Raw genomic sequence first — 57,671 nt, 5'->3', positions numbered from 1 at the left:
CCAGGATCCGGATGGCCCGATCGGCCGCGGCTTGTACGCGTACTACCGGGTCTACCTGCAGAAGCACCAGCGCGGGCATCGCGTCCCCGATCGAACGTTTCGCCACTACTTTGGCGGCCATCTCGCGCACCCGCCACGCGTCATCGGTCAATGCCGCTTGCGCGGCTGCGGCGGCCGCCGTGCTGTCATCCCAAGCCCACAGGAGGCCGCGCATTCCCCAGACCCGCAGCCAGTGGAGATCGGCACGGGAAGAACCACAGAGCATTCGCCCCGAAGCAGGGCCACCCAACGCCATGATCAACTCGGCATCACCGTCGTCGCCCTCGACGAGTCCAACGCAACCGGCCACCACAGCGGAGACGCCTCGGCGTGCACACTCGAACTCGATACTGCGTTGGGGAGTCATGCCCCAACGGGAAGCGACCGGCATCCCAGAATCTTCCTACAGACGTACGACACTCCGTCAGTACGGCTTCGCCAGGATGACTCCGCCCAGACGCGCGACATCAGGAACCTGTTAGGCGGCAGCAACGATCCGGACGGCGAAATTACTCGATCTTCCTACATATAGTGCCCCCGTGTGCGCATACGTGCTGATCGCCGAGGACGACGAACTCCAAGCCGAGGTGCTTCGGCGGTATCTGGAGGCCGACGGTCACCGGGCGGCCGTGGTGCACGACGGCCAGGCGGCGCTCGACCACGCGCTGCGTACCGCGCCGGACCTGCTCGTGCTCGACGTGATGCTGCCGGTCCTCAGCGGGCTGCAGGTGTGCCGGCGGCTGCGGCAGCAGTCGGCGGTGCCGGTGCTGATGCTGACCGCGCGCACCGAGGAGGAGGACCAGCTCGTCGGGCTGGAACTGGGCGCCGACGACTACCTGACGAAACCGTACAGCCCCCGGGTTCTCGCGGCCCGGGTCCGCAGCCTGCTGCGCCGCGCCACGGCGGCACCGGATCCCCGCGGTATCCGCCGGGTCGGACCGCTGACCGTCGACCCGGGACGGCACGAGGTCACCGTGGCGGGACGGCGGATCGAGTGCACGCGGGGCGAGTTCGCGATCATCGAGGCGATGAGCGGGCAACCCGAGCGGGTTTTCACCCGTAACCAGCTGCTGGAGGTGAGCAACGGTCTGGACCGGTCCTCCACCCGCCGGGCCATCGACGTGCACATCCTCAACCTGCGCCGGAAGATCGAAGCGGATCCCCAGCAACCCGAACTGCTGGTCACCGTGTACGGCGTCGGATACAAGCTCACCGGCGGCAGGTGATGGCCGGCAGCGGCGTACCGATGCACCGGAGCATTGTGGTGCGGCTGCTGGCCACCTCGATCCTGGTGGCCGTCTGCGCGGTCGTCGGCACGGCGTGGCTCGCGGTCGAGACCACGACCCAGGCGATCCGCCAGGAACAGGGCCGGTCACTCGCCGATGACCGGCACGTGTACGACGTCCTGACCGGTTTCGCCGCCACCCACCGCGGGTGGGACGGGGTCGCCCCGACACTGGACCAGCTGGCGCAGCGGACCGGACAGCGCATCACGCTGCTGACCGCCGACCGGCAGCCGATCGCGGACACCCACCCGGGAGCGTGGCCGACGGACCGCCGGCCCACCGCGACGATCGATCCGCTGGACGGCCCGGACCCCCGCGCCGTCGGCCCCTACCGCCTGACCAGGGACGAGCGGGCACTCGTGCGCAAGTGGGCCGACGGCGTGCTCGGCTGCATGCAGAGCCACGGCGCGCCGGGGGAGACCGTCGAGGAGCCGACCGGCCGGTGGACCGTGCGGGCACGGTCCGCCGCCATCGGTGACATCGCCGCCATGAGCTGCGGAGGCGTCCACTACCCGGAACGCATCCAGACCGAGGCCACAGCGCTGTCCGACCTCGAGCGCCGCGTCACCCGATGTCTGGGCTCGAAGCGGACGGTCGGCATCGGGCCCGGCTTCGTCACGAAGGAGGAGCCCTCACCGAAGCTCGACGCCTGCATCACCAGCTCGCGCCGAGACCAACTGCGACCGTACGTGGCACCGCCCGCCCTGCTGTACGTCGGCGACCCGGCCACCTCAGGCGAGCCCGAGGTGTTCAGCCTGTCCGGCGACAACCTCGCCAGCATCGCCTGGGTCATCGGCGCCGTACTCACCTTGACCGTCGCCTTCACCGTCCTGATGGGGCTGCGCCTGGTCCGGCCGCTGCGCGCGCTCACCGCCGCGGCGGGCGCCCGGCAACCGATGCCGGTCGCCGGCCGGGACGAGATCGGCCACCTCGCCACGGTCCTCAACGACCTGGCCGAGGGCCGCGACCGCTCCGAGCGGCAGCGCAAGGCGATGATCAGCGACATCGCCCACGAACTGCGCAATCCCACGACGAACATCCAGAGCTGGCTGGAGGCGGCCGAGGACGGTGTGACGCCCACCGACAGCCACCTGCTCACGCTGCTGCTGAACGAGACCTCGCAGCTGTCCCGCATCCTCGACGACCTGCGCGACCTGGCCGCCGCGGACGCGGGCACGCTGCGCATCCACCCGGAACCGATGCGGCTGGGCGACGTCCTCGGGGTCGCCGTCGAGGCGCACCGGGGTGCCGCGGAGGCCGGCCGAATACAGCTGACGACCCTCTTCGACCCGCGGACGACGGTGGTGGCAGACCCGGTCCGGTTGCGTCAGGTCGCCGGCAACCTGCTCTCCAACGCGGTCCGGCACACACCGCCCGGCGGCACCGTCGCGCTGCGGGCCGACGTGACCGGCCCTGACCTGCTCATCGAGGTCTCCGACACGGGTACGGGCATCGCACCGGACGACCTGCCACACATCTTCGACCGGTTCTGGCGGGCCGACCGCTCCCGCGGGCGCAATACCGGCGGAAGCGGTCTGGGTCTGGCCATCGTGCGTGACCTCGCGGGGGCGCACGGCGGCACGGTGCACGCGGTCAGCACGCTCGCCGCCGGAACCACCGTCACCGTACGCGTCCCCGCCGGGCCCGTCAGCGATACGTCTTGATCCTGGCGGCGAACGCCTCGTCGACGCATTGCGCCTCGGTATCACCGGCCCGCATGAACTCGCCGCTGTCTCGATACGCGAGCCGCCACTGGGGTGTCTCGACGACCCGTGCCTGGAATCCCTTCTTCTTGAGGCACCCGGCCGCGGTCCGCAGCAGATCGGGGAACTCCGGATTGGTCCGCCGCTCCACGTCGAACCAGCTCACCGGTTGCTTGTCGGCACACGCGACCTCCGCGGCCCGGACCGTCTCGGGCGCGGGCGAGGGCCGCCCCGGTTCGGTGACGCCGTCCTTCGACGACGGAGCGCCGTTGTCGCGCAGGCACTTGAAGTAGGCACGTTCGAGGTCGTGGATCTCCGCGCTGCTCGCATCCGGACGGATGACCGCACCGTCGCCGGTCGCCGCCGAGGCTGCCGAGGCGGGTGCGCCGACCGGGGCGCTCTGTAGCGTTGCGACCTCGGCGCCGGTGGTCTGCGGTTCCGGCTCACTCCCACACGCGGTGACGGTCAGGACAGCGACGGATGCCGCGAGCAGGAGAGACATTTTCCTGAAAGACATACCAACGAAGTTCTCAACGGCATGTCAGCGAGTGGTTAGCGTTGTCCACCGGTCCGGCCGCGGCCCGCGGAGCGGGTCAGGCGGGCGACCGCGTCACCGGTGGCGGCCCGGATCATCGGCAGCAGGGGAGCGGACGCCATCAGGGTCAGGTCCTCACGCCACGAGGTGGTGCCGTCGAGGAACCGCAGCACCCGCTCCGCAGGATTACGGTCGAACAACCGGCCGAAGAACGCGACACCGTCGGTCAGCCCACGATCCAGGGCCCGCAACTGCACCGCGTCCATCCACCGGTGCCGGGCCGGGTATGCCGGGCCGGGCAGCGGCGCCCGGCCGGCCGCGACCTCCCGGGCGATCCGGTCGGCCTGCCGGGCCATCGCGGTGAAGGTGAAACCGGTGGACGGCCGGGTCGCTCCCCCCGCGGTGCCGAGCCGGACCACCCGCGGCGACGGCCGGCTCTCGAAGACACCGTCGGTCATCGGGATCACCCCGTTCTCCACCTCGCGGACCCGCACGGTGTCGCCGTCGATGCCGAGCCGTGTGAGGTAGTCGCGCAGCGCCGCATCGTACTCACCGCCGGACAGCACCGCCGGCGAGAACTCGGTGTACTCGACCAGGGCGAAACGGTCACTGACCGGCAACACGTATCCGAACGACACCCCGCGCGCCGGTTGCGGGGTCCGGAAGTCCATCAGCACCGCCCGCCGCGCGTCGAACAGCGGCCGGTCGGCCTCCAGCCACCAGCCACGAAAATGCTGCAGCCAATGGGTACGGCCGGGACGTCCCGGCGGGCGCGGCCGGGAATCGAGGACCCACCCGGCGCGAACCAGCGGCGCACCCTCCGCATCGTGGACGGTGACATGCCCACCGTCGTCGTGCAGCGCACCGGCCGCGGCGGTGAACCGGATCGCGCCGAGTCTCTGCTCCGCCGCACCCGCCAGGTCGTAGAGCGGCCCGGACCGCAGCATCGCGTACCGCAGCGGATGCAGGGCCAACGTCCGGCGATCGGCCGCGGTGACCACGTCGACGGCCGGCCAGCTCGCGCTGAGCAGCGGATCGAGGAACGTACCCGGAGTACCCCAGAACGCCCAGGTGCGGTCCTGCCCACGTTTGTGTACCGGGTCGACGATCGCCACCCGTACCCCGGAAAGGTTCTCCCGGTCCAGGGCGGCGAGGACGAGCGACGCCGCCCCGCCGCCACCGACCAGAGCCAAGTCGACGTCCACGGGCAGGGCCATCAGGTGATCATCTCACCTGCGCAGACACCGGCACACGCGAGCCGCGCGGGCATTGCGCAGATCGACATGCCGACTACCCTCGGCTGTCGTGGATGGACTATCGAGCGGCATCACGACTCGACTGGCGTCGGCCATCCGCGAGCTGGAGGCGTCCTTCGTGATCGACCCGGCGGCCGCGTTGCGGTGCGCCGCCGATGCGGAGGAGGCCGGCCGGGCCGCGGGGGACGTCGAGCTGGAGCTGCGTGGTCAGGCGCTGGCCGCTGACGCGCTGCTGCGGCAGACCGAGACCACGGGCGACGCGACCCGGATCCTGCGCACCGTCGGATTCCGGGCGGCCGAGCACGACCTGCCGTCGCTGCAGGCCCGGGTCCATCGGCTACTGTCGCGGGTCGCGGCCAACATGGGCGACTACGCCGGCCAGCTGGACCACGCGCTGCGCGGGCTGGAACTGCTGCCCGCCACGACCGGCCCACGGATCCGGGTGATGCACCTGATGGCCCTGGCCGAGGCGCTGTACCGGACCCGGTCGATCGAATCCGCCGTCGGGCGCTATCAGGAGGCCGAGCAGGTCGCGCTCGGCGCCGAGGACACCCTGTTCTGCTCGTACGTGCTCAACGACCTGGCCTACGCCCTGTTCGCCGCCGGCCGCGCCGAACAGGCCGAACCGGTGATCGCCCGGCTGCTCGCCCTGCTCGAGAGCGACGGGCGGGAGCCGATCCCGCCGATGCTCGACACCCTCGCCCGCATCCAGCTCGCCGTCGGCCGGACCCAGGAGGCGGTCGTCACGGCCAAGAGGCTGATGACCTGCGAGTTCGACCCGGAGTATCCGGAAGCCGAGGCCGAGGCGGTCCTCACCCTGGCCACCGCCTACCACCGGACCGGTGCGACGGCCGAGGCCCAGACCACCCTGGACCGGGCCCGGCAGCTGTCCGAAACCCCGGCGCTGGCCCGGGTGCGGGCCAACGTGCTGCGCGAACAGGCCGAGCTGTGCGCCACCCTGGGCGACTTCCGGGCCGCGTTCGTCGCCTACAAGGCGTACCACGAGGCCAGTGAGGAACTCAGCTCCCGCGAGCGGGAGGCGCAGGCCCGCATCCGGCAGGCCGCCTTCGAGACCGCCGAGGCCCGCCGCGACGCGGAGAGCTTCCGCGAACAGTCGCTACGCGACCCACTGACCGGGCTGCGCAACCGGCGGTACGTGGACGCCTGCCTGCCGTCACTGCTCACCGGGGGCGCCGGTGCCCGCCCGGTGACGGTCGCCATCGTGGACGCCGACCACTTCAAGTCGATCAACGACACCTACTCGCACGACATCGGCGACCAGGTGCTGATCGTCCTCGCCGGTCTGGTCGCCCAGACCGTCCCCGAGGGCGACGCCGGCGGCTTCACCGCACGACTCGGCGGCGAGGAGTTCCTGGTGGTGCTCGCCGGCCTGCCCCGCGAGGAGGCACTCACCCGGATCGAGGCGCTGCGTGCCGCCGTACAGCACCATCCCTGGCACACGCTCACCGGCGACCTGCCGGTGACGGTGAGCATCGGCGTCGCCTACGGCCGCCACCCGGACCGCCCGGCCGACGTGCTCGGCGCCGCCGACCGCAACCTGTACGCCGCCAAACGCGCCGGCCGCAACCGGGTGATCGACCGGAAGGCGAGCGGCACACCCGCCCGGAGATGATGTCGGTCAGGCGTTCCGCTTCCAGAAGGGCTCGTCAGTGTCCGCGGCGTCCAGCCAGGCCTGTGCGTCATTGTCACCTGCGTCCGCGCTGCGCCGCATCATCGCGGTGGCCTCGTCGATCCGGCCGAGCTGTCCGAGAAGGTTGGCGAGGTCCCACACCGGGCGACCCCTGTCGCCCGTCATCCGCGCCTGGAGCAGGGCGATGGCCTCGTCCCCACGACCGGTGGCGACCATGCGGTCCAGTCGCCAGTACAGTGCGGCGCGATCCCCGTCGTCGGCGCGGGCCTCGATCTCATCGAACGCACCCGCCTCGGCAAGCATCTCCACCGTTTCCTCGCCCCACAGACGCTCGTTCTTGATCGTGCGCAGAAGCTCGATCGCCTCATCGGCACGGCCGCCGTCGAAAAGGCTCCGGGCCACCATGAGTACGGCGTCATAGCTTGCACCGTCCTGCACCGTCTGGATCGCCTCGTCGAGACGCCCCAGTCGAAGGAGGAGACCGACCAATTCGCCGAACGCGAATCGGCGGAGGACGGCCGAGCGAGCCCGCATGTAGGCGACAGCCTCATCGCCGCGCGATGCGGCGACCAGGTGATCGACAAGCCGGCGAGCGACGGACTGGGAGGCTGCCGCCGGTCGATCGCGCAATACATCGAATGCCTCCGCGGTCCGGTCCGCGTCGAGGAGGATGTCCGCGAGCTGGGTGGCGATCGTGTCCTCCGGCGGCTCACCGCGCAGGACCTCGACAGCCGACTCGATGTCGCCTTCGCGGCAGAGCACCAGAGCCAGCCGCGACGCGGCTCCCTCCACCTGCTGGGCATGGGCCTCCCGGGCTGAGCGCAGCGCCGCACGCCCATTTCCATGCTCGAACAGCAGCGCGTGGAGTCGCCGTCGTCCGTGCTCCTGGTATCGGGGGAGAGTCCCGACCCACGCCTCCGCCTCGGCGATCCGGGCGTCCTTCACCAGATGCTCCAGATATCCTTCGATGCTGTAATACTCGCCGCTCTCGGCCAGGGTCCGAACGTCGCGCAGCCGGCCATTGTCGACCAGGCTTCGGATCAGCCCGGAATCGCATTCGGATCGATCGATTGCACGCCTGACGGCCTCGTCGAGTTCGCCAGCGGCGATCAGACATTCCATGAGTCTTTCGGCAGAGGCGTCATCGCCCGCGTCCGCGCGCGATCGGAGTTCATCGAGCATGCCGAACCTGGCGAGGAGGCGGGCGAGGACCGCGCGGTCGCGTTTCGCCGATTTCCGGTCGTCCGTCGATGCCGCACGCAGGATTCGCAGGCCCTCTTCCCTCCGTCCCGATTCGATGCGGCGAAGAGCCAGCTGTCTGGCGACGTACCGGTCGCCGCTCTCCCATCGGTGGTGCAGCAGGTCGGTGACCTCATCGGATCGCCCGAGTGTGGTGAGCATCGCGGTCAGGCGGGTCGCGGCCGCCTTGTCGCCGTGGTTCATCAGGGCGCGGGTGTGGTCGGCGGCCTGCACCAAGGCAAGGTGATCCTGCAGCAGCGCGTGACGGAACTGATAGACGGCGCCGGCGCGCCGGAGGACGGCCCGTTTCCGGTGGGCGTCATCAAGGAAACGGGCCAGCTGTAGCGGCAGGCGGCCGGCGAGGACGAGCCGGAGATGGGTGAGCCGGAACAGCAGCCGTCGCCACCCGCCCGTCGCCAGCAGCGTCACCGTTCCCAGAACCGCCGCGGCCACCATTGCGTCGGTGAGGCCGCCGACGAGTGCTGCGCTCCCGAAGCCGACCATCGCCTCCAACAGTGACAACACCGCGATAGTCGATGAGCTCAGTTGATGGTTGTCGAATCGGGGGTCCCGCGGTTCTCTCCGCCGGACCGATCGACGGAGAACGGAGCCCATGCTGACACTGCCGAAGGTCGCCCCCACGACTACCGCGACCTCCGAGTTCCCGGTCAGAACGCCCACAGCGAGGCCGCACGCCACACTGGTCGCGAGGTAGGAGCCGAGGATGGGCAGGGGACCGAGACGCACCCCGAACGGCCTTGGCCGCATGGGGTAGACACCGAGAACCTGTGTGGCGACGCCGAGGCCGAGCGGCAGCGCCACCGATCCCGCCGTGATGGCACCACTCCCACCATCGGTGACGGCCCCGCACAGCGCGGCGGCAACCGTCACGGTGAGAAGGCCGGCCCCCACGTTGACGACCCGGGCCAGTCGGCGATGCCGAGTCAGCAGGTCCGGCTGGATCTGCCACCAATGCAGATCGCGGGTTCCCTCCTCGTAGAGGTGGTACGCCAGGGTGGACAGCCAGCGGCGAGCGTTGGCCGTACCCCTGGCGCCTTTTGATCTCTGGTAGGCCGCCGTCACGAACACGTCCATCAACCGGCGGGCGACCAGTTCCTTCTTGGCGAAATCGAGTAACTCGCCGGGCCGGTGCGGATCGCGCTGGTACGCGCTACGGGCCAGAGCGATCATCAGGGAGCTGGTCAGCGTACGCGATACCGGTGCGTCCGGGCCGGCGCGCATGACGGCGAAGACCGGCTCCCACAGGGGCCGGCGGCTCTCCGGATAGGAGAGGTAGGCCGTCGCCGTCTTCGCCGCAACGGGTTCGATCTCGACGACGGCGGCACTGGTCAGGATGGTGTCGCCGGAGCGGACGGCGTCCTCGTACTCGGGTCCGCGGCTGGTGAGAACGAGGTGGTTGCCGAGCGCGCAGTACTGCTTCAACTGGCGGATCGCCTCGGCCCGGCCGGCGGCGGGGAGTTCGTCGAGGCCGTCGAGCACCGGCAGGATGCGGCGGTGCTCGAGCAGCCACCGTGCCACACGTTCCGGATCGCCGGCGTCGGCGAGGATCGTCTGATGCCCGTCGACCAGGCCACGTTCCAGGATGCGGCTCAATGGCTCGGTGTCGGCCCGCCAGCCGTTGAGGGCGATGACCACCGGCACGCGCTGACCCTCCTCCGGGTTCTCCAGCAGTCCCAGCGCGAGCAGCATGGCGAGCACACTCTTGCCCGCGCCCGGTGCACCGAGGATCACCAGTTGGCGTCGTGGCAGTTCACGGAATCGGGTGACGATGTCGACGGCGTCGCCGTCCAGGAACAGCGGCAGCCCCGACCCGGCGGTGCCGTCGCCGAGGACCGCATCCCAGCCGGCGGCGGGCCGTCCGGTAGCCGACCATCGCACCACGATCGGAGCGGGATCGCCCGCCTGGCGGTAGTCGAGTTCCCGGCGGATGGTGTTCTCGACGTCGGCCGTGAGCGCCCGGATCAGCGGGCCGTCGTCGGTCACCGTGCTTCGTGACCGCAGGAACTTCTCCACCGCGATGATCGCGATGCCGGCTCCGCCCACGGGCAGGGCGATGATGTTGGCCCAGCCGGTCCACCGGTCGAACTCGTCCTTGGCGGCGGCGAGATCGGCCGGGTCGGCGTCCGGTCCGGCCAGTCGGGCGACGGCGAGGTCCGCGAGGAGGGCCGATCCCAGCACGACCAGGCCGGCAGCCACCACCGCGACACCGAAAAGAATCCATCCGACCCGGCTTGCTCGCCGCCACCAACGCCACACGCATCGCATCATGGCCGATCCGCGCCGAATCGGCACCAACCTAGAGGGACCAGCGGCGGTGCAGGCGGCGCAGCGGGGCCGGTGCCCACCAGTTCCAGTCGCCGAGCAGGGTCATCAGGGCCGGCAGCAGCAGGCCGCGGACGACCGTGACGTCGAGCAGCAGGGCCACCGCCATGGCGAAGCCGATCTCCTTGACCGCGATCAGGTCGCCCAGCAGGAAGCCGAGGAACACCACGCCGATGCAGAGTGCCGCGGCGGTGACCACCGGACCGGACTTCACGATGCCGGTGTGGACGTCGCCCTCCTCCCTGATCCGGGCGAGCAGGAACACCTCGTAGTCCATCGAGAGGCCGAACACGAACACGAACAGCAGCACCGGTGTGGTGACGTCGATCGCGCCCCACGAGTCGAAACCGAGCAGGGTGTCGCCGATGCCCCACTGGAACACCACGACCAGCGTTCCGAGCGTGGCGAGCAGGGTGAGCGTGTTCATCAGCAACGCCTTGACCGGGATCACCAGCGATCCGGTCAGCACGAACAGCAGCACCACCGTGGACAGCAGCACGACCAGCAGCGCGACGGGGAACCGGCCGGCCACCGAGTCGCGGTAGTCGACGAGTTCCGCGGCCGGGCCGCCGACCAGCACCGGGAACGGCGGATCCAGGGCCCGGACGGCACGGACGACGTCGCGGGCGCCGGCGCCGGTGGTGTCGCCCTCCGGCGTGACGTCGACGACGGCGGCCGGCGCGGTGATGTCGGGTCGCGGTGCCACCCGTACGACACCGTCCAGGGTGTTGATCGTGTTCATCAGGTCCCGGACCGCGGCGGCGGCCGGGTCGGCGTCGACGGTGACGACGATCGGCTCGGCCTGGCCGCCGCTGAAGTCGCGCTGCACCGTCTCCTGAAGCCGGCGGGCCTCGGCGGAGGCGGGCAGCGCCCGGGCACCGGAGTTCTCCAGGTTGACGCCGAACACGAACGGCAGCGACAGGACAAGCAGCCCGGCGGTGACGGCGAGCGCGACCGGGCCGGGCCTGGCCTGCGCGAACCCGGCGAACCGGGCGAGCAGACGCCGCCGGCCGCCGGACCGGGGCGGCGGGATGCGGCGGTGGGCGAGAGCGAGAAGCGACGGTACGGCGGTGAGCCCGGCCGCGGTCGCCAGCAGCACCGCGAGAGCACCGCCGAGCGCCATCGCACCCAGCAGCGGTTCGGCGAAGGCGGACAGCCCGAACATCGTCGCGGCCACGGCGAGCCCGGAGATCAGCACGGTGCGGCCGGCGGTCGCGCCGGTACGGGCGAGCAGCTCCGCGACCGGTGCGCCGGGGTCGGTGGCGCGTTCCTCCCGGAACCGGGCCACCACGAGCAGCGCGTAGTCGACGGCCAGCCCGATGCCGAGCAGGGTGACCACGTTGACGGTGAACGGGCTGACCCCGGTGACCGCGGCCAGCCCGAACAGCCCCAGCATGGTCACCGACACCGTCGCCAGGGCCGCGGCCAGCGGGATGGCGCCGGCAACGAATCCACCGAGGATCAGCACCAGCACGACCGCCAGCACGACGATCGCGACCGACTCCCCGAACGCCGCATCCGCCAGGGCCTGGTCGGCGAACGCCCGCTCGGCGAGTCTCTCCCCGCTGACCAGCACCTCGGGCGCGTCGATGCGGTGCAGCGCGGCGGCGACGGCGTCCTCCACCCGCTCCCGGCGCTCGTCCGGCAGACCCTGTTCCAGCTCGACCCGGATCAGTGAACTGCGGTTGTCGGCGCCGATCCGGCCGCCCGGCGCGCCGTACAGGTCGTCGACCTCCGCGACGCCGTCCATGTCGCGGATCGCGGCGGTGACCGCGGTGATGTCGGCGACCAGCGCCGGATCGAAGACGTCACGCCCACCGACGACGGCGACGACCATCGGCCCCTCGGGCCGCAACCGGTCGACGAGCCGCTCGGCCCGCTGTGACTCGGCGTCCGGCCGCAGGCCGCCGGTGTCGGTGAGCCGGTCGAAGACCGGGCCGCCGAGGACCAGCCCGGCGGTGATCAGAACCAGCCAGGCGCCGAGCACCGGCCACCGACGGCGGGCACACGTACGGCCCAGCGCAGCCAACATCATCCACAAATGCAAACACGAACGCCGGCCGGTGATCGACATCCATCCACCGGACGTACGGCCAGTTCTGGCCGGTCGGCGTGCAGTCGAGTCGGACAGCCGACGCCCTGCTCCTGCGCCTTCTATTTAGGATTCATCAATATTCGCAGGGCCTGGTGTTCCACGAACGGGGGAGGGGAATGCCCGTGCTTCGGCGTGCGCTCGGTGGTTTCTTCGCACTGGTCACAGTAGTCGCGATGTCGTCGTTCGTCGGTACGCCGGCCGCCACGGCGGTCGCGGTGCCGACCGGTTTCCAGGAGCAGATCGTCTTCAGCGGACTGAGTTCGCCGGTCGATCTGGAGTTCGCGTCCGACGGGCGGGTGGTGGTCGCCGAGAAGGGCGGCCGGATCAAGATCTTCGACGATCTCGCCGACACGACACCGACGGTCTTCGCCGACCTGTCGGCCAACGTGCACAGCCAGTGGGACCGGGGACTGCTCGGCATGACGCTGGCGCCCGGGTTCCCGGCCGACCCGTACGTCTACGTCCTCTACACCTACGACGCGCCACCCGGGCAGACCGCCCCGGTGTGGAACGACGTCTGCGCCAACGCCAACGACGGGCGCTGCGTGGTCACCGGCCGGCTGTCGCGGCTGCGGGCCGACGGCAACACGATGACCGGCACCGAGCAGGTGCTGCTGCACGACTGGTGCCAGCAGTTCCCCAGCCACTCCGTCGGTGACCTCGCCTTCGGCGCCGACGGGATGCTCTACGTCGCCGCCGGGGACGGCGCGAGTTTCAGTGCGGTCGACTACGGCCAGTTCCCGTCCGGGGCGCCGACCAACCCGTGCACCGACCCGGCCCGTGAGGGTGGCGCACTACGCGCCCAGGACATCCAGACACCGGACGACGAGACCCAGTTGGACGGTACGCTGCTGCGGCTCGACCCGGCCACCGGAGCGGCGGCGGCGGGCAACCCGAACATCGGTGCGGCCGACCCGGACACCCGCCGCATCGTGGCCAACGGGCTGCGTAACCCGTACCGGATCACCATGCGGCCCGGCACCAACGAGACCTGGATCTCCGACACCGGCTGGACCACCTGGGAAGAGGTCAACCGGGTGGTCGACCCGACCGCGGGCGTGACCAACTTCGGCTGGCCGTGCTGGGAGGGCAACGCCCGCCAGTCGGGGTACGACAGCGCCAACCTGCCGGTCTGCGAAGCCCTCTACGCCGCCCCGGCGGGCACCCACACGGCACCGTTCGTCGCCTGGAACCACGCGAGCCGCCTCGTCGCGGGGGAGGCCTGCCCGACCGGCAGTTCGTCGTCGACGGGTGTGGCCTTCTACCCGAGCGCCGGTGGACCGTACCCGGCGGCGTACCACGGTGCGGTGTTCTTCGCCGACTACTCACGCCGCTGCATCTGGGCGTCGCTGCCGACCGAACCGGGTGGTCTGCCCAGCGCCGCCGGCGTGCAGACGTTCGTCTCCGACGCGGCGAGCCCGGTCGACCTCGAAGTCGGCCCCGGCGGGGAGCTGTACTACGTCGACCTGGGCGGAACCGTCCGCCGGGTGCGCTACTTCCCGGGCAACCAGCCGCCGACCGCGGTCATCGACGCGTCACCGACACAGGGCCCGGCACCGCTGACCGTGACGTTCAACGCAACCGGCTCCACCGACCCGGACCCCGCCGACGAGGGACGCCTGCGGTACGCGTGGGACTTCACCGGCGACGGCGTCACCGACGCCACCACGGCCACCGCGTCGTTCACGTACTCCACGGCCGGGTCCTACACCGCACGGCTGACCGTGACCGACACGCTGAACGCCACCCACAGCAGCACGATCGCCGTCACCCCCGGCAACGAGGCACCGACCGCGATCATCGACACGCCGACCGTGGGCACGACCTGGAAGGTCGGCGACACGATCGCCTTCACCGGCCACGCCACCGACCCGCAGCAGGGCACCCTCGACGCGTCCCGGCTGAACTGGGACCTGGTGATGCACCACTGCTCGGCACCGGACAACTGCCACGAGCACGCCATCCGCAGCTGGACCGGGGTGGCGTCCGGGTCGTTCGAGGCCCCCGACCACGACTACCCGTCCTATCTCGAACTCAAGCTGCTGGCCACCGACCAGGAGGGCCTCACGCACGCCGTGACGCGCCGGCTCGACCCCGAGACGGTCGACCTGACCTTCACCACGGTGCCGTCCGGGCTCCAGCTGACCGTCGGACCGGTGTCGGGGACCACGCCGTTCACCCGTACCGTCATCCAAGGGTCGACCAACTCGGTGTCCGCACCGTCCCCGCAGGGCGCCTCCACCTTCGCGTCCTGGGCCGACGGCGGGTCGCAGACCCGCGTCATCACCGCCCCCACGGCGGCGACCACGTACACCGCGACCTACACGAGCGCCCCCGCGCCACAGCGCATCGGCCACACCCAGGTCGGCGCGTCGCTGGACACCGGCGCCAGGAACCACATGAACGGCTCGCGGTTCGTCACCGGCTCCGACCCGGCGGCGATCAACTCCCTGTCGGTCTACCTCAAGGGCGTGCAGGCGGCGCCGAACAACCAGTACCAGCTGGCCGTCTACGCCGACGCGAACGGCTCACCCGGCGCCCGGGTGGCCTCCAGCACGTCCGGCACGCTGACCGCGAACGCGTGGAACACCCGCCCGATCAGCGCGACCCTGGCGCCGAACACCGCGTACTGGCTGATGTACAACACCAACGGCGACAACAACCTGAGCTACGACACCGGTACGGCGAATCAGGGCGCCTGGAGCACCTCCGCCACGACGTTCGGCACCTGGCCGGCCACGTTCGGGACGTCCAGCCGGTGGAACGCGAAGTTCTCCCTCTACGCGACCGCCGGACCGGACGCCACCGCACCCGCGGTCACCTCGACGACCCCGGCCGGCGGCGCCACCGGGGTGGCCCTGACCGCACCGGTCACCGTCCGGTTCAGCGAGGCCATGGCAGCCGCGACGATCACCCCGGCGAACCTGGAACTGCGCGGCCCGGGCGGCACACTGCTCAACCGGACCGTCACCTATGACACCGCCGGGCAGGCGGCCACGATCACGCCGTCGGCGGCACTGGCGGCGTCCACCCCGTACACCGTGACCGTCCGGACCGGCGTGACCGACACGGCCGGCAACCGGCTCGCCGCCGACCATCAGTTCTCGTTCACCACGGTCGACCCCGCCGCACCGCGCTTCGGGTACGACCAGGTCGGCACCCTGATCGATGCCGGCGACATGAACTACATGAACGGTTCGCGGTTCGTCAACGGCGCCGCCGCGCTCCCGGTGAGCCGGATATCGGTGCACCTGACCACCGTGCGGGCGGCACCGGCGAACCAGTACCAGGTCGCGGTCTACACCGACGCGAACGGCTCGCCGGGCACCCTGGTCGCGTCGAGCACGTCCGGCACGCTGACCGCGAACGCCTGGAACACCCGCCCGATCACCGCGACCCTGGCCCCGAACACGGCGTACTGGCTGATGTACAACACCAACGGCGACAACAACATGAGCTACGACACCGGTACGGCCGGCCAGGGCGCCTGGAGCACGCCGCGCACGTTCGGCACCTGGCCGTCCGCGTTCGGCGCCTCCACCCGCTGGACCGGGAAGTACTCGATCTACGCCTCGTAGGCCGGGTCCCCGGCGCGACCGGGCCCTGTCATAGGGCCCGGTCGAAGACCATCATGTCCTTGCCGGGCCCGTCGTAGCCGTCGACGGGCCCCGTCACGGTGAAGCCCATGCTGCGGTGGAACGCGATCGACGCGGTGTTGACCGGCGCGGTGATCGCCCCCACCCGGACCCGGCCGGCCTGCCGTGCGAGGGCGAAGAACCGCTCGTACAGGTGTCGGCCGAGGCCGCAGCCGCGCGCGGCGGGCGCGACCCCGACGAAGTGGATGTAGGCCCGGCCGGGCTCGGACGGCGAGAACAGCCCGATCAGAAAACCGGCGAGCGCACCGTCGGCACCCCGCGCGACCAGGCTGGTGCGGTGGAAACAGTCGAGGAACAGCCGCGGCAGCGACCCGGCGACCGGGCGCCCCCACCAGTCGTCGACGACCGCGACGATCCGGTCATAGTCGGCGGGCCGTGCGGTCGTCAGCTCCCAGTCCATGACCCCGATCATGGCGGCGCGCCGGTGACGTTGTCGAGCGGACCACGCTCACGCCAGTGGCCAGAGCCGTGCCTCGACCGGGGGGAACGCCACGGTCAGGAAATGCTCGGTGAGGCGGTCGCGCAGCACGCAGTCCGGCCAGGTGACCAGCACGTCGGGCACGGTGCGGTAGCCGAGGGCCAGCTGCAGCAGCGCGGCCGGCGGGACGGCGGCGTGGGTCTGCGGGTCGATGGACGGGTCGGCCGAGCGCCGGCCCGCAGTCACCGCAGTCACCGCAGTCAGCTCACCGTCGGTGAACTCCAGGCGGGCGGCCCGCCCGTACGTGTCGATCGTCATGGCCGGCTCCGGCCAGCGCAGCCGTGCGGCGTTCCAGCGTTCGCGCAGCACCGGGACCAGACGGTCGAGCAGGTCCACCGGGTCGGTCAGCCGCATGTACCAGCCGCGGGGCCGCTTCGGCACCCCGGCCGGCCCGGACCGCACCAGCGGGTGGAGCGGGCTCAGGCGCTGGCGGAGCAGCGTGAACGGCTGCCCGGCCGCGGCGGCGTACCGGCGGCCGACGTCACCGAGGTAGGCGAGCACGGCCGGGGCGGCCCGGGTCCAGTCGGCCGGCCGGTCGCAGGCCGCGGCGAACAGCACCAGCTCGCCCGCGCCGAACAGCTGCACACTGTGCACCAGGTAGCCGCACACGTCGGTGCCGTCCACCAGCACGGCGACCTCGTTGCGGGCGAAGTCGGCGGCCCGGCGCCCGGCGATCTCGTACCGCCACGTGCCGGCATCGCGGGGGCAGCTGAGCACCGGATCACCGGTCAGGCGCCGGTCGATGGCGGCGAGGGCGTCCGCATCGCCGACGCCGGCCGGCCGGACCGTCAGGCCGGCACCGGAACCGTTGCTCCCGACGGTCGGCAGCGAGGCGGCGGGCACGCTGGGAGCACCGTCGTCGGCGAGGGCGTAGTCGTAGCCGAGCCGCCGGTAGAAGTACGGGATCCCCTCGATCATCTGGAGGGTGACGCCGTCGGCCCGGTACCGCTCGTGCAGGGCGGTGAACAGCAGCTCGGTGAGCCGGTTCCCGCGGTGCCCCGGGTCGGTCGCGACCAGTTCCACCTGGCCCACCGGCAGCCGCACACCGCCCAGATACCAGTCCTGGCGCAGCCCCACCAGGCTCGCCGCGGGCCGTCCGGTGGCGGTGTCCTCGACGACCAGGAAGTCGGCCGGCGTGACCGTCGGGTGGCCGTCCATCAGGTCGAGTACCCACGCCTCGATGCCCGGATGGGGTTCGCCGCCGCCAGCCGGCTGCAACTGCGTCGACGCCTGGAGGGTGGCGAGGCCGGCCGCGTCCTCCGCCCGACCCACCCGGACCGTGTAACGAGTGTCTACCGAAGTCATAGCTTACGTTCTACCAGGACGGTCCAGCCGCATCCAGGCGGTGTCCAGTCCGTGTCCCGCACATCTGCATAGCTTCGGCCGCAGCACCTCACCACAGCGGAAGAAGACCTTCGGAGGGCCCCGCCCGGCGGCCGACCGGCTCCGGGTGATCAGCGGCAAAGCCCAGGCCGTCATCCCGCCGCCGGCCGACCACGGCCTGCTGCTGGCGACCGGCAACCTCGGCTTCAACGCCGGATTCCTCTGCAGGGAGAGGACAGGGGACAGGCCAGGATGGGCGAGCCGGTCGGCGCCACCTCCCGCCGCGACTCCCCACGGGAAGCACTCGATCACAAGCCGCCGACTTTGCAGATGGAGAAGAGATGCCCCACCCCGACCAGTCCTCGATCCGACACCAAAGCAGTAACCCCATCGATACGTTTCGTGATGACGGCAGTCCAGGGGAGGTGCGTTCGATGCCCGAAACGGCGGTATCGGCTGTTGCGACCCACCTGACCGGTCCGACCGGTCCAGTGACTCGGTCATCAATCCCGCTCTACCGTGCCGCGGTGACTTCCAGCGCCCACGCCATCACCGCCGCACTGCACCTTCGCCGCACGGGACTCGGCGCCGGCAAAACGCACAGCCTGCTGTTCTTCTGCCAAGGCCATCACCTCGCCGACCTCGGCGAACCGCTGTTCGCCGAACCGATCTGGGCCGTTGCGGGCGGTGCCCACGTCGACGAACTCGACGACAGCGACACCGAGCCGCCCACCGGCGAACTGCTCGCCACCGTCGACCGGGTAATGGCCCGCTACGGCGGCCTGTCCGCCGGTGAACTGCGCACCCTGATCTGGGCCTCGGACCCGTGGCAGTTGGCTGCCAGCCGCCCAGACGACCCCCGCATCGAGTGGATGTGGCTGCAGGACTGGTTCGGCAGGGCAGCCCACGACCCGGACGAGGCCCCGCTGTTGAGCAGCAACCAACTGACCGGACTCGCCGAGCGGGCGCTCAACGAACCGGCCGGCGCGGGCGTGCCGGACTCCCGTGACCGCATCCAGGCCCGCATCGACGAAGCGAGGAGACGCGCCTCTCGTGCCCCGTGACCGACCGAAGCCGTGGGACCTCATCGACTTCGGTCCGAGGCTGGAACAGTTCGAGCAGCAGGAGAAGCCACCACCCGATCTACTGATCATCATCGGAAGCTGGCTTCTCCACCTACTCGACAACGCCGATGTCGGCCAACGCTTGACGAACATGCCGGGGTGGCGGTTCGCCGTCATTCCCGGCACCCACAGCGGCGTCGACATGGTCACCTGCATCTTCCGCGTCGACACGGAGGCCAGGACCGCCACTTGCAGCTTTTTCGCCTATCAGGCGCCGCCGTTCGGTCCAGCCTGACCTGCGGTACTGCTGTCGCGAGGCGGGGCCGCGTATCGTGGCTGTCGTGGGTTCCCGTGCAGCGACGTCAGCGGGCCGGCTGAGCCGGCCCGGTCGGCGTGCTCTTGTCGCTGCCGAGATGAGCGACCTGCACGGCCCGGTCTCCGGGGTCGTCGAGTTGCCGCACCGGATGGTGTGGGCTCCGGCGCCGGCGGGCCGGTTCGACCTGGATGACACCTACGATCGGCTGCGCCTGTACGAGATCGTGCTTCGGGAGGCGGTTCGGCCCGCCGAACTCGAGACCTGGCTGAACCGGGACCTGCTGCTCGAGTTGTGGCCGCGGCTGTACCTGCCCCGTGGGGTGCGGCGGGCGTGGGAGGACGTTCATCCGCATCTCGCGGCGGTTCCGGTCATTTGACGGGCGGGGTCGACGCCTTTCATCTGCAGGTGGCCCGGACAGCGCTTGCGGTGGCTGACCGGTTCGGGTTCGTTCTCGGTGGGGGCCTGGCTCTGATCCTGCACGGGATCGTGTCGCGGCCGACTGAGGACGTGGACGTGTTCGGCGATGAGGATTCCAGCATCGCCGCCGCGGCGAAGGCGGTCACCGAAGCCCTCCGGGCGGCGGGCATCGCCGTCGAACAGGTTGATACCGGCTCAGACGTCGTCGAAGGTCTCGACTATCTGATGGCTGAACTGGTTGCGTACCGTCCTGGCCCGGCGGGTGGACAGGTGCGGTTGAGTCTGGGCCATCTGCAGCGGACACGGGAGCCGGTGGTGCTCGATATCGGTCGGGTGATGGCCGTCGACGATCTGATCGCGTGGAAGGTCGCCGCGCTGGCGAACCGGGCGGAGGTCCGTGACTTCGTAGACGTGGCCGCGTTCTTGGCCGATCTGTCCCCTGCCGCCCTGGTGTCTTTGGCCAAAACCGTGGATCCAGGCATGTTCGATGAGGACGTGGCCGCGGCCGGCCGCCGTCTGGATGAGACCCCGGACCGGGCGTTCAGTGCCTACGGTCTCGACGCGGAGCAGGTGAAGCTCCTGCGGGCGCGATTTCAGGATTGGCCTCGTTGACCCGGTCCGGATGATCGGTCTGCGCATGTGACCCTTCACGCCGCAACCCGGCACGGTCGGCACTGATGGACGGACGTGAACGGGTTCCGCGGCCCACGCCAGTCTCGGCATCAGCTGCGAGCGGGTGGCCTGACTGCTCTCCCGGCGTCTCGCCCGGGTCCGGAGCCTGCAACGGTTCGGCGACGAACCAGCACCGCGTCTGCGATCATCGCGCCCGGGTGCCCCGCCGAAGTCACTGGTGAGCCCGCAGACAGCGGGTGCCGTACTTCGAAAGGGTCCGCTCTTGCGTCTCGCTCTGCGCCGCCTCGCCGTGACCGCCCTCTTCGCCCCGGTCGCCGCCTTCGGCGTCACCACGATGATCGCGAGCCCGGCCGAGGCCGCCCCGGCGGAGTCGCACCCGGGCGGTCACTGGAAGCCGGGCCCGGGCAACCACGGTCACTGGAAGGGCTCGGGCGGGCGCGGCCCGTCGTGGCCCACCCCGGGCCGGTACCTCCCGGGTCAGCCCTTCCCCGGTCAGCCTTACCCCGGCCAGCACTTCCCGGGCCAGCCTTTCCCCGGCCAGCCCTACCCGGGCCAGCCCGTAGGCGGCCAGCCCTTCCCGGGAGAGCCCATGCCGGGTCAGCCCCTACCGGCTGAGCCGACCACGCCCGCTCCGGCCACTCCTGCCCCGGACATGCCGGCCCCGGCCACGCCCGCGCCGGGCGACTCCACCGGGCAGACCTTGGAAGGCGAGATCAACCGGCTGGTCAACGACCAGCGCACCGGCAACGGGTGCGAGGTCCTGACGGTCAACGACCAGCTCGCCACGGCCGCCCGGGACCACAGCGCCTGGATGGCCGAGACCGGCACGCTCTCGCACACCGGCAAGGACGGCTCGACCTTCGTCATGCGCGCCCAGGCCGCCGGCTACGCGCAGCCGTCCGCCGAGAACATCGCCATGGGCTACCGCACCGCGGCCGAGGTCGTCGACGGCTGGATGAACAGCGCCGGCCACCGCGCGAACATCCTGAACTGCGAGTCCACGACCGTCGGTGTCGGCATCGCGAACACCGCCGACGGCACGCCGTACTACACCCAGGTCTTCGGTCGCTGAATTCCGTAGGACCTGTGATGCCCCAGCCGATCCCCCTGCGGCTGGGGCATCACTGTTTTTCGTGAGCCGCGTCATGGGCGCTGGCAGGATCCACGTTCGGTGACGTAATTTCGTCAATTAGCGAAATGCCGAAGGACGGGGCCGGAATGCTGGAGGAGTGCAAGGCGCTGTCGAACGAGACACGCCTGGCGATCCTGGATTGGCTGAAGGACCCGGCCGTGCACTTCCCCGGGGCCGAAGGCGCCGACGCCGGCGTCTGCGTGGGGCTGATCCAGCGCCGGGCCGGCTGCTCGATCTCCACCATCTCCGCGCACCTGGCGATCCTGCAACGGGCCGGATTCCTCCGCGCCACCCGCCGCGGGCAGTGGATCCACTACCGCCGCGACGAGGACCGCATCCGCGCCTTCACCGAACGCCTGCACCGCGACCTGTGACATCGGAAGGCGGCACCACCATGCCCACCGCACTCTCCCTGCTCGACCTGGCACCGATCGCCGCCGGGCAGACCGCCCGCGACAGCCTCCAGGCCAGCGTGGCCCTCGCCCGCGCCGCGGAAAGCGCCGGCTACCAGCGGGTCTGGTATGCCGAGCACCACAACATGGCCACGATCGCGTCGTCGGCCACCAGCGTGGTGATCGGCCACGTGGCCGCACACACCTCGTCGATCCGCCTCGGCGCCGGCGGCATCATGCTGCCGAACCACTCACCGCTGGTCATCGCCGAGCAGTTCGGCACCCTGGAGACGCTCTTCCCGGGACGCATCGACCTCGGGCTCGGCCGCGCGCCCGGCAGCGACCAGGTCACCATGAGGGCGTTGCGCCGCGACCACCTCTCCGCCGACACCTTCCCGCAGGACGTCCTGGAACTCCAGGGATATCTGGCGGGCCGGTCGGTGATCCCGGGCGTGCAGGCGGTGCCCCGCGCCGAGCAGCCGGTGCCGCTCTACATCCTCGGATCGTCACTGTTCGGAGCACAGCTGGCGGCACGTCTGGGCCTGCCGTACGCGTTCGCCTCGCACTTCGCCCCCGAGGCACTGCACCAGGCGGTCCGGGTCTACCGCGAGACGTTCACCCCGTCACGGCAGCTCGCCGAGCCGTACGTGATCGTGGGCGTCAACGTGGTGGCCGCCGACACCCACGACGAGGCCGTCGCGCAGATGAGGTCGGCCTACCGCGCCCGGACCCGGGCGTTCATCTCCCGCGGCACGGTCGGGCGCAACTACACCGACGCCGAGATCGACGCGTTCCTGGCCTCGCCGAACGGGCAGAACCTGGCGTCGATGACCCGCTACACGGCGGTCGGCACACCCGAGGAGGTCCGCGACTACCTGGAGGACTTCGCCGCCACGGCGCACGCCGACGAGCTGATCACCGCGCACCACGCCCAGTCGCTGCCGGACCGCCTGCGGTCGGTCGAGTTGACCGGCGCGGTGATGGCGGCCCCGGCAGCGGCCTGAGCGGCGCCGTCACACCAGGTTCAGCGCCAGGGCGACGGTGCCGATGCCGGCCATCAGCAGCGTCGTGCCGACGTGCATGCCGATCGACAGCCGGATGTCGTGCTTGCGCCACACCAGCCACACCGCCGGGAACATGAAGATCACCTTCGAGACGACCGTCCACGGCGCCCAGAAGTGGTAGACCGAGAACAGCACGGTGTTGAGCAGCGGCGCCCTCCACCCCAGGTGGGCGATGCGGGGCAGCAGGAATCCGCGGAAGTACAGCTCCTCGATCAGCGGCAGGGAGAACCCGGTCAGCGGCAGACCGATCAGCATCGTGGTGACCAGCAGCGAGTGCTCGTACCCGTCGAGGTAGGTGGTGGCACTGCCGCCGGCACCCTCGAAGGGGATCCAGGTGAACAACGCGTCGAAGACGGCGTCGTCCAGCGGGGTCAGCGCAAGCGACACGACCGTCATCCACACGATCAACCCGGCGACGGCCGCGATGATCCGTCCCCGGGGGATCGGTCTGCCCAGGTAGCCGACGACACCACGCAGTGAGGGCCGGCCGTTGCGTTCGCGGCCGAGCCACAGCAGGCCGCCCAGCAGCGGCAGGAGAACGACGACCAGGGCGATCGCCCAGGCCAGGAAGATCGGGTAGCCGATCGCGGTGACGAACGGTTCAGCGATCAGCAGGTACGCGACGACGATCAGGATCCCGGGTACGAGATGCAGCGCGATCGACAGCGGCAGGGAATGCCGGTCGGCGAGCAGCATCCCGGCGAGACGGTGCGGGCGGGTGGCCGGTGCGGCGGCGGTATCGGTCATGCCGTCGAGCATCGGCGCCCCGCCGGACACCGCCCTGACACGCCGCTGACACGGCGCCGTCAGCAGGTCAGTCGTACCGGTTCGCTCCACGTCGATCTCCCGTCCCGCCAGACGTACTCCAGGGCGTGGTCGCGGACCAGGACGATCACCGTCGACCGGCTGTCGTCAGCCGACGCACTGTCGAGTCGCGCGACGGCTTCGGGAGTGAAACCGAGCGCAACCGTCTCGATCTGCCAGTCCCGGGTGACGTCCCGGGTACTCAGCAGGACGACCCCGGAGGCCGTCGGTACGGCGACATGCAGCGCACGGGCCACCGAGATGTCGTCGACGGCCGCGTACGCCGGATCACCGGTGACCGCCGGCAGCGCGCGACCCGGCAGCCGCAACGGCCGCGGGCTGCTCCAACCGGCCGAGACGTCCTTGCCGGTGGGCGCCGGGTCGCGATGCATCTGGAAGAGCCGCCCGCGGCTGCGCAGGACAAGCACCAGGCGGCCGTGACGGTCCTTCGCGGCGGCCAGCCCCTCGATGTCGGCAAGCGGGGTACGGAGAGTCGACCGCGCGGACCACTGCGGCGGCCAGCCGCCCGCGTAGTCGGTGCGTTCGAAGACCTTGACGCCGCCGGCGCCGTCGGCGGCGAAGACCAGGAAGCGCCGGCCCGCGTCCGGGGTGCCGTCCTCCAGAGCGGCCGGCTTCCCGGCGATGCCACCACCGATCTGCTGTACGGCATGCCACCGCAGGTCGGGGTCGCGATAGCCGAAGACGAGGCGGTCTCCCCGGCGGCCGAAGACCTCCAGCCCGCCGTACGTGCTGGTGAACGCGGTGAAGTCGTCGAACCGGGGCCAGTCGCGGGCGATGCTCGGTCCCCGCCACCGGGTGACCCACGTCCGGTCCGTGCGGGAGCAGTAACCGACGCCGTCCGCCGCCCGCGTGAAGACGACGTTCGGCACGCGCCCCTCGAACACCAGGACGACGCCGGTGACGGTGTTGAGCGAAGGGCGCCCCGCCGAGCCGCCGGCACCGATCAGCAGCACCGGCAGCAGCAGCACACACAGCGCGGTCCGCCGCTGCCGTCGTACCGCCGCGAGGACCCCCTTGATCAACGCACGTGTCCCGGCGGGATCCAGCGCACCGACCGCGACGACCAGGGCTACCGGCGCGAGGGCCCAGCTCAGGACCTCCAGGAAAGGCGTGCCCCACAACTCCACTGCGGTGACGGCGCCCGCCACCGCCACGACCGTCACGACCATGAGAACCCGGCGTCCCCGCATCGGTCCCCCTCTTTCGCGAATCGACGGTGCGCTCGTCCGGCGGAATGTGAATCGACGATAGGGACTCACCGGATGACGTCACCAGTGCGGAAAACCCTCGGCCCATGGAAACGGCTGAGGGTTTTCCATCAATTTCATGATCGATTGTCGTGGCGGCCCGTCCACCGTTGCACGAGCACCGCATCTCAGCCAGCATCGGATTCATGGCCGATTCCTTCACCACGCTCACCGGTGGACGCGTGATCGGGTGGGGACCGGTGTCCGCCACCATTGTCGCCGGAACATTCGCGGCGCTGTCCTGGCTGCCGAAGTGGGACGACGAATTTCTTCTCGGTGTTCTTTACGTGCTGGTCGTCGCCTCTTTCGCGGCGACCGGAGCCTTCCTTCTGACCGACGGCCGCACCGGCCGGCTCGGCTGGGGCATGATCGCCGCCGCCTTCTGCTACGCGGTGTCGTGGTGGTGGATCTGGCCCCAGCACTGGCAGGTCGGCCCGGCACCGCTCATCTCCTTCGTCCTCGGCTACGGATGGTTCGTCGTCGGCGGCCTCGCGTTGGTCCGGTATCCGGAACCGGCCCTGCGGCGGCGCCACGAGCAGGTGTACTTCGGGGCCCTCGCGATCTGGGTCATCGGCGGCAAACTCGTCGTCGCGGCGGTCTCGCTTCCCGAGTGGAAGCGCTGGAACGCGGATGCCTGGTGGCCGACACTCGTCGCGGACCGGCGCCTGTCGGAGACCGTCAGCAGCGTCGTCGGCCTGGGCATCACCGTGCTGGCGCTGTTCCTTCCGGTGCTCCTGCTCTACCGCGTCCGGCACTCCCGGGGCGTGGAGCGCTCCGACCTGTTGCCGGCGACAGCCGCCGCCGTCTCCATCGGCGTCTTCGGAGGCCTCTATCTCGTCGCGGTGAACCTGCACGTGACCGGAGGTGTCACCGACAGCCTGCGCGACCTGTCCGTGCTCGCGGCGCTGGTGGCGCCGATCGCGTTCATCGTCAGTCTCGTCCAGCGCCGGATCCGCAGAGGCCTCGGCGCGGACGACTTCCGGCTGCTCTCGCGCTGCGACACGATCGAGCAGATGCAGTCCGCCCTCCGGCGGCTCCTCGACGACCAGTCGTTGATCCTCGCGGTGCGATCCGCGTCCCCGGCGAGTCTGCTGCCGGCGAGCGGGCCCTCGATGGACCTCAGCGAAGACACCCGGTGGCAGGTCGATGTGCCCGGCCGCAACGGCCGGCCGATCGGCGTGCTCCTGCTCGACCCGACGTTGCGCCGACGTGAGAATGCCGTCCGTACCGCTGCCGTGGCCTGCGGCATCGCCCTGAACGACGGCGTCCTGCAACACTTCCTGACCGACCAGCTGGAGCAGTCGCAGACCTCACGCCGGCGCCTGACCCACGACTCGCTCAAGGAACTCCAGCGGATCGGCCACGAACTGCATGACGGCGTCAACGCGACGTTGCAGGCCGTGCAGGCGCACCTGGCCCGGATCCGCATCATCCTGCGCAGGCACGAGACCGGGCCGGACCAGACCGCCGAACTCGACGACGCGGTGAACTGGGCCCAGGCGACCGCCCAGGTGGCCATCGACGAACTGCGTGACCTCTCCCGCGGCTTCCATCCCGAAGTCCTCGAGGAGGGACTCCGGCCCGCCCTGCGGCGCAAGTTCGACCGCATCCCGCTACCGCTCACCCTGGACATCGACGAACGGCGGACCCGGCCCGAAGTCGAACTGATCATGTATCTGCTCGTCAGCGAGGCCGTCAACAACGCCCTGAAGCATGCGCACGCGACCCGCGTCACCGTCACCACGACGATCACCGACCGGGTCTCGCAGGTACGGGTCGCCGACGACGGCCGAGGCGGAGTCGAGGTGCAGCCGGGCTCCGGGCTGGCCGCCCTCCGCGAACGGGTGCGCTCGCTGGGCGGCGAACTGACCATCACCAGCGAAGCCGGTACGGGAACCGTCATCGAAGGGAGGATCCCGTGAGAGTGGCCCTCGCCGAGGACAGCACCATCTTCCGCAACAGTCTCACCCTGCTGCTCGACGCGATGGGCATCGACGTCGTCCTCGCGGTGGGCGACGGCCCCGCACTCATCGCCGGTATCGCCGGTGACCCACCGGACACCGTCGTACTCGACGCCCGCATGCCGCCGTCGGGCGATCAGGAGGGATTCCGCGTCGCCGAGCGGGTCCACCGCCTGTACCCGCAGGTCGGGATCCTGCTGTTCTCCAACTACAAGTTCCACACGTACGCCCGGCGGCTGTTGGAACAGGTCCCGGCGGGCGTCGGCTACCTGGTCAAGGACAGCGTGAGTGACAACGGCGTCCTCGCCGACGCGATCCGCCGGGTCGCCGCCGGCGAGGTGGTGCTGGACGACGTCATCGCCCAGCGCATCTCCGACGCCGCACCCCAGGATCTGTCGTCGACCGAACGTGAGGTTCTGCGGCACGTCGCGTCCGGGCTGCAGAATCGCGCCGTGGCGGAGTTGATGTTCATCGCCGAGGTCGCTGTGGAAAGGCACCTGACCAGCATCTTCAGAAAAATGAATCTCCCTCTGGAAGCCGGCTACAACCGGCGGGTCCTCGCCATCCTGCGATGGCTGGACGCCCAGCGGATCTGAGGGTTTCCCGCACTGCCGGCGGCCATTCCTTCCTTTTAGGCTGTCAGTGACGGGGACCTTTTTCTGAGAAACAACGATTCCGTCGCCTTTCCCATGATTGGCGACGATGTCTCATGCATGCCAGATCCGGCCGTCAAGGGGAGACATGAATAAAGAATGGAACGGTACGCCTGCTGTTTCGCGGCGGCGGATGATCACGGGCGCGGTGTTCGCGGTCGCCGTGGCCGCCTCGGTCGCGCCGCTGCTGGTCCCGGACGCCGAAGCGGCCGCGACCCGCGTCTTCACCGGCATCGACGTCCGCGCCACCGGGGACGGCTACCTGCTCGGCTCCGCCCGCGGCGAGATGTACGCCTTCGGCGGCGCCGCCGCGGTCCGCAACCCGTCCGGGTTCACCGGCGACATCGTCGACGTGGCGCTGACCGCCGACGGCCGGGGCGCGATGGCGGTCAGTTCCGCCGGGCAGTTCTACGCCTCCGGTACGGCGACACCCCAGCGCAATCCCTCCGGCTTCAGCGGCCGGATCGTCGGTGTCGCCCTGACCGCCGACGGCAAGGGTGCGATGGCGGTCAGTTCCGCGGGGCAGTTCTACGCCTACGGCACCGCCCGGGCACAGCCCAACCCGTCCGGATTTACCGGCGAGATCGTCGACCTGGCACTGACCGCCGACGGGCAGGGCGCGATGGCGGTGAGCTCGGCGGGACAGTTCTACGCCTACGGCACGGCCACGGCGCAGCCCAACCCGTCCGGATTCACCGGCCGCATCGTCGGGCTGTCGCTCACCGCGGACGGCCGGGGCGCGATGGCGCTCAGCTCGGCGGGGCAGTTCTACGCCTACGGCACCGCCACCGCCCAGGCTAACCCGCGTGACTTCGCCGGCGAGATGATCGCGCTGGACCTGACCGCCGACGGGCGCGGTGTGGTCGCCCTGTCCAGCACCGGCCAGGTGTACGCCTCCGGCACGGCCCGCTACCACGGCAACGGCGATTCCGGCTGCACATCGTTCGCCGGCCGGGCCGTCTGCCACGACATCCGGGCCCGCTACCAGGCGCTCGGTGGAGCGGGGGGTCCGCTGGGCGCGCCGACCAGCGGCGAGTTCGGCGTCGTCGACGGTGGTCTCGGCCAGCACTTCACGTCCGGCTCAATCTACTGGTCGCCGCGGACCGGCGCGTGGGACGTGCGCGGCGTGATCCGTGACAAGTGGTTCTCGATGGCGGCGGAACGGGGGCTGCTGGGCATGCCCGTCGGTGGCGAATTCTTCGCCGACGGCCGGTGGGGCAGCCGGTTCGCCAACGGCTCCATCTACTTCTCCGGTGCCACCGGCGCGCACGAGGTGCACGGCGAGATCCACCGTGTCTACGCGGCGAACAACTACGCCGAAGGCGCGCTGCGGATGCCGTTGACCGACGAGGTGGACGGAGCCGGTGACTGGGCCGGCGGCAAGGCCTCCTTCTTCGTCGGCGGCACCATCGTGTGGGACGGCCGGTCCACCCGCGTCCGGGAGCCGTCCTCCGCCGACCGGCGTGCCGAGGCACGGACCCTGCAGGCGATGTCCCTGGACGACTTCATGGCCGTCCAGCGTGGGGTCGACAAGTCCGGCAACACCCAGTGGGAGAGCGACGGCTGTTCCGGGCCCACCGGAGGCGAACTGGACGACATCTTCGAACCCGCCTGCATCCGGCACGACTTCGGCAGCAGGAGTTTCGGGCCACGCAACCTCCGGCTGGACACTTCGGAGGCGAGTTTCAACCGGGTGAACGACATCTTCCGCAAGGACCTGATGTCGATCTGCACCAGGCACGGCAACCCGTGGGTGAGCAACGGCGACCTGCCGCCGGTCAGGTGCGGTCTCGCCGCCGACGCGACGCACCGTACGGTCGTCGCCGCCCGCCGGGTGTGGTGGGACGCCTGACACGCGACGCAAACGGCCCGGGCGCACCGCGCCCGGGCCGTGTCGATGCAGGTCAGGCCTTGCGGCCGACGGTCCAGTACTGATCGGCGTTGCCGTTGCAGTTCCACTGCAGCAGATGCGCGTCGGTCTTCACGCCACCCTGGATCGCCAGGCACATCCGGCTGTGGTTGTTACGCAGCACGACGGTGCCCCGGGTGGTCACCTCCGCCCGCCAGTACTGGTCGACGTTGTCACGGCACGGCCACTGCAGCAGATGCGCGCCCGCCGTGGTCACCCCACCCTCGATGGCCAGGCATTTGCCGCTGCGGTCGTTGCGGACCTCGACCAGGTCGTCACGCCGGGTCCGCAGGGTCCACTCCATGTCGTTGAGATCACTGCAGGCGGCCTGGACCGCGTGCGCGCCGTCAGCGAGCGAGACGCCGTTGCTCATGCACAGCGTGCTGTGCGCGCTGCGGACCCACCCGCCGGGCGTACGCGCCGTGATCGTCCAGTTCTGGTCCAGGTTCGCCTCCCGGCACGGCCAGATCAGCGCCTTCGCACCGTTCTCCTTGGCGACGGCACCGCCCTGCACGGCCAGGCACTTGCCACTGAGAGTGTTGCGCAGCTCGGTGTAGCCGTTGGTGTCCCGGGCCAGCTGCCAGTACTGGTCGGCGTTGTCCCGGCACGTCCACTGCACGATCAACGTGCCGTCGGCGGTCGCCCCGCCGTCGAGTGCCAGACAATGACCGCTGCGGTCGTTGCGGACCTCGTACTGGCCGTTGGCCCGCTGGTTGAGCTGCCAGTCCTGGTCGGCGGCGCCGCTGCACGACCACTGGATCGGAGTGGCCCGCAGGTCGCCCCAGTTGCTCGGCAGCGCCAGGCACAGACCGCTGTTCTGCGACTTCAGCGTCTGCACGGTGGCTTCGGCGGTGTTCTGCCGCACCCACCCGGCGAGATCGTCGAGCCGGGTCTGGGTACCACCGCGCGCGGCGTCGGCCGGGGCGCCCAGGCAGCCGCCCTGCCCACCGCTGTGGGTGATCGCCGCGAGCTGGAGGGCACCGCCGACCGTCCGCACGCCGGGGCCGCCGGCGTCACCACGGCACGGGCCGACCTGGGTGTCGGTCGCACCGGTGATGCCGGTCAGCGCGCCGTCGACGCCCGTGACGGTGAACGAGGCGCGGCGCGGCTGGTCCGGCACCCACGCGGTGGCCGTGCGCCCGAACCCGAGCACCTCGACGGCCTCACCCACGGCCGGGGCCTGCGCCGACACCGGAATCGGCGTGACGCCGACGACCGAGGCGGCCAACTCGACCAGCGCGACGTCGCGATCCGGGTGGGGCAGCACCCGCAGAGCGGGCACCACATATCCGTTCGCGGTGTCCGACAGCGTCAGCCGGCCCACCGTCACGGTCGTCTTCGTCGTGGGCGGCCCGGCCACCACGGTCGTGCCGAAACAGCTCTTCGCGGTCACCACCCACCGGGCGCCGACCAGTGCGCCGGTGCACGCCTGGCCGACGCCGGGCTCACCCACGCTGACTTTGGACAGGAAGCCGTACGCCGGCCCGGTCGGCACGTCGCCGCCGATCGCCTCGGCCGACGTCGACGCGAACATCGTGGTCGCCAGGACCGCGGTGATCGCGGCACCGGCCACACGTCGTTTTGTTCTCACTGTGGACACGCTGAAGTTCCCCCGTTGTGGTGAATCATTCGTGCACAGTATTACCAGAGGTTGAAATGGAACAATGTGTGAGGACCGGTAGCTCGCGCGGGTAGTGGTGCAGCAGGTTGCGGGCGAACACCACGTTCTCGGTGCCGTACGCCGCCCGCAGCCCCGGAAAACGCCGGCACAGCCGGGTCAGGCCCTCCTCGAGTTCCACCCGGGCCACCGGCGCGCCCAGACAGTAGTGGCCGCCACTGCCGAAGGCCAGGTGATACCGGGCCGACCCGCGGGTGATGTCGAATCTCTGCGGATCGGGCACCCGCCGTTCGTCGCGGGCCGCCGAGTCCAGACAGACGAGCACCGCCGCACCGGCCGGCACGGTCACGCCGCCCAGCTCGACCTCCTCGAGGGTGTAGGTGATCCCGGCGAATCCGGTGCCGGCCTGGGCGTACCGCAGGATCTCGTCGACCGCCCCGCCCACCTGCCCGTCGCGGACCAGTCCGAGCTGCTCCGGGTATTGCAACAGGGCCAGCACACCGTTGCCGATCTGCACCGCCGAGGTCTCGTAGCCGGCGATCGCCATCAGCATCACCGTGCGAACCAGATCGGCCTCCGTCAAAGCGTGACCGTCGTGACGGGCCGCGGCCAGCGCCGCGAGCAGGCTCCCGTGCGGGCGGGCGACCAGTTCCGTGGCACAGCGGTGCAGCGTCTGGGTGGCGGCGCCGAAGGCGGTCATGTCCGCACCGGCGGCGGCGATCCCGGCGGCCCACGCGGTCAGCATCGGGCGCAGGTCGTCCGGGACGTCGAACAAATCACCGAGCACGCGCAGCGCCAGCGGGCGCGCGTACCCGGCCATCAGGTCGACGGGCTGCTCGGTGGCGGCGAACCGGTCGAGCAGTTCCTCGACGGCTGCGACGATGCGCGGGCGCAGGGTCTCGGCGAGCCGCGGGTTGACGACCGAGCCGACCAGCCGGCGCCAGCGTTCATGGGCGACCGGGTCGGCGACGGACAACCCGAAGTCGAACCCGCCCCGGTCGCCCCCGCCCGCCCGCTCACGGACGGGGGTCCGGCTGAACCGGTCGTCGCTGAGCACCCGCCGCACCTCGTCATAGGTGGTGACCAGGTAGCCGGGGGCACCGGAGGGCAGGGTCACCGGCGCGACCGGCTCGCCCGCGCGCAGTTCGGCGAACTCGCGGGGCTCCTGGAACGGGCAGCGGCGCTCGAACGGGTAGTGCACGGCGGGTTCCCCTCTCACCAGGTGACCGGCAGGTTGCGGGGGTAGAAGGTGAACAGGTTGCTGGCCAGTTCGACGTCCGCCATGCTCCCGTCCAGGCGCAGACCCGGGAACCGGCCCAGCACCCCGGACAGGCCCTCGCGCAGTTCGGCGCGGGCCAGGGCGGCACCCAGGCAGTAGTGCGGGCCGCTGCTGAACGCCAGGTGCCGTACCGCGGTGCGGCGCGCCACGTCGAACAGTTCGGCGTCGGCGCCGAACTGGGCGGAGTCCCGGTCGGCCGAGGCGATCGAGACGAACACGGTGGCGCCGGTGGGGATGGTGACGCCGCCGATGGTGATGTCGGTGGCGGCGAACTTGGCCACCGCGAACCCGGTGCCCATCTGGGCCCAGCGCAGGATCTCCTCGACCGCGGTGTCGACCAGGTCCGGTTCGGCGCGCAGCCGGGCCAGCTGGTCCGGGTTCTGGAACAGGGCGAAGAACGCGTTGCCGAACTGGACGGCGGTGCTCTCGTACCCGGCCATCAGCAGCAGGATGACGGTGGAGACCAGTTCCTCGTTGGACAGCCGGCTGTCATCGTCGTCGTGCAGGGTGATCAGGGTGCTGAGCAGGTCGTCGCCCAGGTCCCGGCGTTTGCGGCCGATCAGCGTGGCCGCGTACCGGCCGATGCCCTGCATGGTCGTGCCGAACGCGGCGAACGAGGTCTGCGGGTCACGCCGGGTCAGGCCGGAGGCGAGCGCGGTGAACTCGGGCCGGTCCTGATCCGGGATGCCGAGCAGTTCGCAGATGATGCGCAGCGGCAGCCGGTAGGCGAAGTCGTCCATCAGGTCGGCGTGCCCGCCCCGGGCGGCCATGTCGTCGAGGACCGCGTCGGTGTGCTGCCGGATCAGTGGCCGCATCGTGTCGGCCTGCCGCTGGGTGAACGCCTTGTTGACGATGCGCCGCCAGCGGGTGTGGCCCGGCGGTTCGGAGATGCTGCTGCCGAACGAGAACACCGGGCTCGACCGGTCGACCGGGAAACCGGTGTCCATCGGCGCGGCCGGGGCCTGCGGGGGAGTACGGGCGAACCGCGGGTCGGACAGGGCGGCGCGGACGTCGTCGTACCGGGTGATCAGCCAGGCGGGCTCGCCCCCGGCCAGTTTGACCTGGGTGACCGGGGCGTTGGCGCGCAGCCAGGCGAACTCGTGGGGCATCTCGAACGGCCGGTGCCGGGTGAACGGATAGGTGGTGGCGGTGACGTCCACGGGTTCCTCCAGAGGCGACGGGGTCAGGCGAGGGCGAGCCGGGCGGCGCGGTGCCGGGTGAGCCGGTCCATCAGGGTGGGATCGGCGCGGAGGCCCGCGTGGGCGCTCAGGACGTGGTGTCCCAGATAGCCGAGCAGTGCCTCCTGCTGCGGGATCAGGCCGAGCCGGTTGTTGTGGGTGTGCAGATAGCCGGTGAGCAGCACCTGACGGCGCCGGCGCGGCGGTGCGCCCGGCCCGGCCAGCGTGATCGCCGCGAGCACGTCCTGGTCGGCGGCGTCGAGTGCACAGCGGACCGCGGTGCCGACCGGTCCCGGTTCGGCGGCGGCGAGCAGGGCGCCGGCGTGCCGCGACAGGCCGGGCGCGTGCGCGGACAGCAGCCGCGGCCAGGTGGCCAGGAAGGCGTCGAAGACGTACGGCGACCACAGCAGGCAGTAGTCGGCGAAGAACCGGGCCGTGTCGGCGGGGGTGTGCCCGGCCGCGGTGAGCGACCGCAGCATGGTGGCGAACGCGGTGCCCAGCCGCCGGGCGGGGTGGTCCACCAGCCGGGGCAGCTCGGCCAGGACGGCGTCACTGCTGACCTGGAAGAACCGTTCGGCGGCCGCGACACCCGCGGGGCCACCGTATTTGTCGAACTCCGGCTGGTATTCGGCGGCCCGTACCGTGTCCGGCGGTTGGATGTCGTCGGTCTGCTCGTCCTCCAGCGCGGCCATCGTGAGCTGCGCCTGCCGGAACGCCGCGACGTCGAAACCGGCGCCGGCCGGGTGGCGGGCGCAGTAGTCGCGCAGCGCCTCGGCCGCGGTGTCGGCCAGCCCGGCCGGTCCGCGCAGCCGCAGCCGCACGTGGTGGCCGCCCTTCCAGTAGCGCAGGAAGAAGTGACCGTCCGGGCGCAGCCGGTCCAGCAGCGGCACCACGGCGTCGACCAGCAGCCGGTCCTGCTCGTCGTAGCGATGGATGTGCAGGCTGTACCAGCGTGTGGGTTCAGCCGTCGGCATGGTCACCCCCGAGATCGTGTTCGACGAAGAACTCCTCGGCCGCGGCCGGTCCGTCCCGGTACTCCTCGACCGCGGGCAGGCACTCCTGCACCAGCAGGATGCCGCCGGGGCGGCTGCGGGCCTGCCGGTCCAGCACGGACAGCAGGAACGGATTGCGTACGTCCAGGAAGTGTGGTTTGTGCAACCGTGCGGTGCGGGCCTCCAGTGCCCACCGGCGGGTTTCGTCGAGCACGTCGCGCGGGCCGTCGGGCGGTGGTGCCACGATCCGGAAGAAGGCGGTACGCGGCAGCCCACGCTCACGCCACCAGCGGTCGAACCCGTCCAGGCCGTCCGGCACGGGCAACTCGTCGAGCGGGATCCGCCAGGTCCGCCGGTCCAGCACCAGATCGCCGAGCATCACCCGCGGACGGTGCGGCGGCGCGGCGTGCGGCCGGGCCCGGTCGGTCTGCTCCCACAGGCCGCCCCGGTACGTGCGGGTGGGCGCGAAGCCGCACAGGAACCGGTACGGCAGGGGCGCGGCCGCGGGGTAGAGAAAGTTCAGCGGCACCAGATCGAGGGGTTCACCGTCGCGCCGCGAGATCAGCCGCAGCCGGCCGCGATCCGGATCGGCGGCCACCGCGACGTCGGCGAGAGTCAGCACCCCCTCGGCGGCCGGCCGGGCCACCGACCCGGGATACAGCAGCTCGTACGGGGTGAGCCGGGGATGCAGGTTGAAGTTGAGCCCCAGCGTCGCGGTGATGTCGGTCTGCCGTGGCGCGGTGCGGTGCAGGTGCTCCCGGACCGCGGTGCCCAGGTCCCAGTCATTCGGCCCGGTCCGCCGCAGCAGGTCACAGAAGCGGGAGAAGAAGACGCCGTGCCCGGTGGTCACCCCGTTGACCACGGCCAGCGTCCGCCCGCCCTCGGTGCCGAACTGCACCCGGTACGCCGTCGACCGCCAGACCGGCAACCCGCCGGGCAGCCCGGCCGTGAAGTCCCGTAACAGCCGCGGGTCGATGACCGTGGTCGCGCCGTCGACGGCGCCCAGCCCGCCGTCCTGCAACAGCCGGTAGAAGTCGTCGCGATACCGCCGGATCAGATCGGCGGCCGGATCGTCCGCCCCGGTCATCAGCGCGGCCGCCGCGTCCGCTCCGAGCGCGTCGAACACCTCGTAGAACCGCAGCAGGTCCACCGGCGGCGACGCCGTGCCGTACCGCCGCGTGAACAGCCGGTACAGGCCGAGTTTCGTCATCGTCGCGTCGTCCAGCAGTGGCAACAGTCGCTGGAACAGCGCCAGGCCGTCCCGGTTGGCCGCCAGCACGCCGGGCCGCCAGGTCGCCGGCGCCCGGTGGGTGCCGACGTCCTCGTAGATCGCGGCCCGCATCGCCTCGGCCTGCGGCGGTTCCCCGCTGATCCGGTGCACCTCGTCGTTCAGGTCACCGAGCAGCACGGCGCGGCGGGCCACGCCGGCACCGGCGAACTCGTCCTCGATGCGCTGCAACCGCTCGAAGCCGTCCGCGTGTTGCGCACCCAGCACCGGGCGTACCAGGTCGGCGACGGCCGCCGCCGGCCGCAGGGTCTGATCGGGCAGACCCAGATCACGGTGGCACAGGCCCACCTTGACCAGGCTGTCGACGGTGGCGGCGGGCAGCAGCTCCCGCAGTTCGCACTCCGGCACGCCACCGTCACCGAGAACGCGCTGGAGCAGCCGGACCAGGTCGGTGTACCGGGCCGAGACCACCCGGTCCAGGGGGCGCAGGAACAGCACCCGGTCACCGTCGACGGTCAGCGAGTCGTTGAGCCGGATCCGGAACAACCGGTCCGCTCCGTCGACGCGGCGCAGCGCATCGGCCAGCCAGGCGACCAGGCCGAGGTTGAGCCGGGTGGTGGTGACCCGGCCACCGGCGCCGCCCGGCCGACCGGCCCACGGGTGCGCGCCGATCTCGGTGAACGTGCCGAACGGCGACGGTTTGAGCACCACCCGGTAGGCGTAGCTGACGATGGTGCTCTCCGCCCGGCGGCGGCGGGCGGCCTTACGGCGCCGGTCGTACGGGTCGGCGGCGTACGCGCTGACCTCCCGGTGCAGATCCGGGCCGGACAGTTGCAGCCCGGCCTGGAAGTCGGGGGCCCGGGCCACCTCGGCCAGCACCTTACGGGCGGTGTCGAGTTCACTGTCCCGGCAGGCCAGCGCCTCGCTGCGCAGGGCGGCGCTGCGCTCCCGGGACCGGGCCCACCGGTCGGCCAGCTCCCGGCAGGACCGCGGGAGGGCGGCGGGAACCGGCGGCAGCGGGCGGTCGTTGTGCACGGCCCGGCGGACCGCCAGGGCTGCGGCCCGGTCGGCGACCGGCAGGCCCGGCACCGCGTCGTGCAGGGCCTGCTCCAGGTCGGCGGCGAGCACCGCCCGCTGCCGATCGTGGTCACCGGCCTCGTCGAGCAGCGCCCACATCTGCTCCGGGACGAGGCCGGTCAGGGCGTTCCAGGGCAGCGTGCCGCGCCGGAACAACACGTACGGGCTGAACGTCATCGCGGCATCACCGAGACCTCCCAGTTCAGGCCGGGACGGGCCGACCCGACGCTCACCTGTGCCTGTATCCCGTCGCCGGTCAGGCCGTACGCCCGCTCCACCCGGCCCACGTCGAAGCCGAGCACCGGATGGCCGCTCAGCCCGGCGGTCGTGGCCCGGACCGTGATCGCCTCCACCGCGATCCCGACCGCCATCTGCTGCTCGCGCCAGCGGCGCATGTCCGGGCACCGATCGCCGGCCGGCGCGCCGATGTGGACGGTGAACGCGGCCAGTTCGATGTTCAGCGACGCCGCGAACAGTGCCCGCTGCAGCACCCGCCCGGTGTCGCCGGTGTGGCCCGCACCGACCGGGACCAGGTCGTGCCGGTCCGGCCGGTAGCGGTACCAGCCGCCGGCGACCCCGGTCACCCGGTGCACCGCCACGTACAGCGACAGGCCGCGGGCGATCGGCAGGTCGAGGGCGGCGGCGGTGTGGTGCAGGACGTCGGCCAGGGCGCCCGGATCGGCCGTCCGCCCGTCGAAGCGGGCGCCGGCACAGGTGCGCGCCAGCATGTCGGCGAACCTGGGTTCGGTGGGGGAGGGCGACGGCAGGGCCACGCCCGGACCGGCCGGTCCCGGTGGTCCCGACGGTTCACCGGCCGGCGCCGCTCGGCGGGCCGCCCGGTGCAGGGCGTCGAAGCGGGCCGATCGCCGGACGTGCCGGGACCGTTCCAGCACCTCCGGCGACCGGGACGCCGACGGGGGCACCGGTGTCGCGGTGGGCAGGCCGACCACGGCGTACACCGCCTCGTCGTCGCCGTCGAGGCCGAGCACCGCCTCGATCCGGGCGTCGTCGAACGCGGTCCACAGCGTCGCCGTTCTGGCCAGGCGCAGGATCCGGCCGAGCGCGACCCCCACGTCGACCGCACCGAGCCGGTACGCGAAGTCGCCGTACTTGTAGAAGTTCTTCCAGAACCGGTGGGTGAGCACCAGGCAGACCGGTGGCAGCCCCGGACCGCTGCGGCGGCCGAGGTCGACGAGTTCGTGCCGGTACGGGTCGTAGTGGTGCACCCCGTCGCCGGCCACGTACACCTCGGCCGGGTACATGGAACCGCCGGACGGCACCGGCCGCCGCAGCAGCACCGGTGAGGCGTGCCCGGCCGGCGCGGGCCGTCCCGGGGTCGCGGCCATCCCGCCGTGCGCGTCGGCGCGGATCCGGGACACCGCGAAGGTGTGGAACAGCAGCCGGCCCAGCCATCCGTCGGCGGGCCGGCGTACCCCACCGGTCAGGACCTTGACCGGCCACGGCCCGTCGGCCCAGTCCACCCGCCAGTCGGGCGGATTCGCGGCCCGCGGGTCGGTGCGCAGCAGTTCGGCATCGGCGGTCACGGGAACGGGTGCGGTACGCATCCCACCTCCTCACTCCGGGCCAGCCCGCTCGCGTACGGCAGCCCGGTTCCGTCGGTCAGCCGGGGCAGGTTCTCGGTACGGCGGTTGACGTGGCCGAAGGTGACCGGCACCAGTCCGGGCACCAGCACCCGGACACAGTGCAGCCCGTTACGCAGCAACTCCGGCATGCTCTGGTCGACGACCAGCACGTCCAGCCCCGCCGTGGCCAGCCCGTCCAGGGCGGTGGCCAGATCGGCGCGCAGGTCGGTGGCGCCGGTGCGCACGGTCGCCGGCACATCGGCCAGCCGGATCCGGTCGTGGCCGTCGTCGAGCAGGAACCCGAACCGGGAACGGGCCTCGGGCAGCGCGGCCACCTGCGAGTGGTGTTCCATCCGGCGGATCAGGGCCGGATCGGCGAGCATCCGCAGTGCCTCCGGCCGCCGGCGCGGATAGCCGTCCCGGGCGGCCAGGATGGTGCCGACCAGTTCGTACAGTCCACCGACGATCGCCTGCACCGGGTCGGGGTGGGCACCGGATCCGGCGAACACGGCCGGGCCGTCCGGGTCGCCGCCCTCCGCGGTCAGCCAGAAGCTCGGCATCCGGTACTCCATCGTCGACAGGAAGCAGCGGAACTCGAAGCCGGTGAACAGCCGCGACCGGCGCAGCAGCTCACCGAGCCGCCCACCGGCACCGGTCAGGTCGACCTCCGGCAGCCTCAGCCGCCGGTACCAGGTCAGCAGGAAGGAGTCACGTTCGGCGACCTCCCGCAGCCCGTGCAGCATCGCCTCCTCGACGGAGTTGCCGAGGGCGCAGCCGTTGGAGGTGTCGTAGACGAACGAGATCTCCCCGTCGTGCCGGGGACCCCAGAACGCGGCACGTTCCGGTATCAGCACCCGCCGGCGCTGCCCCACCGAGTACGCCCACACCCAGTCGACCACCGTCCGCGGATCGAACCGCTGGTAGCGGAACCCGTCGAGGCGGTAGCTGGAATCGGGATGGGTGCCCAGGGTGCGCGGGTCGATCGCCCGGTCGGCGACCTCCCGATGGGCGGCCCGGATCGGTGCCAGGCGGCCGCCCCGTAACAGGCCCGCGTAGCGTTCCAGCCCCTCCAGGACCGCCACGGTACGGCTGGTGCGATACGTGCGGGCGCGGCCGATCGCCGGTTCCCGCCGCCCCCACCGGCTCGGCAGCTCGACCGAGCAGGCACCGAACGGGCTCTGCAGATCCTGGCGCAGCTCCTTGAACAGGCCGATCCCGGCGAACAGGTAGTCGCGGTCCACGGTGCCGGCGTCCAGCTCGCGGGTCCGCAGTTGGGCCGGTGCCGGTTTCGTCAGCGCCACCTCGGGCGGAGTGAACACCGGCGCCGTGGCGGTGCGCGAGCCTCCGCACTCCGGGCAGGTGGAGTCGGGCAGCAGCATCTGCCGGTCCACGGTGCCGGTCGCGCCGTCGACGACGTGCACCACACCCGGTTCGGCCGGCCGGGTCAGCCGCGCCCGTACCAGCAGCTCGGTCACCCGCAGCGGCGCCGGTCCGAGCACCGCGACGGCGTCACCGCGATGGGCCGCCTCGGCGATCAGGTCGCCGCGCCGGTCCGGCCCGAACGCCGAGTCGGCGGTACGGGTCACCAGGCAGTGCGGGCAGCCCGCGGTGCCGGGCGTCCACCACGGTCCGACGTAGATCAGCGACCGCCACCGGCCGGTGAACAGCAGCGGCCGGTTCGCGCGCCGGCACGCCACCAGGGTGTCGGTGGCGGTGCTCAACTCGTCGAGCCCGGCCACCAGCAGCGTGACGTCGCCGGTCACCCCGACCGGGTCACGGCGCAGCCGGGCGGCGAGTACGGCCGGCAGCGTTCCGGAGCCGGCGACGGTGACCGTCGCCGTCAGGGCGGCGGTCACGTCGGCTCCCCGGGCAGTTCGACGGCGGCGAGGTGGGCGTGCCCGGCGAGGAACGGCAGCACCGGCGCGGCGGCCGGGCGCGGGCGGCGGATCCGGGCCAGGGCAGCCGACCAGGTGCCGGTGGGCGGGGCGAGGTGCGCCACCGTCGTGCCCGGGTGCACCGCCTGCAGCAGCGCCTGGTCGACGGCGTGCTGTTCGCCGAGCCCGACGCCGACGGCCTCCGGCCCGCTGGTGGTGCGGATCGTGGCCCGGACGAAACCGCTGTCCAGATGCTCCACCGAGGTCTCGTGCCAGTGCCGGTCGGCGGCGGCGAGCGTCTCGACCAGGAACAGCCGCAGCGGCCGGTCGTCGCGCCGGTCCGGCGACAGCCAGACCCGTTCACCGGCCGGGGCGGCATAGGCGACCGCCAGGGCGGCCCGATACTCGGCCTCGGCCACACTCCAGCCCGCCCCGTAGACGACGCGGTCCGCCGCGGCTTGCTGCCGGGCCAGGTTCTCCAGCGCGAACAGCACCACCTGGTTACGCGCCTCCCGCGGTGACACGGCCCGGCACAGCAGCGACTGTTCGGTGTGGCCGTCGGCGGTGGCCGCCGGGTCGGCCGTCCGGCAGGAGCTGCCGGCCAGCGGCAACTGGTCGATGTCCTCCTCACCGACCGACAGCAGCGGCCCGGCGACCCGGTCGGTCCACTCGCCGGTGGCCGCGACGATCCGGTCCGAGACGGCCACCAGCGCCGGGTCGTCCTCGGCGAACGCCAGGTCGGGCCGGACCGGCTCGTCGTCGCGCGCACCCGGGAGCTTCTCGTCAAGGTGGCGGCGGCACCACGGGTGCCGGTACACGGTGTGCACCCGTACCACCGGTGCCAGCGGTTCGACCGAGGCGACCGTCTCGGCGTCGGCGAGCGTGATCCCGGCGAGCGCCGCGAACGCCCGCTGGACCAGGTGCAACGCTGCGATGGTGGCCGGGACGAGCGCGGGTTCCAGGGCGGTGGCGTCGCCGGTGACCGGCGGGGTCAGCCGCCGCCACGCGCACTCCCAGCAGCGGCGCAGACTTCCGCCGGGCAGCGCCACCACGCGGGCGCCGCACCGGCCGAGCACGGCGGTGGACCGGCCCTCGGCGTGCAGCCGGACCTGGAGGTCCGCCAGCCGGGCCGGGTCCGCGTCGTCGACGGCCAGCAGCACGTACGCCGCGGCCCGCGCCGCCGGCACGTCGGCCACGGCGGTCCAGTCCGGGGCGGTGACGATCCGCCAGTCGGCGTCGGTGATCGGTTCGACGTCGGCGGCGTCGGCTTCTGCGGCGACGACGGTCACCGTGGCGAACCCGAATTCGGCCAGGGCACCGACCGCGGCCCGGAGTGCCGTGCCCTGACCGGCGCAGACGACCGGGGTGGACCGGACGGTCCGGAACCGGTGGACCGGACGGTCCCCGTGGTGGTCGAGGAACGCCAGATGGGTGGCGTAACGCTCGCGCATCCACTCCGGGACCTCCTCGGGCGGATGGTGCAGCTGCTTGACGAAGCCGTTGCGGTGCAGCGTGCCCAGCAGCCCGGACACCGACCGGCGGGCCGGTGCCGGCAGGTCGGCGCAGATCTGTTCCACGCTGCGCCGCCCGTCCAGGCGGCTGAACAGGGCGGCGACCAGCGGGTACGCACTCTCACCGCGAATCGTGAACGAACCCCGGTTGTTGCGCAGCCACACCCCGTCGTCGTGGCGTACGTAGAAGGCGTCGGCCTTGATCGCGAAACGCCGGTCGTCGCCGGCCATCTCAGAGTTTCCCATGGCTGCTGTACGCCGGCGCGGCGTCACGTTCGCTCACACATTCGATCACGGTCGGCTGGTCGGCGGGGGCCAGCACCGCACAGTGCTCACGGATCGCGCCCTCGTCGATGCGGCCGACCACCCGGGCGACCAGCTGCTCCAGCCCCGTCGCGGTCCGCCGGACCAGCACCCGGGCGTCCACCACCCCGTCCAGGGCGAGCAGGTGACGCTCCACCGCCCGCGGATAGACGAGCATGCCGTTGAACTTCTCGCCGCCGTCGACACGGCCCTCCAGACAGAGCCAGCCGTCGTCGTCGAACCGGGCGTAGTCGGTCCCGGTGACGTAGCCGCCGTTGGCCACCGGTGTCTCACCGGGACGCCACAGGTAGGCGGCACAGTCCGGCCCGGCCGCCGCCAGGGTGCCGATACCGTTCTCGCCGACGTCGCGCAGCCACACCGCCTTGCCGTCGACGGGCCGGCCGACGTGCTCGTTGTGGCCCGGGTCGTGGTCGGTCGAGACGGCGCCGGTCTCCGCGGTGCCGTACAGGTTCACCAGCTCCACCCCGGTGTACCGCTGCCGGATCAGGCGTACCCGTTCGCCGCTGACGTGCCCGCCGCCGAGGAACAGGGTGGCCCGGGACATGTCGGTGGAGGCGGTGGTGCCCAGGCAGGCCGCGGCCGCCACCGCCGGGACCGCCAGCACCACGGTCGGCCGGCGCGCCGCCAGAGCGTGCACGGCACCCCAGTCGTGCGGTGCGAACAGAACCAGGTCGCGGCGCAGGAACAGGCTCGGCAGCACGGTCATGAAGAAGGTGGCGGAGAACTGCGGCGGCAGGCAGGTCGCCACCGCGGTGTCCGGGTCGCCGGCGTAGCGGGGACCGTACAGCGCCTGTTCGTAGTGCAGGGCGATGGACTCCCACTGGTCGGCGTACCCGATCGCGACCTTCGGGGTGCCGGAGCTGCCGGACGTGCACACCCCCCACAGCGGACGGTCCGGGCCGCCGGTCACCGGTGGTGCGATCTCGCTGACCGCGGGGGCGACCTGCCGGTGCGCCACCCCGAGCGGGCCGGGCACCGCCCACAGCAGAGTGGTGTCGGGCACCGTCGCGACGGCGAACAGCCCGGCCAGCGCGTCGAGCCCGGCGCCCGGGTCGACGACGTAGGCGTGGCCGCGGCGGATCGCCGGGGCCTGATGACGGCCCCGGTCCAGCAGGGTCTCCCAGGCGACGAACTCGTCACCCCAGCGGACCCCGGCCGGATCGCCGGTGCGTGGCTCGCGAGCGGTGTTCAGGAAGCGCGTGAATGCCGGACGGCCCACGTCACCCACCCTTCGATCGTGCGGGGACGGTCCTCGGCCGGACCGTCCGCCGGTAAGCCGTGCTCGGTCAGATGGGCGCGGATCACCACCACCTCCAGGGAGTCCAGGTGCCGGTGCGGGTCCGGCTCCTGCAGCAGCGACCCGAGTGCGGCGCGCAGTGCCGCCGGGTTCACCGCGCCCCACCCGCCCAGAACGCCTCGACCGCCGCGGTGAACGCCTCCGGCGCGTCGTGGCCGGCGATGTGCCCGGCGCCGTCGATCACCACGCCGGACACCCGCGGTCCGATGCCGCCGGCGGTGCGGGCCGCATCCCGCTCCGCGGTCTTGTGCGACCCGTTGACCAGATGGGTACGGGTGTCCAGCCCCGCCAGTACCGCCGGGCCGGGCAGCACCCGCTGCGGATGCCGGGCGCAGTCCTCGCCGTACGCGCTGAGGGTGTCCTTCCACCGGGGCCCGTGCAGACGCTCGTACTCGGCGGCCAGCCCGGGCTGCTCGGCGGCGAGCACGTGGAACCCGCCGAGCATCCGCAGGAAGGCCGCCTGCTCCAGACCCGGCACGAAACCGGTGAGGACCAGTGACGTGACCAGGTCCGGCCGGGTGGCCGCGACGTGGATCGCGATCGGCCCGCCCAGGTACGAGGCGGCGACCACCCGCCCCGGCCCGAACCGGGTGAGCACCGTGGTGACGTAGCCGACGGCCTGGTCCAGGTAGGCGTCGGCGGCGTCCAGCGGGCAGCGCCCGTGCCCCGGCAGGTCGACGGCGATCACCCGGTGCTGCCGGGCCCAGGTGCGCATCTGGGCACCGAAGTGCGCCGACGCCGTGCCGAGCAGGCCGTGCAGCAGATAGATCGGGTCCGGCGGCATGTGCTCTCCCTCCGTGCCCGGTCAGCCGACCGTGACGACTCCGGTGGCCGCCGGGTTCGCGAAGTGGCTCACCTCGGTGCCGCCGGCCTCGATGCGGCTCAGGATGTGCCGCGGCCGCCGCAGGTCGGCGACCAGGAACTGCGAGGTGTCGGCCGAGTTGCAGGCCTGCGCGTCCTCGCGGTACGGCGCGACGTCGGGACTGCCGGGGCTGATCACACCGGCCAGGCCGATCGCCCGGTCCTGGAACTCCTGCGGTTCCCGGGTGGTCAGCACGAGCCGCTGGTCGGGGCAGGTGAAGGCGACCGCCGCCATCATCCGCAGGTAGTCGTCGTCACCGATCCGGGTGCTGTCGCGTGATGTCATCGCCGGCCGCATCCGCGGCAGCGACAGGTCGACGACGGCGTTGCGCCGGCGCAGGTGGTCGCCGTGCGCGACCAGCCGCACGATCTCCGAGGCGACGTCGTCGTGCAGCCCGACGAGCACCCCCGGGTTGACGTAGCGGAACCCGGCGTCCAGCCACCTGTCGAACGACGCCACCCGGCGGTCGTAGTCGGCCTTGGGCACGTCGGTGCTGGTCTTGCCCATGAACCGCCGGTACGACTCACGGTCGTAGGTCTCCTGGAACACGCACATGGTCACCGGCTCGTCCCGGGTGATCCACTCGGCCAGGACGTCGATCTCGTCCGGCTCCATGCTGCCGATGTTGAAGTAGATCCGCTCGAAGCCCATGTCCAGGGCGGTGCGCATGGCCCAGCCGATCCGGAACGCGGTGCTGAGCCGGGTGTACTTGTCCTGGTACTCGCCGGTGAGGAAACCGACGCCGCGGACACCCTCACTGCGGTACAGGATGCGCAGCTGGTCGATGATCTCGTTCTTGCCGGAGAACTTGCGGATCATCCGCGCGTTGCCCTTGCGCATCGAGCACATCTTGCATTCGGAGTCGCAGTGGTTGGTGGTGTAGAGCGGCACGAACGTGTGCAGCCGGGGCCGCAGCCGCGCGACCCGCAGTTCCGCGGCGTGCTGCAGCCGTTCGGTGCTGATCTGCCGGTCCTGCCACAGGGCCAGCGCGACCGCCGGCCGTGACGCCGACGGTTCCTCGCCGGGGCCCAGTGCCAGGGCGGCCTGCGTGTCGACGGTGGCCGCCTCGGCACGGACCTCCTCGAGGTCCGGCGGGATGTAGTCGCTCATGACAGTCCTCTCTGCAGCGCCAACGTCCATGCCGAACGCATTCCTATCGAGCCGACCCTGCGCTGGGCAAGCTTTCTTGACCCCGCTTGTGGCGACTTTCTAGCGCTTTTTGAGTGAGGTTTTAGCGGCCTGCCCGAATCGCTCGGAAAAATGCTCGCCACGTTGACACCCGACGATCGGCGTTCCTAGGTTTCTTCTCAGGGCCGTTCCCGCAGACAAAGCCATTACGAAAGTGAGGTGTTCCATGTCCGCTGAGCTGAGGGCAACCGAGACGAACGCCGCCGACCTGTCGGCACTGGACATCGAGTCGCTCGAGATCTCCGAGTTCCTCGACGACAACCGCCTCGAGGACAGCGAGGTCGTCGCCAAGGTCATGTCGGCGTCGTGCACCACGTGCGAGTGCTGCTGCAGCTGCTCGTCCTGACGCGCCTGTTCGCCTGATCCGGTGCCCCGCGGCGCTTCTCGGCCCCGCCGCGGGGCACCGGAATGCGGTGCCGCAGAATCCGCCCGGAAAGGACGGCCCATGTCGACGACCACCACCGAGAACCTGTCATCGCACCTTCCTGATCTGCCGTCGAGCACCCTCGACAGACGCATGCTGATGATTTACGTCCACGTGCCGTTCTGCCATTCGAAATGTTCTTTCTGCGACTGGGTGCAGGCCATTCCCACCAAGGATCTGCTGCGTAAACCCGGTGATCCGGTGCGGGAGCGCTACCTGTCCGCGCTGTGTCACGAGATCGCGCAGCGCGGCGCCGCCCTGACCGCCGCCGGCCACGTGCCGTACGTCGTCTACTGGGGTGGCGGCACGGCGAGCAGCCTCGACGAACGCGAGACCGAACGGGTGATGGGCGCCCTGCACGACGCCTTCGACCTGTCCACCGTGGCCGAGTGCACCATCGAATGCAGCCCGGACACCGTCGACGCGGCGAAACTGCGGTTCTACCGCGGACTCGGCTTCAACCGGGTGTCCAGCGGCGTGCAGTCGTTCGACGACGACCGGCTGCGGCGACTGGGCCGCCGCCACAGCGCCGACCAGGCACGCCGCATCGTGCACGCGGCCCGCGAGGCCGGCTTCGACGAGGTGTCGATCGACATCATGTCCGGCTTCCCCGACCAGGACGCCGACGAGATGAACCGCACCGTCGAGGCGGCGCTCGCCCTGCCGCTGAGCCACCTGTCGCTGTACTCGTTCCGGCCCACACCCGGCACGTTCCTGCGGCGCAGCCTCGACCCGGCCGAGCGCCGCGACTACCTGCGCCGCCAGCAGGTGCTGTTCACCGGCGCCCGCCGCCGCATCGAGGACGCCGGCCTGCCCGAGTACGCCAACGGCTACTTCGGCCGCGTCTCGCCGTTCGCCGCCATGTACTTCCAGCTGCGCGCCGACACCGCGGGGTTCGGCTCCGGCGCGATCTCGCTGGTCGACCAGCGGTTCGCGTCACACCAGAAGGGCCTGCTGCACCGGTACGCCGACGACCCGCTCGCCTTCGACATCGACGTGCCCGCCGGCCAGGACCGCGTCCTGATCTCCTTCCTCCAGGCCGGCCTCGCCATGTTCGACGGCATCCTGCGCGCCGAATGGCAGATCTCCACCGGCACCGACCTCGACGAGGTGCTTCACCGCCCGGCCATCGCACCCCTCGCCGAGTTCCTGCGCGGCCGGGGACTGGTCGAGGACGACCGCGGGATCCGCCTGGACCGCCGCATCGCCGGCCTCACCCTGATCGAACTCGCCTTCGAGATGGCGATGTCCCAGCCGGAACGCGCGTGACCTGGCTCGAACTGCCCGTGCCGGTGGGCACGATCCCCATCCCCGCCATCGGCACCTGGCTGGCCGCCGAGCAACGGACCGGCGCCGTCGACCAGGGCCTGTTCCTGCGCGAACCCGGCGAACCCGGCCGCCGCCGATTGATCGTCCAGGCGCGCGGCCCGGCGGGCGGGACCGCGGCGGCGCTGCGCCGGCTCGCCGACGACACGATCCCCCCGGCGGTACGCACGGCCACGATCGTTCCGCTGCAGGGGTCCGCGTTCGCCGGCCCCGCACTGGCCGAGGTGACCCGCGACTTCCTCGCCACCGTCACGCCGACCCTGGCGACGCTGTGCCCACCGGCGGACTCCCCGTCGTCGGCACGGCTCGCCGCGGTACTCGACCTGATGGCGGCGCATCTGCCCGCGCTCGGGCCGCCGGCGGTGCCCGGCGCGGACCGGGTCGCCGGGCTGCTCGGCGGTGCGCCCATCGGGGTGCTGAGTCTGCGCTCGCATGCGGACGCGTTCATCGCCACCAGCCGGGACCCGGCGGTGACGCGCCGTGCGTTCGACGAGCGGTTCGCCGCCGTACGCCACCCGGTCGAACAGCGACTGACCGCGATCCTGGACCAGATCGCCGGCCGCGGCCCGACGGTGTCCCCGGCGGCCGCGCAGTGGCATGCCGCGGTCGTCGCCGCACGACCCGGCATCCTGCGCCGGGTCGCATCCGGCGCCCTGACCGTGCACGACGGCTCCGGCGATCCGGCCGCGTTCACCGCCAGCGCCTTCCACACCACCGCCGCCGGGTCGACGACGTTGCAGACCTTCCTGCACACCGACCCGACGTTCGTGACGACCCGGCTGCTGACCAGCCTGCTGTATCTCAGCCTGCACCACGTGGGGCTGTCGCTGACCGAACGCTGGTTCCTGTGCCACGCGGTCAGCCGCGCCTGCGAGTCAGTGTTCGGTGTCGACCCCGTCGCCGTGCTCGCCGGGCTCACCGCCGGCTGAGTCGTAGCGCGGGGAACGGATCAGCCGGCCGGCGCCCCCGGCCGGCACGAACTCCTGCGGCCGGGTCAGCGGGGCCGCGGCCGGATCCTGAAACGCCAGGCCGATGCCGGCGCCGAGCATCGCGGTCACACCCGGCCCGGTGACCGCCGCCTCCACACTGAAGTAGGTGCGCTGCGTCGGCGCGTACCCGATGAGTTCGACCACCCGGGACACGCCCGGCGGGCGCCCGTACGCCTTCTGCTCGTCGTCCCACAGATAGATCGCGCCCCACATCTCGCCCTCGGGGCCGGTCGACGACACCCAGATCTTCTCCCGCAGCCCGTCGACCTGCGCGTACGCGTCGACCGCGTGGTCACGGAGGTAGCTGCGCAGGGACTGGACGGTCTGGGCGGACCGCTCGAGGTTCCACAGGATCAGCGTGCAATGCATGGGGTCGTTCCTCTCGGATGGCTCAGGTCAGCGGCCGGTCCCCGGGTGAACGGCCGGCCTCGCGTCAGCACCGCTGCTCGGGTGAGCAGCTGGTACTCCGGTTCAGCGGCCGGTCCCCGGGTCAGCGGCCGCGCACGAAGTCGCCGGTCACGATGCGGTGGCGGCCTTCGGTCGTGGCCTCGTGCCAGCTGGTGTCGAGGTCCTGGGTGTCGCGGCCGGAGGCCAGCATGGTGCGGTGCAGCCGCCGTAACGGCGCCGACGGTTCCAGGCCGAGTTCCCCGATCAGGCAGGTGTGCAGCTTGCCGTAGGCGTTGACCGCCGCGTCCCGCCGCCCGGACCGGTACAGCGCCAGCATCAGGTGGGCACACAGCCCCTCGTGGGTGCGGTACTGACTGACCAGGGCGGACAGTTCGCCAAGCAACTCATGGTGCCGGCCCAGCCGCAGATCGGCGTCGATGCGGCAGTCGAGCACGTTGAGCCGCGCCTCCTCCAGCCGCTGCACGTCGACGTCCAGGTGCGGGCCGCGCTGGACGTCCATCAGCGCCCCACCGCGCCACAGGGTGAGCGCGTCGGAGAACGCCCGGGACGCGGCGATGAAGTCACCGATCTCGCGGGCCCGGTGACCGGCACAGGCGAACTTCTCGAACTGGACCACGTCGATCCGGGCCTCCGGAGCGTTCAGCTGATAACCCCCGGGAAGCGTGGCCAGCAGCCCCTTGGCGGCCGCCCGGGACGAATCCCCGTTCGGACGGCACCTGGCGATCCGGTTACGCAGGCTCAGGATGTAGGTCTGCACGATCGTCTTGGCACTGCGAGGCCGCCCGTGCGGCCACAGCTCCGTGATCAGCTGATCGACGGCGACCACCGACCCGGCGTGCAGCGCCAGCATCGCCAGCACGGTGCGCGGTTTGCCGGCGGTCGGCGCGAACGATGTGCCGTTGTGTGCAGCGGCCAGCGGGCCGAGCACTTCGATCTCCATGAGAGTCCCCCGAAGAAATGGCCGGACCCGGCCGCGAGTTTATTTCGATCTTTCTGCGCCTCGCGTTTTCCGATATGTCGTCCCCAGGTCCGATGGAGTATCGAGTCAGGTTCGGACAGTCCGACCCGCCACCCAGTCCGTTATACCTTTCACGAGTTGGACAAGTCGAGTATTGCAATGATGCAAATAGATATGATATGAGCGAGCGATCTTCTTCGCTCCGAGTGGACGTGCTTGGTGGGTGCGCGGCATTCGTACCGCTTGCTCCGGTTGGTATGTTCCTTTTGCGGTTTCTTGAAGCCGGATTGTTTCTTCCATTAAAGATCGATGACCGATTGTTGCGGGTGTTTTCAAAATTGCGCAGGAATCCCGGGTCGTTTAAAGTCTGTTTACGATCGCCCCGGCGTCCGGTGACACCGGAGCGGCGGTCCCTGATCGCGGATATCCGTTTGTTCGCCGACCACGCCGGGGCCCGCCCGCACCGTCCGGAATGGATCGGGACCGGCGGCGATGATCGAGAGCTGCTCGATCTGCCGGAAACTGCCGCGACAGGCTCGCCGCCCTTGCTTGAGAGCCTCGACTACGGTGTGGGCTCCAGGCCGTCCGCGTCCCGTCCATAGGGGAGATGCATGTCGCGTCGCGCTTCCGGGATTCTGCTGTTCGTGTTGAGCATTCCACCGCTGCTGCTCGGCATCTCCGCCGGAAAGGACGCGAACCACGAGGCGGGGGTACACGCCGGGCAGCTGAGGCAGGCCGCCACCGTGGCCGACGCGGCGGAGCGGGAGCGGTTCACCTACTACGCGGAGAGCACCCTGCGGCGCTTGGAGGACGCCCGGTACAACCGGAACATGCTGCTGGTCGCCGCGGCAGCCGGGCTGATCGGCGGCATCGTGGTCCTGGCCACCGGCCGCGGCCGACGCGAGGTTCCCGCCCCCGGCCACGGCGAGGTCCCCGCCACCGCTCGCGACGAGACCGGGCCGGCCGCCGGTGCTGTGGACACCGCGCCCCCGGCTCCCGCGTTCACCTCCTGCCAGGCATGCCAGTGGAAGATCTCGGTCGCGGCGACGGCCTGCCCGCAGTGCGGCCACCCGCACCAGCCCGTGACCACCGTCGCAGCGGCGTCCCCGCCACCGGCACCGGCCGGTAAGGGGCTACGGGCGTTCTACGGAACCCTGATCGCGCTGGGCCTCGGCGGCGCTGCGGTGATCTACACGGTGCTGTTCGACAGCCTGTCCGAGACCGAGCTGGTGCGCCTCTCACCGTTCTGGCTCTTCCCGGCGGTGTTCGGCTACTACGGCCTGGTGGCGCAGCGCATGGAGGCACAACTCCAGGAGAGCCACCTGGACACCGTCTCGGATCAGCTGCTGAGCGTCATCCGAGAGACCGGCGTTCTCGGGCAGGTGCTCGCGTTTTTGATCCACGCACCGTTCCTGCTGGTCAAGAGCCGCCAACCGTGGGTGACCGCGCTCGTGGGCTCACTGATCTGGGCGATAGCCCTGGCACTGTTCTTCAGCCTGGTCTTCCCCAGCCTCTGAACCCCGGGTTCTTGAGTGCCCGCTCACGACCTCCCTCGGCACCCTTCAAGCCGGTTCCTGAAAGCCGGGGGAGTGGTGATCCGGCGATTCTGGTCGCCGCCGATGTTCCGCTCGATCCGGAGGATTCCCCGATGTAGGTGGCCGGGAGTTCGTGTGGAGGTTTCGTGCAGAGCCTTCCACCGACCGCGACCGTGGGCGCAGCATCGACGCTATGACCATCCGGCAGTAGTTCGTCGAGCACGGGGGAATCGGATGACGTTCTTGGGGGACTCGTTCGAACGGCAGGACGACGTCGCGGCACCCACCAGGCCCGGGACACGGGTGTGGAGCCGTCGTGGCCTGGTTCAGACGGTCATCGGCAGCGCCGGTTGGCTGCTGCTGATACCGCTCATGTGGCGAGCCCAGGTCCCGCTGTTCGGCGGGTTCTACCTCGGGCTGTCGCTGCTGTTCGTGGCCTTCCTCCTCGCCGCCCTGGTGTCGGTCACGATGATTCTGGTCGCCTGCGTGCAACGGTCGTGGGGAGTCGCCCTGGTGAGCCTGGTTCTCGCCGCCACCGCCGTCGTCGTCGCCACCCGGCAGGACTCGGAGGGCGACTACATCGACTACCGGTACCAGGCGCATCGCACCGCACTGGCCGCACTGGCCGAGGACTACCGGGCGGGCCGCCTGCGCGGCGAGGTGACCCTGCCGTCCGACGTGCGTCCCCTGTCCCCGTCGGGCATCGCCTATGCCAGTCCCACCGTGCTGTTCGTGCAGATGTGGCAGAACTGGCGGGCCGAATCGGGGACCGGCCTCGCCTACTTCATCGAACCGCCCACCGGGAAGACGACCGTCACCACCGCCGCCGGGGACTTCGGACATCCGCAACGGGAAGTGGGCGACGGCTGGTGGTGGGTGGCTTAGCCAGGTCGGTTCGGCCGCTGCCTCTACCCGTACAGGACGGTGAAGTAGAACTGGGGCACCGTGGCGACCTGGTAGAGGGAACCGCCGAGCAGGACCACGCTGATCATCAGCTCGGCGACGACCCGCCGGAACAGCTCCTGGCGGACCTTCGCGTCGGTGGCGCGCCGCCGGCGGTGATCGGTCCAGATCGGGAGCGCGAAGGCGATCGCGGGTAGCGGTAGGTACGCCACGGTCATCATCTTCAGCTCGACGCGGTCGCCGGCGACGGCGACGCCGAGCACGGCGACGGCTGCGAGATAAACGATCAGCAGGACGGGAGCGACCACCGGCAGGGCGCGGTGGTGAAGCGGTGCGGACGTGGTTTCGGCCTCTGCCATGTCGACGTGTACGCCGTCAGGCCCCGGACCGTTCGAGATCGTCGTCACCGCGAGCCGTCGTTCTCCCGACCAGCCGTGTCTCATGAGACAACGTGCCGTAGATGCCGATCGGCTGCGGGCTCGGGTCACTCAGTAGCGTTCTGCCTCCGCATGCCATCCGTACCCACGTCAGATGCCCGAAGTCCATCCGAGTGGACGGCCCTCGGACTCGGCGGGATCGTCTGTAGGTCGTCAGCTTGTGGTGGTGTCTCCGTGTCGGTGATGCCGGCGCCGGATACCGATTCGCCCGGTCACTTCGCTACCGGGGCTCGGGGGACGCCGGAGCCTGGTCGCGGGTCGCGGCCCAACTCGCCAGGAGCCGCAGGGCATCGGCGGCGGCGGATCCGGCCGGGGCGCTGAGCAGCGTCATCACGAGGCCCGGGTCGGCGGTCACCTGCATGGTCTCGAAATTCAGGTCGAGGTCGCCGACAACCGGGTGCCGGAACTGTTTGATGCCGGTGCTGTGCAGCCGTACGTCGTGATCGGCCCAACGGGCCCGGAATTCCTCGCTGCGGGTACAGAGTTCACCGACCAGGTCGGTCAACGCCCGGTCGTAGGGGTCGCGGCCGGCTTCGGTGCGCAGCATGGCGACGGTGAAGGTGGCGATGCGTTCCCAGTCGCGCCAGAAGTCTCTGGCGCAAGGGTTGAGGAATGCGAACCGGGCGTGATTGGCGGGACGCTTGGGGTCGTCGAACATCGGCGCGTACAGCGCCTGCGCGAGAGGATTGGCGGCGAGGACGTCGCCGCGACCGTTGCCGACGAACGCCGGAATCTCGGTCATCAGGTCGAGGACCCGGGCGATGCTCGGGCGGATCTGCTGAACGGGCGCGTTGCGGCGGGGGCGGCTGCCGGATCCGGCGGCGCGAGCCAGAGCGGTCAGATGCTGTTGCTCGGCCTCGTCGAGGTGCAGTGCTCGGGCGAGGGCGTCCAGGACGCTGTCGGAGGCGCCGGCGAGATTGCCGCGTTCGAGTTGGGCGTAGTACTCGACGCTGACCCCGGCCAGGTCGGCGACCTCGCTGCGCCGCAGTCCCGGCACCCGGCGGTTGCGGTTGTAGTTCGTCAGACCGGCCCGCTCGGGAGTGATCTTCGCGCGGCGGGAGCTGAGGAAGGCTTTTACCTCGTCACGGTTGTCCACCTCTTCAGGCTAGGTCGGTTCGCCGGTGCGAGTGGTGGGCTGTCAGTACACCTTCCAGCAGCATCTTCTCCGTTCTGAGGGAGAACGGTTCTCTGGATGACGTCACCGCTTCCCCGGTTCTTGCGGTCCTGCAAGACCGCGGTGGTTTCCTGAAAGAGGACGTGAGCAACATGGTCGAGAAGAAGGTTCTGCTCGTCACCGGCGCGAGCCGCGGCATGGGCGCGGACATCGCGAAGGCCGCCCTGGCCGCCGGGTACGCCGTCGTCGCGACCGGCCGCGACCCGCAGAAGGTGGAGAAGGCCGTCGGCGCCGCCGCCGATCTGCTGACCGTGCGGCTGGACGTCACCGACCCGGCGAGTGTGCAGGCCGCCGTGCGGGCCGCCGTGGACCGGTTCGGCCGCGTCGACGTGCTGGTCAACAACGCGGGCAACTTCATCGCCGGGTTCTTCGAGGAGATCACCCCGGACGGCTTCCGGGCCCAGATCGAGACGAACCTGTTCGGCCCGCTGAACGTCTCCCGCGCCGTGCTGCCGGTGATGCGCGCGCAGCGTTCCGGGCTGGTCGTGACGATCTCGTCGACCGCCGGTTTCCTCGGCGGGGAGTTCACCTCGGCGTACGCGGCGTCGAAGTTCGCCGTCGAAGGCTGGATGGAATCCCTCGCTCCGGAGGTCGCGCCGTTCGGGATCCGCACCATGATCGTCGAGCCCGGCTTCTTCCGCACCGACCTGCTCACCCCGGAATCGACCAGCTACGCCGAACCGAGCATCGCCGACTACGCCGAGCGCACCAAGCAGACCGTCACCGCGTGGAGCGGCATGAACGGCCTGCAGGGCGGCGACCCGGCCAAGCTCGCCGCCGCGCTCGTACAGCTCACCGGCACCGAGGAGCCACCGGCGCGGTGGGTAGCCGGCGCCGACGCCGTCGGCGCTCTGGAGCACAAGGCGAAAACCCTGCTCGAGCAGGCCGGCGCCCACCGCGAGCTGTCATCGTCCCTGGCCCACGACGCCTGAGCAGCAAACGCAGACCCCTGCCCGCTGGGGCTGAATGCCCGGCCGGTGATGACCGTCCTGACCATCAGGATCCGCCGATGTCCGCCACAGACGCATCCACTGCCGAAATCGGCCCCTAGCTAGGAAGGCAATCCAGTGAGCGAGAACGAGAACAAGGCCCGCTTGAGCCGCCGCAACCTCATCGTGGGTGGCTCCATCGTGTCAGCGGGTCTGCTGATTCCCCGTAGCGCCTCGGCGGCACCGGCGCCCACGCCGCGTACCGCCGGATCGACTGCACGGATCGGTGACGTGACCGTCCGTGGCGTCGCGTTCAAGAACAACGACATCACCATGTCCGGCAACGTCTACCTGCCGAAGGGCTTCAGCAAGCGGCGTACGTACCCCACCGTCGTCGTGGTTCACCCCGGCGGTGGCGTCAAGGAACAGGTGGCCGGCCTGTACGCGCTGAAACTCGCCGGAGAAGGGTTCGTCACCCTGGCGTTCGACGCCTCCCACCAGGGTGCGAGCGGCGGCCTGCCCCGTTGTCTCGACGATCCGATGAAGCGGGTCGGCGACTTCTACAGTGCCGTCGACTACCTCACCACGCTGCCGTACGTCGACGACCAGCGCATCGGTGCCCTGGGCGCCTGCGCCGGCAGCGGCATCACGGTCAAGGCGTCGATGACCGAACGGCGGATCAAGGCCCTCGCCACCGTCAGCGCGGTCGACGTCGGCGCGGCAACCCGCAAGGGCTGGGAAGGCGACACCCTCGAGTCCGCCACGATCGAGACCTTGAACGCGGTCGCCGCGCAGCGCTCCGCCGAAGCCGCCGGCGCCGCACCGGTCTATGTGCCCTACGTGCCCGCGCTCGGCGACACCACGGCGCCCCGCGACCTTCAGGAAGCCGCCGACTACTACCTGACGGCACGCGGCCACCACCCGACCTCGACCAACAGGATGCTGATGACGAGCACCAGCACGCTGGCGTCGTTCACCGGCTTCGAAGGCGCGGACACCTTCATCACCCAGCCGCTGCTGATCATCGCCGGTAGCGAGGCCGGCTCGTTGTGGCACAGCCGCGAACTGCACACCAGGGCCGCGTCGAAAGACAAAGAACTATTCATCATTCCCGGCAAGACCCATATGGAGCTGTACGACGGCCCGGGCGCAACGACGGCGGCGGCCAAGCTGGCCCCGTTCTTCAAACGCACCCTCGCCACCGCCTGACTCCGGTCAGCCTTCATCCGGCGTCGAGAGCGGCGCTCCATCCACGTGGGTCGCTCGGACCTGGCCGACAGCCACCGCGCGGGGTGCTCCTCCGATGACACCGATACTCCCGCTGCCACGCCGTCGACCTGAGCGTCTTCAACACGCTTCCCGACACCGTCGACATGCGCGTCGAACGCAGCTGACGGCCCGCCACCAAGCAGATCCCGGGCCCTCATGCTCCCTTCGACAAGCCGGTGCACAAATGCGTGCGACGACCAGATACCCAACCATGTTCCGGGTGTACGAGATCGTCCCCGCCGAGTCGCTGAATGTCACTCGGTGCTGTTCATGAGCGGTTGGCTGACCGACCGCTGCCGGCTGGGCGCTACGCCGGTTCCGGATACGAGCAAACTCAGCGAGTCACCTATTACGGGCGGAGGTGTCGGGAGAACCCGCACGTTCGACACGTATTCTCCGGGTGAGCCACAGCGCCGCGATCATCCCGAACGTCGAACCGGCGGCGAGCCCGGTCACGAAGCGCGACCCGGGTCCCGTAGCGGGTACCGCTGCGGCGGCGACCTCGACGGCCGGTTCGGTAACGGGAGTCGGAGCGGGTGCGGCTCCGGCACGGGCCTCCTCGCGTTGGCTGCGGCGGTATTCGATGACGGGCCCGATCAGCGCCACCAGGGCGATCAGCGCCAGGAGCATGTTCGCGACCCGGCTGGCGCTGTCGGCTCTCCGGGTCTCCCGGGCGGACAGGTCGGTCAGGCGGTCCCAGTCGTGCTGCTGCGTCGTCAGCGCCCGGGCCAGTGGCGTCTCCGGGGATACCCGGGCCATCGCGTGCGCCACCACGACGCTGCGTTCGGCCGCTGTCGTCTCGACCTGGGCGAGCACCGCTGCCGCCTCGGCGGCACGGTCGCCCTGGTAGGCGGCGGAGATCTGGCGCGCGGTCGCCGCGACGTCGCTCTCCTGTGCGGTCTCCATGGCGGTGTCGCTGAACTCCGTCCGGGTGCGGCTGACGCTCTCGTCACTGCGTGCCTGCACACTGTGCCGGGCGGCGTCCGCCTGGTAGCGCTGCTCCTGACTGCTGTAGGCCAGCTGCACGAACGGGATCAGGACACCGGCGGCCCAGATGATCAACAGGAGGTACGACGCGCGTCGCTGATCCGGGGTGGCCAGTGCCGGTTGCGGCACGAACTCGACCGGCACCGCCACCGGCACCGGCACGGCCGGTCGTCGCCGCCGGATGGAGGCGCCGACGGCGATGAGCCCGGTGAAGGCCGCGGTGAGCACCGAGGTGTTCCAGGCCCGGCGAGCCAATCCGTCACCCTTGCGGTCGGCGTCGTCCGGTTCGGGTGGCGGAGCGTGGGAGGCACGGACATCCGCCAGCCGCCCGGCCAGGTCCGAGCCGCCGTCGGGCAGGTCGTACCGGCGTTCGCCGAGGAGCGTTCCGGGTTTGGCGGCGCTGCGCAGCGCGAATGCCGACTCGGCGGCGATCTCCTGTTGCGTCCGGGCGGTGGGGTCGGTTCTCGCCGGTACGGTCAGCGCGGCCGCCCTGATCTCGGTGACGGCCAGGCGATAGGCGTTCGGGCCCTCGTTGGCGTACACCCGGCGTACGTCGTCCTGGTCCGTACCGGCACGGGTCACCTCGTCCCTGATCGCCTCCTGCCAGGCGCTCGACGCCTCGCTGTAGTCCCAGCCGGCGACGGCCGTGAGAGCCGCCCCGACGGCGATCGCCGCGATCTGCAGCCGGATCCGGGTTCTCATCCGACCGGCACCAGCACCAGCGCATAGCCGCCGTCCTCGTGCAGATTTAGCTTGGTCGGGGTGGCCTGGAAGTTGAACAGCCTCGGCGTCAACACCTCCGGTTTGTCGACGTAGTCGTTCGCCGGGTCGTCGGGCGCCCGCCGGGTCCGGGTGGAACGCGACGGGGTCAGTTCGAGGCGGTTCCCCGTTGCCCGGTACGCGCCTTCCTGATCACGGTGGAAGACGAACCGGCCGGTCGCCGCGTTGTACTCCAGCGACTCACGCGACGCGTACCGTCCGTCCGCCGAGAACCGGAAGCGCATCTCGGTGGTCGCGCCCGTGCAGACCCAGTCGCCGGCCAGATGCTCGGCGGCGGGAGCGACCGTCGACGCGGCGGCGGTGCACGCCGGTCCGGAGGTCGGC

49 protein-coding genes (2 of these 49 running past the window's edge) are annotated in these 57,671 nt (G+C 71.1%); 22 read left to right on the top strand and 27 right to left on the bottom strand.

What is annotated here, in order from left to right; all coding sequences use genetic code 11:
- Positions 1-406 carry the 5' portion of a hypothetical protein gene (locus tag BC793_RS49220; protein ID WP_146246679.1) on the bottom strand. 17 nt of this gene lie to the left of the window's left edge, so the window shows 406 of its 423 coding nt (coding positions 1-406); the start codon lies at positions 404-406; its stop codon lies beyond the left edge, outside the window.
- Positions 407-578: 172 nt separating this feature from the next.
- On the opposite strand from BC793_RS49220, the gene BC793_RS39630 reads away from it, so the two are divergent.
- Both BC793_RS39630 and BC793_RS39625 read left to right on the top strand, forming a co-directional pair.
- Positions 579-1,265, top strand: coding sequence for a response regulator transcription factor (locus BC793_RS39630; RefSeq protein ID WP_203896535.1), 687 nt, complete (start codon positions 579-581; stop codon positions 1,263-1,265).
- 20 nt (positions 1,266-1,285) lie between these two features.
- Positions 1,286-2,989 carry a sensor histidine kinase gene (locus tag BC793_RS39625; RefSeq protein WP_239170545.1) on the top strand — a complete coding sequence of 568 codons (1,704 nt, stop codon included), beginning with the start codon at positions 1,286-1,288 and terminating at the stop codon, positions 2,987-2,989.
- Here BC793_RS39625 and BC793_RS39620 read toward each other — a convergent pair.
- Both BC793_RS39620 and BC793_RS39615 read right to left on the bottom strand, forming a co-directional pair.
- Positions 2,973-3,545 carry a hypothetical protein gene (locus BC793_RS39620; protein WP_146246678.1) on the bottom strand — a complete coding sequence of 191 codons (573 nt, stop codon included), beginning with the start codon at positions 3,543-3,545 and terminating at the stop codon, positions 2,973-2,975. The two genes, BC793_RS39625 and BC793_RS39620, sit on opposite strands and share 17 nt — an antisense overlap.
- Before the next feature lie 35 nt (positions 3,546-3,580).
- A complete protein-coding gene (locus BC793_RS39615; protein WP_109601746.1) occupies positions 3,581-4,780 on the bottom strand; it encodes a lycopene cyclase family protein in 1,200 nt (399 codons plus the stop codon).
- A gap of 88 nt (positions 4,781-4,868) precedes the next feature.
- Here BC793_RS39615 and BC793_RS39610 point away from each other — a divergent pair, with 88 nt between their 5' ends.
- Entirely contained in the window at positions 4,869-6,452 is a 1,584-nt protein-coding gene (locus BC793_RS39610) for a tetratricopeptide repeat-containing diguanylate cyclase (protein ID WP_109601745.1), read from the top strand.
- A gap of 6 nt (positions 6,453-6,458) precedes the next feature.
- On the opposite strand, the gene BC793_RS39605 is transcribed toward BC793_RS39610, so the two are convergent.
- Together BC793_RS39605 and BC793_RS39600 are read right to left on the bottom strand one after the other, a co-directional pair.
- Entirely contained in the window at positions 6,459-9,995 is a 3,537-nt protein-coding gene (locus tag BC793_RS39605) for an NACHT domain-containing protein (RefSeq protein WP_275416292.1), read from the bottom strand.
- 31 nt (positions 9,996-10,026) lie between these two features.
- Positions 10,027-12,087, bottom strand: coding sequence for an MMPL family transporter (locus tag BC793_RS39600; protein WP_239170547.1), 2,061 nt, complete (start codon positions 12,085-12,087; stop codon positions 10,027-10,029).
- Between the two features lie 233 nt (positions 12,088-12,320).
- Between BC793_RS39600 and BC793_RS39595 the strand changes: the two genes are divergently transcribed.
- Positions 12,321-15,725 carry a PQQ-dependent sugar dehydrogenase gene (locus tag BC793_RS39595; RefSeq protein WP_239170548.1) on the top strand — a complete coding sequence of 1,135 codons (3,405 nt, stop codon included), beginning with the start codon at positions 12,321-12,323 and terminating at the stop codon, positions 15,723-15,725.
- Between the two features lie 28 nt (positions 15,726-15,753).
- Here the strand turns inward: BC793_RS39595 and BC793_RS39590 are convergent, their stop codons facing one another.
- Together BC793_RS39590 and BC793_RS39585 are read right to left on the bottom strand one after the other, a co-directional pair.
- Positions 15,754-16,203 carry a GNAT family N-acetyltransferase gene (locus tag BC793_RS39590; protein ID WP_203896536.1) on the bottom strand — a complete coding sequence of 150 codons (450 nt, stop codon included), beginning with the start codon at positions 16,201-16,203 and terminating at the stop codon, positions 15,754-15,756.
- 48 nt (positions 16,204-16,251) lie between these two features.
- The gene (locus BC793_RS39585; RefSeq protein ID WP_109601741.1) at positions 16,252-17,586 is read right to left on the bottom strand and encodes a GNAT family N-acetyltransferase; all 1,335 of its coding nucleotides are present in this window, start codon (positions 17,584-17,586) and stop codon (positions 16,252-16,254) included.
- A gap of 545 nt (positions 17,587-18,131) precedes the next feature.
- Between BC793_RS39585 and BC793_RS50410 the strand changes: the two genes are divergently transcribed.
- The 7 genes from BC793_RS50410 to BC793_RS39550 all read left to right on the top strand — a co-directional run bounded on the left by BC793_RS50410 (position 18,132) and on the right by BC793_RS39550 (position 22,562).
- Entirely contained in the window at positions 18,132-18,668 is a 537-nt protein-coding gene (locus BC793_RS50410; protein WP_170167331.1) for a Panacea domain-containing protein, read from the top strand.
- Positions 18,658-18,963: a hypothetical protein gene (locus tag BC793_RS39575; protein WP_109601739.1), complete on the top strand. Its 306-nt coding sequence runs from the start codon at positions 18,658-18,660 to the stop codon at positions 18,961-18,963. The genes BC793_RS50410 and BC793_RS39575 overlap by 11 nt, the downstream gene beginning before the upstream one ends.
- Positions 18,964-19,081: 118 nt before the next feature.
- Entirely contained in the window at positions 19,082-19,360 is a 279-nt protein-coding gene (locus BC793_RS39570) for a hypothetical protein (protein WP_239170549.1), read from the top strand.
- Between the two features lie 50 nt (positions 19,361-19,410).
- The gene (locus BC793_RS39565; protein WP_239170550.1) at positions 19,411-20,013 is read left to right on the top strand and encodes a nucleotidyl transferase AbiEii/AbiGii toxin family protein; all 603 of its coding nucleotides are present in this window, start codon (positions 19,411-19,413) and stop codon (positions 20,011-20,013) included.
- Between the two features lie 283 nt (positions 20,014-20,296).
- On the top strand, positions 20,297-21,106 hold the full coding sequence (locus BC793_RS52515; RefSeq protein WP_275416290.1) for a CAP domain-containing protein: 810 nt from the start codon (positions 20,297-20,299) through the stop codon (positions 21,104-21,106).
- Between the two features lie 125 nt (positions 21,107-21,231).
- Entirely contained in the window at positions 21,232-21,540 is a 309-nt protein-coding gene (locus tag BC793_RS39555; protein WP_203896537.1) for an ArsR/SmtB family transcription factor, read from the top strand.
- Between the two features lie 20 nt (positions 21,541-21,560).
- On the top strand, positions 21,561-22,562 hold the full coding sequence (locus BC793_RS39550; protein WP_109601770.1) for an LLM class flavin-dependent oxidoreductase: 1,002 nt from the start codon (positions 21,561-21,563) through the stop codon (positions 22,560-22,562).
- A 9-nt stretch (positions 22,563-22,571) separates the two neighbouring features.
- Here the strand turns inward: BC793_RS39550 and BC793_RS39545 are convergent, their stop codons facing one another.
- On the bottom strand, positions 22,572-23,369 hold the full coding sequence (locus BC793_RS39545) for a CPBP family intramembrane glutamic endopeptidase (protein ID WP_170167330.1): 798 nt from the start codon (positions 23,367-23,369) through the stop codon (positions 22,572-22,574).
- A gap of 59 nt (positions 23,370-23,428) precedes the next feature.
- Positions 23,429-24,637: a hypothetical protein gene (locus tag BC793_RS39540; protein ID WP_146246676.1), complete on the bottom strand. Its 1,209-nt coding sequence runs from the start codon at positions 24,635-24,637 to the stop codon at positions 23,429-23,431.
- Positions 24,638-24,840: 203 nt separating this feature from the next.
- Here BC793_RS39540 and BC793_RS39535 point away from each other — a divergent pair, with 203 nt between their 5' ends.
- The 3 genes from BC793_RS39535 to BC793_RS39525 all read left to right on the top strand — a co-directional run bounded on the left by BC793_RS39535 (position 24,841) and on the right by BC793_RS39525 (position 29,160).
- Positions 24,841-26,616 (top strand): sensor histidine kinase, encoded by a 1,776-nt coding sequence (locus BC793_RS39535; protein ID WP_146246675.1) that lies wholly within the window; start codon positions 24,841-24,843, stop codon positions 26,614-26,616.
- Positions 26,613-27,251: a response regulator transcription factor gene (locus BC793_RS39530; protein WP_109601733.1), complete on the top strand. Its 639-nt coding sequence runs from the start codon at positions 26,613-26,615 to the stop codon at positions 27,249-27,251. The genes BC793_RS39535 and BC793_RS39530 overlap by 4 nt, the downstream gene beginning before the upstream one ends.
- Positions 27,252-27,396: 145 nt before the next feature.
- Positions 27,397-29,160, top strand: a complete 1,764-nt coding sequence (locus tag BC793_RS39525) for a phospholipase A2 (protein WP_158319513.1) — start codon at positions 27,397-27,399, stop codon at positions 29,158-29,160.
- 52 nt (positions 29,161-29,212) lie between these two features.
- Here BC793_RS39525 and BC793_RS39520 read toward each other — a convergent pair whose 3' ends face one another.
- The 12 genes from BC793_RS39520 to nocL are packed head-to-tail and all read right to left on the bottom strand — an operon-like array spanning position 29,213 to position 45,150.
- Positions 29,213-30,808, bottom strand: coding sequence for an RICIN domain-containing protein (locus BC793_RS39520; protein ID WP_146246674.1), 1,596 nt, complete (start codon positions 30,806-30,808; stop codon positions 29,213-29,215).
- A 34-nt stretch (positions 30,809-30,842) separates the two neighbouring features.
- A complete protein-coding gene (locus BC793_RS39515) occupies positions 30,843-32,054 on the bottom strand; it encodes a cytochrome P450 (protein ID WP_146246673.1) in 1,212 nt (403 codons plus the stop codon).
- Positions 32,051-33,274, bottom strand: coding sequence for a cytochrome P450 family protein (locus BC793_RS39510; RefSeq protein WP_146246672.1), 1,224 nt, complete (start codon positions 33,272-33,274; stop codon positions 32,051-32,053). The genes BC793_RS39515 and BC793_RS39510 overlap by 4 nt, the downstream gene beginning before the upstream one ends.
- A 23-nt stretch (positions 33,275-33,297) precedes the next feature.
- A complete protein-coding gene (locus tag BC793_RS39505) occupies positions 33,298-34,266 on the bottom strand; it encodes a lantibiotic dehydratase C-terminal domain-containing protein (protein WP_239170559.1) in 969 nt (322 codons plus the stop codon).
- Positions 34,253-36,766 (bottom strand): lantibiotic dehydratase, encoded by a 2,514-nt coding sequence (locus BC793_RS39500; RefSeq protein ID WP_109601728.1) that lies wholly within the window; start codon positions 36,764-36,766, stop codon positions 34,253-34,255. Before BC793_RS39500 ends, BC793_RS39505 begins: the two co-directional genes overlap by 14 nt.
- Positions 36,763-38,154: a nitroreductase family protein gene (locus BC793_RS39495; RefSeq protein ID WP_146246671.1), complete on the bottom strand. Its 1,392-nt coding sequence runs from the start codon at positions 38,152-38,154 to the stop codon at positions 36,763-36,765. The genes BC793_RS39500 and BC793_RS39495 overlap by 4 nt, the downstream gene beginning before the upstream one ends.
- A complete protein-coding gene (locus tag BC793_RS39490; protein WP_109601726.1) occupies positions 38,130-40,028 on the bottom strand; it encodes a TOMM precursor leader peptide-binding protein in 1,899 nt (632 codons plus the stop codon). The genes BC793_RS39495 and BC793_RS39490 overlap by 25 nt, the downstream gene beginning before the upstream one ends.
- A complete protein-coding gene (locus BC793_RS39485; RefSeq protein WP_146246670.1) occupies positions 40,025-41,803 on the bottom strand; it encodes a hypothetical protein in 1,779 nt (592 codons plus the stop codon). Before BC793_RS39485 ends, BC793_RS39490 begins: the two co-directional genes overlap by 4 nt.
- The gene (locus BC793_RS39480; RefSeq protein ID WP_158319512.1) at positions 41,790-43,100 is read right to left on the bottom strand and encodes an AMP-binding protein; all 1,311 of its coding nucleotides are present in this window, start codon (positions 43,098-43,100) and stop codon (positions 41,790-41,792) included. The genes BC793_RS39485 and BC793_RS39480 overlap by 14 nt, the downstream gene beginning before the upstream one ends.
- Entirely contained in the window at positions 43,070-43,273 is a 204-nt protein-coding gene (locus BC793_RS49960; protein ID WP_158319511.1) for a hypothetical protein, read from the bottom strand. Before BC793_RS49960 ends, BC793_RS39480 begins: the two co-directional genes overlap by 31 nt.
- Complete coding sequence (locus BC793_RS39475; protein WP_109601723.1) at positions 43,270-43,962, bottom strand: alpha/beta fold hydrolase; 693 nt, start codon at positions 43,960-43,962, stop codon at positions 43,270-43,272. The genes BC793_RS49960 and BC793_RS39475 overlap by 4 nt, the downstream gene beginning before the upstream one ends.
- 21 nt (positions 43,963-43,983) lie before the next feature.
- Positions 43,984-45,150, bottom strand: a complete 1,167-nt coding sequence (gene nocL / locus BC793_RS39470) for a 3-methyl-2-indolic acid synthase (protein WP_158319510.1) — start codon at positions 45,148-45,150, stop codon at positions 43,984-43,986.
- 244 nt (positions 45,151-45,394) lie between these two features.
- Between nocL and BC793_RS39465 the strand changes: the two genes are divergently transcribed.
- The 3 genes from BC793_RS39465 (at position 45,395) to BC793_RS39455 (ending at position 47,907) form a co-directional block, all read left to right on the top strand.
- Complete coding sequence (locus BC793_RS39465; RefSeq protein WP_109601721.1) at positions 45,395-45,574, top strand: thiocillin/thiostrepton family thiazolyl peptide; 180 nt, start codon at positions 45,395-45,397, stop codon at positions 45,572-45,574.
- Positions 45,575-45,673: 99 nt separating this feature from the next.
- Entirely contained in the window at positions 45,674-46,921 is a 1,248-nt protein-coding gene (locus BC793_RS39460; RefSeq protein WP_109601720.1) for a coproporphyrinogen-III oxidase family protein, read from the top strand.
- On the top strand, positions 46,918-47,907 hold the full coding sequence (locus BC793_RS39455) for a lantibiotic dehydratase C-terminal domain-containing protein (RefSeq protein ID WP_109601719.1): 990 nt from the start codon (positions 46,918-46,920) through the stop codon (positions 47,905-47,907). The genes BC793_RS39460 and BC793_RS39455 overlap by 4 nt, the downstream gene beginning before the upstream one ends.
- On the opposite strand, the gene BC793_RS50835 is transcribed toward BC793_RS39455, so the two are convergent.
- Together BC793_RS50835 and BC793_RS39445 are read right to left on the bottom strand one after the other, a co-directional pair.
- Positions 47,854-48,336 (bottom strand): hypothetical protein, encoded by a 483-nt coding sequence (locus tag BC793_RS50835; protein ID WP_203896538.1) that lies wholly within the window; start codon positions 48,334-48,336, stop codon positions 47,854-47,856. The two genes, BC793_RS39455 and BC793_RS50835, sit on opposite strands and share 54 nt — an antisense overlap.
- 121 nt (positions 48,337-48,457) lie before the next feature.
- The gene (locus tag BC793_RS39445) at positions 48,458-49,315 is read right to left on the bottom strand and encodes an AfsR/SARP family transcriptional regulator (RefSeq protein WP_109601718.1); all 858 of its coding nucleotides are present in this window, start codon (positions 49,313-49,315) and stop codon (positions 48,458-48,460) included.
- 197 nt (positions 49,316-49,512) lie between these two features.
- Between BC793_RS39445 and BC793_RS50830 the strand changes: the two genes are divergently transcribed.
- From BC793_RS50830 to BC793_RS39435, 3 genes are all read left to right on the top strand, one after another.
- On the top strand, positions 49,513-49,935 hold the full coding sequence (locus BC793_RS50830; protein WP_146246668.1) for a hypothetical protein: 423 nt from the start codon (positions 49,513-49,515) through the stop codon (positions 49,933-49,935).
- A 9-nt stretch (positions 49,936-49,944) separates the two neighbouring features.
- Positions 49,945-50,850, top strand: a complete 906-nt coding sequence (locus tag BC793_RS39440) for a hypothetical protein (protein WP_109601717.1) — start codon at positions 49,945-49,947, stop codon at positions 50,848-50,850.
- 252 nt (positions 50,851-51,102) lie between these two features.
- A complete protein-coding gene (locus BC793_RS39435; protein ID WP_109601716.1) occupies positions 51,103-51,753 on the top strand; it encodes a hypothetical protein in 651 nt (216 codons plus the stop codon).
- A 23-nt stretch (positions 51,754-51,776) separates the two neighbouring features.
- On the opposite strand, the gene BC793_RS39430 is transcribed toward BC793_RS39435, so the two are convergent.
- A complete protein-coding gene (locus tag BC793_RS39430) occupies positions 51,777-52,130 on the bottom strand; it encodes a hypothetical protein (RefSeq protein ID WP_146246667.1) in 354 nt (117 codons plus the stop codon).
- 298 nt (positions 52,131-52,428) lie between these two features.
- The gene (locus BC793_RS39425) at positions 52,429-53,304 is read right to left on the bottom strand and encodes a helix-turn-helix domain-containing protein (protein WP_109601714.1); all 876 of its coding nucleotides are present in this window, start codon (positions 53,302-53,304) and stop codon (positions 52,429-52,431) included.
- 170 nt (positions 53,305-53,474) lie between these two features.
- On the opposite strand from BC793_RS39425, the gene BC793_RS39420 reads away from it, so the two are divergent.
- Entirely contained in the window at positions 53,475-54,314 is an 840-nt protein-coding gene (locus BC793_RS39420) for an SDR family oxidoreductase (protein WP_109601713.1), read from the top strand.
- A 135-nt stretch (positions 54,315-54,449) separates the two neighbouring features.
- On the top strand, positions 54,450-55,520 hold the full coding sequence (locus BC793_RS39415) for an alpha/beta hydrolase (RefSeq protein WP_203896540.1): 1,071 nt from the start codon (positions 54,450-54,452) through the stop codon (positions 55,518-55,520).
- A gap of 402 nt (positions 55,521-55,922) precedes the next feature.
- Here BC793_RS39415 and BC793_RS39410 read toward each other — a convergent pair whose 3' ends face one another.
- Together BC793_RS39410 and BC793_RS39405 are read right to left on the bottom strand one after the other, a co-directional pair.
- The gene (locus BC793_RS39410) at positions 55,923-57,269 is read right to left on the bottom strand and encodes a hypothetical protein (RefSeq protein WP_109601712.1); all 1,347 of its coding nucleotides are present in this window, start codon (positions 57,267-57,269) and stop codon (positions 55,923-55,925) included.
- Positions 57,266-57,671: the 3' portion of a hypothetical protein gene (locus BC793_RS39405; RefSeq protein ID WP_109601711.1), read on the bottom strand. The gene runs 116 nt beyond the window's last position; 406 of the gene's 522 nt are visible here — the last part of the coding sequence; its start codon lies beyond the right edge, outside the window — the gene reads right to left on this strand; its stop codon occupies positions 57,266-57,268. Before BC793_RS39405 ends, BC793_RS39410 begins: the two co-directional genes overlap by 4 nt.

The organism is Actinoplanes xinjiangensis (genome assembly GCF_003148685.1).
GTDB lineage: Bacteria > Actinomycetota > Actinomycetes > Mycobacteriales > Micromonosporaceae > Actinoplanes > Actinoplanes xinjiangensis.
This window is presented reverse-complemented; position numbering and strand designations above follow the sequence as displayed.

Excerpts from the sequence above, each read along its gene's own strand:
- BC793_RS39625 (WP_239170545.1), top strand. The coding sequence starts at position 1,286 with ATGCACCGGAGCATTGTGGTGCGGCTGCTGGCCACCTCGATCCTGGTG.
- BC793_RS39620 (WP_146246678.1), bottom strand. The coding sequence starts at position 3,545 with ATGTCTTTCAGGAAAATGTCTCTCCTGCTCGCGGCATCCGTCGCTGTC.
- BC793_RS39615 (WP_109601746.1), bottom strand. The coding sequence starts at position 4,780 with ATGGCCCTGCCCGTGGACGTCGACTTGGCTCTGGTCGGTGGCGGCGGG.
- BC793_RS39605 (WP_275416292.1), bottom strand. The coding sequence starts at position 9,995 with ATGCGATGCGTGTGGCGTTGGTGGCGGCGAGCAAGCCGGGTCGGATGG.
- BC793_RS39600 (WP_239170547.1), bottom strand. The coding sequence starts at position 12,087 with ATGATGTTGGCTGCGCTGGGCCGTACGTGTGCCCGCCGTCGGTGGCCG.
- BC793_RS39595 (WP_239170548.1), top strand. The coding sequence starts at position 12,321 with ATGTCGTCGTTCGTCGGTACGCCGGCCGCCACGGCGGTCGCGGTGCCG.
- BC793_RS39590 (WP_203896536.1), bottom strand. The coding sequence starts at position 16,203 with ATGGACTGGGAGCTGACGACCGCACGGCCCGCCGACTATGACCGGATC.
- BC793_RS39585 (WP_109601741.1), bottom strand. The coding sequence starts at position 17,586 with ATGACTTCGGTAGACACTCGTTACACGGTCCGGGTGGGTCGGGCGGAG.
- BC793_RS39570 (WP_239170549.1), top strand. The coding sequence starts at position 19,082 with ATGAGCGACCTGCACGGCCCGGTCTCCGGGGTCGTCGAGTTGCCGCAC.
- BC793_RS39555 (WP_203896537.1), top strand. The coding sequence starts at position 21,232 with ATGCCGAAGGACGGGGCCGGAATGCTGGAGGAGTGCAAGGCGCTGTCG.
- BC793_RS39550 (WP_109601770.1), top strand. The coding sequence starts at position 21,561 with ATGCCCACCGCACTCTCCCTGCTCGACCTGGCACCGATCGCCGCCGGG.
- BC793_RS39545 (WP_170167330.1), bottom strand. The coding sequence starts at position 23,369 with ATGACCGATACCGCCGCCGCACCGGCCACCCGCCCGCACCGTCTCGCC.
- BC793_RS39540 (WP_146246676.1), bottom strand. The coding sequence starts at position 24,637 with ATGCGGGGACGCCGGGTTCTCATGGTCGTGACGGTCGTGGCGGTGGCG.
- BC793_RS39535 (WP_146246675.1), top strand. The coding sequence starts at position 24,841 with ATGGCCGATTCCTTCACCACGCTCACCGGTGGACGCGTGATCGGGTGG.
- BC793_RS39525 (WP_158319513.1), top strand. The coding sequence starts at position 27,397 with ATGAATAAAGAATGGAACGGTACGCCTGCTGTTTCGCGGCGGCGGATG.
- BC793_RS39505 (WP_239170559.1), bottom strand. The coding sequence starts at position 34,266 with ATGCCGACGGCTGAACCCACACGCTGGTACAGCCTGCACATCCATCGC.
- BC793_RS39500 (WP_109601728.1), bottom strand. The coding sequence starts at position 36,766 with ATGACGTTCAGCCCGTACGTGTTGTTCCGGCGCGGCACGCTGCCCTGG.
- BC793_RS39495 (WP_146246671.1), bottom strand. The coding sequence starts at position 38,154 with ATGCGTACCGCACCCGTTCCCGTGACCGCCGATGCCGAACTGCTGCGC.
- BC793_RS39485 (WP_146246670.1), bottom strand. The coding sequence starts at position 41,803 with ATGGGAAACTCTGAGATGGCCGGCGACGACCGGCGTTTCGCGATCAAG.
- BC793_RS39475 (WP_109601723.1), bottom strand. The coding sequence starts at position 43,962 with ATGCCGCCGGACCCGATCTATCTGCTGCACGGCCTGCTCGGCACGGCG.
- nocL (WP_158319510.1), bottom strand. The coding sequence starts at position 45,150 with ATGAGCGACTACATCCCGCCGGACCTCGAGGAGGTCCGTGCCGAGGCG.
- BC793_RS39465 (WP_109601721.1), top strand. The coding sequence starts at position 45,395 with ATGTCCGCTGAGCTGAGGGCAACCGAGACGAACGCCGCCGACCTGTCG.
- BC793_RS39460 (WP_109601720.1), top strand. The coding sequence starts at position 45,674 with ATGTCGACGACCACCACCGAGAACCTGTCATCGCACCTTCCTGATCTG.
- BC793_RS50835 (WP_203896538.1), bottom strand. The coding sequence starts at position 48,336 with ATGCATTGCACGCTGATCCTGTGGAACCTCGAGCGGTCCGCCCAGACC.
- BC793_RS39445 (WP_109601718.1), bottom strand. The coding sequence starts at position 49,315 with ATGGAGATCGAAGTGCTCGGCCCGCTGGCCGCTGCACACAACGGCACA.
- BC793_RS50830 (WP_146246668.1), top strand. The coding sequence starts at position 49,513 with ATGAGCGAGCGATCTTCTTCGCTCCGAGTGGACGTGCTTGGTGGGTGC.
- BC793_RS39440 (WP_109601717.1), top strand. The coding sequence starts at position 49,945 with ATGTCGCGTCGCGCTTCCGGGATTCTGCTGTTCGTGTTGAGCATTCCA.
- BC793_RS39435 (WP_109601716.1), top strand. The coding sequence starts at position 51,103 with ATGACGTTCTTGGGGGACTCGTTCGAACGGCAGGACGACGTCGCGGCA.
- BC793_RS39430 (WP_146246667.1), bottom strand. The coding sequence starts at position 52,130 with ATGGCAGAGGCCGAAACCACGTCCGCACCGCTTCACCACCGCGCCCTG.
- BC793_RS39420 (WP_109601713.1), top strand. The coding sequence starts at position 53,475 with ATGGTCGAGAAGAAGGTTCTGCTCGTCACCGGCGCGAGCCGCGGCATG.
- BC793_RS39410 (WP_109601712.1), bottom strand. The coding sequence starts at position 57,269 with ATGAGAACCCGGATCCGGCTGCAGATCGCGGCGATCGCCGTCGGGGCG.